Genomic DNA, 55,697 nt, shown 5'->3' with positions numbered 1-55,697 from the left:
GATGACATCAGGATGATTTCCGGTGCATCAGGCGGCGCGGTGACTGCCGCCTATTTCGGCTACAAGGGCGAGGACGGCTACCGCGACTTTCGCGAACGGTTCCTGATCCAGAATGCTGAGGCCGACCTTCGAACAAGGCTGTCGCCGTTCAACCTTGTCCGCGCCTACTATGGCGGCGTCAATGACCGCAGCGGTTTTGCCAAATGGCTGAACGACAATCTCTTCGACGATGCGACATTCGAGGCGTTCGCCAAGCCGGACCGGCCCATCATCTGGATCAACGCGTCCGATATCTATAACCGCACGCCATTTCTGTTCAGCTACGACACTTTCGCGGCGCTTTGTAGCGATCTCGACAAGATGCGGTTGGCTGATGCGGTCGCGGCTTCCGCTGCCGTGCCGGTGGTCTTCGCGCCGATCGTGGTTTCCGCCACCAGCCCGGATTGCGGCTACCCAGGCCGCAATGGTTGAGCCGGGCACTGGCCGATCACAATGCCTCGATCAGGCTCAAGGCCTATGCCAGCGCGCTCGATTCCTATCAAAACGCCGATCCCCTCGACTATGTGAAATTGCTGGACGGTGGTCTGACCGATAATCTCGGCGTCACCGGCTTTACCCTGGAGCGCTCCGCCGCCGGCACCCCCTATGGTCCGCTGTCGCCGGCCGCCGCTGTCCGGTTGAGGACGCTGCTTTTCATCGTTGCCGACGCCGGCGCCGACAACGACGTGAGCTGGGCCAAGTCTATCCACGGACCGCGGCTTAGCGAGTTGCTCGACGCCGTGACGAGCACCACCATGGCGGCCGCGGTGCGCGACGAAGCCGACGCACTGAAGCTGGCCGTCTCGCAATGGCGCGGTGAATTGGTCCGCTACCGCTGTGCTTTGCCGACCTCGACCGTGGCTGCCTATCGCGGCTCGACTGCCGGCTGGGATTGCCGCGATGTTGAACTCGTGGTCCAATATCTGTCCTTTGCCGACCTCGACCAGGCGACACAGGCCAAGCTGAACGCTGTCCCGACGCGGCTGAAATTGCCGGTCGATCAGGTCGACCTCACCATCGCGGCCGGTCGCGAGGCGCTGCTGGTCAATACGGATATCACCAAGGCGGTCGCCGCCATCCGCGCTCGCGCCGGCGTCACGCCGGGGGCACAATTGGCCGCGGCACAAGCAAACTGAGCCGCTGGGCTCGACACGGAGAGACCATCTTGGCTGAATTCACGCTCTTCATCGGCAACAAATGCTTCTCGTCCTGGTCACTGAGGCCATGGCTGGCGATGAAGCATCTGGAGATACCGTTCGAGGAAGGTTTTGTGCGCCTGCGCACGCCCGAGACCGCCGCCAATCTGGCCAGGATATCGCCGACCGGCCAGGTGCCGGTGCTGAACCATCGGCTGCCGAATGGCGAGATCCGGATCGTCTGGGAAACCCTTGCCATCCTTGAATATCTTGCCGACCTGTTTCCCGACAAGAAGCTCTGGCCGGCCGATATCGGCGCTCGCGCGCACGCCCGCTCGGCGGCGACAGAGATGCATTCCGGCTTTCGCGAGGTCCGCTATGGCTGGCCGATGAATTTGCGCCGGCCAAAAGGCCACAAGCCGCTCGACGCCGAAGGTGAGGCGCAACGGGCGCGCATCGAGGATCTGTGGCGGCAATGCCGGGAAAAATACGGCAAAGGCGGGCCGTTCCTGTTTGGCCATTTCACCGCGGCCGACGCCATGTACGCGCCGGTCGTCACCCGCTTCGACACCTATGGCGGCACGCTGGCGCCCGACACCCGCGCCTATGTCGATGCCGTGCTTTCGATGCCGGCGATGCGCCACTGGTATGCGGAGGCGGCGAAGGAACCATGGCCGGAGCCCGGCCCCGACGAATGAGCCGAGCAACCGACGAGCTGGTCTTCCACTTCGCGGCCCGCGGCCTATCTGAAGATCGGGCAGGGGCTTTGGAGACTTCACAATGACAGCTGTTTCTTCCGCACTGGCCGGCAAGGTCGCTCTTGTCACCGGCGCCTCGTCGGGCATCGGCGAGGCAACCGCTGTGGCGCTGGCGGCCGCCGGGGCAAAGGTGGCGATTGCCGCCCGCCGCGCCGATCGCCTCGAAGCGCTGGCCGCGCGTATCGAAAAGGCCGGCGGCACGGCACTCCGTATCGCGGCCGACGTCACCAGCAACGACGATGTCACCGCCATCGTCGACAAGGTTGTCGCCGAATGGGGCCGCCTCGACATCCTCGTCAACAATGCCGGGGTGATGCTTCTGTCGCCGGCCGCCGAGGCGGTGCTCGATGACTGGCGCCGCATGGTCGAGCTCAACCTGCTGGCGCTGATGGGTGTCACCAAAGCGGCGCTGCCGCATCTCAGGGCCGCCAAGGGTCACATCGTCAATGTCTCGTCGGTCGCCGGCCGCGTCGCCAATCCCGGCGCCAGCGGCTATGCCGCAACCAAGTTCGGCGTCGTCGGCTTTTCCGAATCGCTGCGCCGCGAAGTCTACTCCGACAAGGTTCGCGTCACCGTCATCGAACCCGGCCTGGTGCGCACCGAGCTCGGCGACCATATCACCAATCCGGCGGCGAAGACTGGGCTCGACCAGCGGCTCGCCGCCATGGAGGCGCTGGCCGCCGAGGACATCGCCGCGGCCATTCTCTACGCCGTGAGCCAGCCGGCGCACGTCAACGTCAACGAGATCGTCATCCGCCCGACCGACCAGGAACGGTGAATGACGTCGGATCGTTTCGTTAGACTTCGAATCCCGCCCGCAGGAAATCGCCACACTCCTCGACCAGCCGGGACGGGTCCCTCGCAAGGTAGACGCCGAAATCCGCCATCGGCGCCGGCGGCAGGTTGAAGCGTCCGTTGAGGCTTTGGCAGTCGGGCGGCAGTCCTTCCTGCAGCAGAAGGCCGATGCCAAGCCCGGCCCTCAGCGCCGAGATCAGCGTCGCGAAAGTCGACACGCGGCAGCCGATCTTCCAGCCGAGCCCGGCCTCGGCGAGCGAGGCCAGCATTCTGTCCTGCCAGGAGCAGGCGCCTTCGAAGATGACCAGCGGAAGCTCGACCTCGTCATCGATCTCGATCATGCGGCTTGCCGCCCAGACCAGCTGTCGTGACAGATGACCTCGCGGCGCCTTTGTGAAGCGCGCCGGATCGGCCATGACGATGTCGCATTTTCCTTCGCCCAGCGACTTGCTGAGATCGGCGCTGCTGGCCGATGTCAGCTCGATCTCCACGGAAGGATGCCGGCGGCGGAAGTCGGCAATGATCAGCGGCAGCCGTGTCACCGCCAAATCCTCGATGATGCCCAGCCGGACACGGCCGACCAGCCTGCGGCCTTCTATCTCGCGCCTGGCATCGTCGCCGATCGCGATGGCCTTGCGGGCGAAGGCGAGCAGGATCTCGCCGGCCTCGGTCAGCGTCACGCCGCGCGGCGAACGGCGCAGCAGCTCGGCGCCGACTTCACCCTCGAGGCGCTGAAGCTGCATGCTCACCGCCGCCTGGGTGCGGGCAAGTCGATCGGCCGCCCGGCTCACCGTTCCCGTATCGGCCACGGTGACGAAGGCACGCAGCAGCCTGACGTCGATATCTCCAGTCATAAGAATTCCTGATAGCTGTGTCAGCACTATCAGGCTATCCGAAAGCCCGATCTGAATTCAAGGTCCGCTCGCACGAACGAAAACAGGAGCAGCCACCTTGTCCTACAGAAGAAGATTTGAGGAGTTCGGTGTCGCCTGGCCGTCGCTCGAGCGGCCTGCTTTGCCGTTCTCGCCGACGGTTCGGGTCGCCGACATCGTCTATGTCTCCGGTCAGATTCCCGAGATCGCGCAGGAGATCGCCGCGATCGGCCAGGTCGGCAGAGAGATCGATCTGGCTGCTGCGCAGAACGCCGCCCGGCTCTGCGCGGCCAACATCGTCTATTGGCTGGACAAGGAACTGGACGGCAATCTTGACCGTGTCGTGAAATTCGCCAAGCTGACCGTCTATGTGAATGCGACGGCCGGCTTTTCGGCCTATTCGGAGGTCGGCAACGGAGCATCCGAATTTCTGCTCCATGTTTTCGGCGAGCGTGGCGAGCACGCCCGCTGCTCGCTCGGCATGGCCGGCTTGCCGGCCAATGTTCCGGTCGAAGCCGACGCTATCGTGCATGTCCGCTAGGGAAGTCGCTCGAAATAGCCAGTGAAACCAGCAGGAGGCTTGGCTTGATGGATGCAAATCTTGAGGGGCGGAGGGCGCTTGTTCTCGGCGGAGGCAAGGGCCTCGGTTTCGGCGTTGCCGAAGCGCTCGCGGCGAAAGGCGCCGAGATCATCCTGGTCGGACGAGGGGAGGCGACCCTGGATGTGGCGCGGCGCGCGATCGAGGCCGCCGGCCACATCTGCTCGACCTTCAGCGCCGACCTCTCCGACCACGACAGCGTCTCCCGGCTGATCCATGCCGTCGAGGACGAGCATCAGCGGATCGACATCGTCCTGCTCAATGGCGGCGGCCCGCCGCCCTTCGCGGCCAGCGTCTTCGATGCGAGCGTCTGGGAGAAGCAGTTCACCAGCATGGTGCTGAGCCAGATGCGCGTTGCCATTTCTTTCCTGCCAGGCATGCGGGCGCGGCGCTGGGGACGCATCATCGCCGTTTCCTCGACTTCCGTCCGCGAGCCGATCCCCGGCCTTACCGCCTCGAATGCGCTGCGTGCGTCGCTCGCCGGGTGGGCCAAGACGCTGGCCGGCGAAGTGGCGGCGGACGGCGTTACCGTCAACCTGTTGCTGCCTGGCCGTTTTGCGACGGACCGGACCAAACAGTTCGACGCCATGGACGCCGCCGACAGGGGTGTCGACGCTGCCGTGATCGCCGCCGAGAGTCAGGCCGATATCCCGGCAAAGCGCTACGGCACTCCCGCCGAATTCGGTGCGGTTGCAGCATTCCTGGCCAGCGACGCCGCCGCCTATATTACCGGCGTGGCTTTGCCGGTGGATGGCGGGCTCAGTCGCGGCATGGTGTGAGGAGCAGGGGGCGGCGGCGCGAATGGTCGCATCACACAGGAACGCCCCTCGTGCCTTTTATCTGCGCGGGGGGCGTCCTGGTGATCGTCCGCCTTTTCTCAAGATCGCTCTTTCGAGAACGGCGTTCGACACCGAAAAAATGCTCCGGCGCCAAAATGGTTCCCGGCTAAGTGGTTTTTTCGGCGGGCAATAGCCCGGTTTTCGCTGTCGTATTTGCCGCCGCCGCGCATCTCCACGAGTGTTGCAAATCAAAAAAATTGACACAGCGCGCAAAGAAGTCTACAAGAATTTTGTCGATGTTTGTTTGACCGACTTTTGTTATCCGCGTGCCGAGGCGCGCCTTTGACGAACTTCCCCATCAAAATCGAGACAAACGTTGTTGTGCATCCGCATGACGGCGAACGAATATTTGCCATGGAAAGGGTTCGTTATGAGCACAGGCACAGTTAAATGGTTCAACGCCACCAAGGGTTTTGGTTTTATTCAGCCTGACGACGGTTCTGCCGACGTTTTTGTCCACATCTCAGCCGTCGAGCGCGCCGGAATGCGCGACATCGTCGAGGGCCAGAAGCTTGGCTACGAGATGGTCCGCGACAACAAGTCGGGCAAGATGTCCGCCGACCAGTTGAAGGCGGCCTAAAACGGAATTCAGCCTCACCGGTGACCACGGATGTACTGGCACCGGTGAATGGCAATTCCAGCGCATGGTCGCGGGGAGGTTAAGCCCCCGCTCATGCGCATGAGAAGAACGTTTCTTTGCGCGTCTCTCGGGATGCGCGGGCGCTCTCATGGAAGGTCAGGCGGTGCCTGGCCTTTTTCATTTTTGCGCTTCGACCGCCGAAAGAGCGCTGCTCGACGGCCCGGACGTGCTAAGAGGCTGTTTCGAAATTCGCTCTGACGGCCATCAGACGGCCGTCAGAGCAGAATTTCCAAACGGTCTCTGAGGACGTTCCAGCAATTTGAAACCGGCTGCCGTATTGCTTTGTGCGGGATCCTGGCCGAAAGACCAATCTCGCCACTTTTCGGCGGCGCGCTCCGAACCGGGAGAAAGACCTTGACCGCAACTTCAAAAAGACCCCGCGACCAGGCCGAATCCATTTTTAGCAAGACGCGGACCCAGTCGATGTCGCTCGACCGCATCAATTCCGAACGGGATGCCGTCAGCCAGGCGCGCGAAGCCAAGACCGCGCGGCTGCGCGAACTGCGCCTGGAAAAGGAAGCCGATGACATGGCGGCAGCGGTTGCGCTCGCGGCCTCGCCGAAACGCGCGGGCAAACGCTGATGGCCACCAAACGCGTGCCTCAAAAGGCGATCGCCGCCGATTCGACCATCGCCGATGTCGTGGGTGAGCTCGACAAGCCGGTCGAATATGTCCGGCGCGTGCTCGAAAAGCTCGAGCGCTGCCGGCGTGTCCACGGCGATGCCCAGGTGCGGCTCGGCGTGCGCGGCCGTGCCGAATGCCCCAATTATCTGATCGAATACGTCCGGGAAAACGCCAAGACGCACGAGCGCGTGACCTATCAGGACGCCGCCTACAGCGGCAGCACGCATCGCGAGCTGGCGCCCCGGCACATCGAGGAAGCCAGGAACTGGTCGCCCGAAGAAATGAACATCACGGCCGTTTCGGCGCTCATCGGCCGCCTTCGCAATCCGAATGCGCCATCATCGCGTTTCTCTGACGAGGATTGATATGGCAATCAAGTTTTCCGCCAAGGGCCAGCCGGCCGCGCCTACTGCCGCCGTGAAGCCGGCCAAGCCGGCCGCCGCACCAAAAACCGGTGAAGCCGCCGAAGCGGGTACCGATCTGTTCAGGTCGCCGGCCGAAGCACCGCCGCGCAAGCCGAAGAAGAAATAGCACCCTTGCAGCAAAATGCCGGCCGGAAATCTGCGCCAAGGCTGCTTGCCCTGGCGGTCGCAGAGGATTTTTTGTCGCCACAAGAGGGCGCCGATCCGGTTGCCTTCGATTGCCAGACCTGTGGCGCCTGCTGCGCCTACTCGTCAAGATGGCCGCGCTTTTCAACCGAGGATGACGCGCAGCTCGACCTTATCCCGCAAAAATACGTGGCTGCCGATGAAGCCGGCATGCGCTGCGACGGCGCGCGCTGTTCGGCACTGTGCGGCGAGGTCGGCAAGTCGACCGCCTGCGGCATCTACGAGATCCGTCCCGACGTCTGCCGCGCCTGCATGCCGGGCGATGACGACTGCCTGATGGCGCGCCTGGCTCACGGACTGCCGGTGGTATAGTGACGGCCCTCGGGCAGTTTTGAAATTCGTCAGTCAGATGATCGAAAGTCGCTGCGGTAGAGGCCGGGCGATCGTCCGGTCAACCGTTTGAATGCCTGCGAGAACGACGGCACCGATTCATATCCGACGGCGCGCCCGATCTCGCCAATGTTCTGGTTCGTTTCTCGCAGAGCCTTGGCGGCAAGGTTCATCCGCCATCGAGTCACATAGGACAGCGGCGGCTGTCCCACGAGTTGAGCGAAGCGACGCGCGAAGGTGGCCCGGGACTGTGCCGCGCCGCTGGCAAGGGAAGCGATAGTCCAGGGACCATCCGGCCGCTCGTGGATCAGGCGCAAAGCCTGCGCAATGCCTTTATCGCGTAAGGCGCCAAACCATCCGCCTGTTCCGAGAGGCTGATGTTCTATCCAGGCACGCAATAAGAAGATCAACGTGCTGTCGAGAAGATGTGGGGCGACAATGTCGTGACCGCCGAGATTGCTTTTTGCTTCGACCTGCAGAAGTTCCAGGGCAAGCCGCAGCGGCTCGCTGGTGTCGATCTGATTTCGGGTCAAATGGATCAGCGGTGGAAGCAGCGAAACCATCGGATATGGTCCGACGCCGTCGAGTGAATATCTCGCACAAAGAAGAGTTGTCGCGCCGCTCTCGCTTTTCGGTTCCAGTCCGCTCCGATTTGCGGAAAGGACGGCGGATATCGATGCCGTCGGTGCATCCGCCGGATTGCAAAGGGCATGCCCGATACCGCTCGCGACAAGGATGACGTCTCCCTCGCCTAAGCGGATCGGCTCCTTTTCACCGGCTAGCCGCAGCCAGCATTCGCCGTTCTGTATGACGTGGATGGCGGCATTCCTTATCGGATCGACCGAAATACCCCATGGCCGATGCAGGGTCGCGCTGCCGATCATGGCGCTGCCAAATCTCAGCGAAGCAAGAACTTCGGACAAGGCGTCCATGAAAACCATCCTCCGATGATGAATCGGACGACGATATTAGACGATTGGATAAGAATCTAGGCGAATAGCGTATCGACCATCTCACAAGCGTGGCTGATTATGTTGGCAATGTTGGCCTGTGGACGCTCCTGTCCACAACAGGCGGAAGCAGCCACCTCACGGAGCAAAAACATGCGTGACGAACCATCAAATCCAGTTACAGCCAAGGTCCATAATTCGCTCGAGACCAACAAGACGATCGTCCTGGACTTCATCGACAAAGCGGTAAACCAGGGCAACATCGAAGCTGCTTCGATGCATTTTGGCGAACGCTACATCCAACACAATCCGAACATTGCGGATGGTGCGGACGGCTTCAAAGCCTATCTGCAGCAGCTCAAACAGTCATTTCCCCTCGTGAGGGGAGAGGTGAAGCGGATTTTTGCCGAAGGGGATTTCGTCATCGTGCACATGCACGCAAAACGCGAACCCGAAGAGGAGGGCTTGGCCATCGTCGACATTTTCAGGCTGAACGAAAGTAAGCTCGTCGAACACTGGGAAGTTCGGCAGCCCATCGCGGATAGCAAGCTGCACGCCAATAGTATGATCTGAATGCGGACAGGCTCTCAGGCTGGCTTGTGCCCGCACGTTTCGCTGATTACGCTGCCAGCGGCAGGGCCAGCACCGGGAGACCATCTGTGAGCATCGAATTCCTGTTGACGTCGCTGATTGTCGTGGCTTCGCCCGGCACTGGCGTTCTCTATACGCTGAGCGCCGGGCTTTCGCGTGGTGCGCGCGCCAGCGTCATTGCTGCTTTCGGCTGCACGCTCGGCATCATTCCGCACATGGCGGCCGCCATCACCGGCCTCGCGGCTCTGCTGCACACCAGCGCCGTCGCCTTCGAGACGCTGAAATATCTCGGCGTCGCCTACCTGCTCTACATGGCCTGGAACACGCTGAAGGAGAAGGGCGGCCTGAGCGTCGACGAAAATGTCGCGCCGCGCTCGGCCGGCAAAGTGATCACTTCGGGCATCCTCATCAACATCCTCAATCCGAAGCTGTCGATCTTCTTCTTTGCCTTCCTGCCGCAATTCGTCAGCACCACCGAATCGCATGCGCTGTCGAAGATGCTGGAGCTCAGCAGCGTCTTCATGCTGCTCACCTTCGTGGTCTTTGTCGGCTACGGCATCTTCGCGGCGTCGATCCGCAGCCATGTCGTGTCGCGACCAAAGGTGCTGACCTGGATGCGCCGCACCTTCGCCGGAGCCTTTGTCATGCTCGGCGCCAAACTGGCGCTGGCGGACCGGTAGACAGCCTTATGCCTTCACGTAGCCCATGGCCTCGACAATCTGCCCGTCCGCCACACGCATCAGGTTGACGCCGCGCAGCGAATTGCCGTCGGCCATCCAGTAGCGCCAGCGGATCGTCGCCCGGTCGCCGGCGACGAAGGTTTCTTCGATGTCGAAGCGCATGCCGGGTCCGGTCGCGATCGCCGACCACAGTTCGACGCAGGCGCCCTTGCCGATGCGGCGGGCGCCGTCCGGGGCCGGCGTGGTGTTCTCGATCACGCAATCTTCCGCCACCAGATCGTCGAGCGCCGACGCGTCGTGGCGCTGGAAGACGTCGTTGTAGCGCCGCATGATCTCGGCCGTTTCGGCGGAGCGTTTTGCCGCGGCGATGTCGATGATGAGTTCCTGTGTCATTGGATATTCCTTCCCTTCAGTGATCAGCAACGGTTTCGACGAGGCGGGCCTTGAGCGTGATCGCCGCGACGCCGGCCAGCGCCCGCGACACGAGGCAGCTCTCCTTGGCCGTCTGCGCCAGCCGCTCGAAATCCCCGGCAGCCAGCCCGGCCACGCTTGCCTCCGTCTCCAACTCGATACGGGTGATCGTCGGTCCGGCCGCGGTGGCGCCGAGATGCGCTTTCGCGATTGTGTGAATGCGTGCGGGAGTATAACCTTCGCGGCCCAGGATGGCGCTCAGCGCCATCGAGAAGCAGCCGGCATGCGCCACCGCGATCAATTCCTCCGGGTTGGTGCCGGGACCGTTCTCGAAACGCGACGGGAAGGAGTAGGCGCCTTCGAATACGCCGCTGCCTAGCCTCAGCCGGCCCGAACCTTCTTTCAACGATCCCTGCCATTGGGCCTCTGCTTCACGAATGGTCATTGTGTCTCTCCTTTGATTTGAGGGGGTCAATCAGATTTTGGGGGCGAACCAGTCAGGCGCCGTCGACGACCACTTTCCCGAAGACGTCGCCTTGCTGGAAATAACGGTAGGCGTCTTGGGCCTCGTCGAAGGCGAACACCTTGTCGATGACAGGCTTAAGCCGATGCACCGAGATGGCGCGCAGCATGGCTTCGAGGTTGGTGCGATTGCCGACGAAGAGGCGGCTGATGGTGGCGAGGCTGCGCTGGTAGACCGGGCCGGGGATCTGCACCGTCCCGCCTTTCGCATCCTGTATGGTGAGAAGCACGATGCGCCCGTAAAGCGCGCAGGCGATCATCGATTGCGCGAAGGTCGGCGGGCCGCCGGTCTCGACGACGAGGTCGATGCCACCGGTTTGCTCGCGCACAGCTGCACCCCATTCCGGCATGTCGGCCGTCGAGACGACGAGGTCGGCGCCCAGCGCCCGCAGCCGGTCCAGCTTCTCGCCGCGCGAGCTGACGGCCACGACCCGGCAGCCGAGCAGCTTGGCGAATTGCAGCGCAAACAGCGCGACGCCACCTGAACCGATGACCAGAACCCACTGCCCGGGCTTCGGCATCTCGGCCGCCGTCACGGCATTCCAAGCGGCCAGGCCGGCACAGGTCAGTGTCGCCGCTTGATGCCAGTCGAGATGATCGGGAAGCCACACCGCCCATTGCTCGTCGAGCACCGCGTATTCAGTCAGCATCCCGTCCAGCGTGCAGCCAAGCTGGTCGATCAGCCCGGCATTGATGCGGCCATCAATCCAGCGTGCAAAATAGCTGCCGGTGATGCGGTCGCCGGCGGCAAAGCGGGTGACGGCATCTCCGACGGCAACGACTTCCCCAGCACCGTCGCTCAGCGGGATAACGCCTTGGCGCGGCGTCAGCGGATAGGTGCCGTTGAGGATCATCGTATCGCGGCGGTTGAGCGATGTGGCGCGGACACGCACGACGATCTCGTGCGGCTTCGGCGTCGGCTGCGTCCCGTCGCGCATCACCAGGCACTTGGTCACGCCGGTTCCTTCAAGACGGTAACTACGCATTCGCCCCTCGCTGATATATAGACTGATCTACATATTATATAGACCGGTTGTCATATTCGAGGCAAGGCCTATAATGCTCATTCCTGACAGAGGTTGACATGGCGAACGACACCCGCACCCGCATACTCGAGACGACGGCGCTGCTGCTAAGGCAGCGCGGCTACCACGGCACGTCGCTCAACGACATATTGAGCGCCTCAGGCGCACCGAGAGGCTCGCTCTACTTCCACTTTCCGGGCGGCAAGGATCAGCTGGTCGTCGAGGTTACGCGCGATAGCGTCGCCGATGTGACGCAGAGGCTGGACGCCGCGCTCGCTGCCGAAAAAGATCCGGCGGTGGCGGTCCACCACATCTACCAATCGGTCGCGCGCATGCTGGAAGACAACCAGTTCACGCTCGGTTGCCCGATCGCGCCCGTGGTGTTGGATTCGCCGACCGACATGCCGGAGTTGGCTGAGTTGTGCCGGTCGGCCTTCGAGCAATGGATAGGCCTGCTCAGGGCGGCCTTCGTCAGGGCAGGGGTGCCCGAGCGCCGCGCGCACGCGCTGGCGCTGCTGGTCGAATCATCGCTGGAAGGGCTGATGGTGATCGCACGCGCCACCCGCGACCGCGCCCCGGTGCTGGCGGTAGCCGATGAGGTCGCGGCGCTGATTGAGGGGGCATTGCCGGCGAAAGAGATCGCAGTCACGGCGCATTGACGTTTCGCGCTTCCACGGCATCGAGGCCAGCGCGGAGCCCTGCCGAAGGGCCGACGCTCCAGCTCTGCAATTCACGTTCTGCGCCGACGCCGAAGAAACGGTCAGGGGTATGCTTCCGCTTGCTTTGGAATCGGACCGCCTCTCATCCTCCGTCCCATCAACGAAAAAGGGCGACCTCTCGGCCGCCCTTTCCGTACATGAAGGCTGATGGGTTGGATTAGAAATCCATACCGCCCATGCCGCCCATGCCGCCGCCGCCCATGCCGCCAGGCATGCCGCCGCCAGCCGACTCCTTCTTCGGAGCCTCCGCAATCATGGCTTCGGTGGTGACCAGCAGGCCGGCGACCGAGGCCGCGTCCTGCAGAGCCGTGCGCACAACCTTGACCGGATCGACGATACCCATGGCGATCATGTCGCCATATTCGCCGGTCTGGGCGTTGTAGCCGAAGGTCGCGCCCTTGTTCTCAAGGATCTTGCCGGCAACGATCGATGCTTCCGCACCGGCGTTGGCCGCGATCTGACGGGCCGGAGCCTGCAGCGCGCGACGCACGATGCTGATGCCGGCGGTCTGGTCGGAGTTGGCGCCGGTTGCCTTGATGCTCAGCGAAGCGCGCAGCAGTGCGACGCCGCCGCCGGGAACGATGCCTTCTTCGACGGCCGCACGGGTCGCGTTGAGGGCGTCATCGACGCGGTCCTTCTTTTCCTTGACTTCCACTTCGGTCGCACCGCCGACGCGGATGACGGCAACGCCGCCCGCCAGCTTGGCGAGACGTTCCTGCAGCTTCTCCTTGTCGTAGTCCGAGGTGGTCTCCTCGATCTGCTGCTTGATCTGGGCGACGCGGCCCTGGATCTCGGCCTTCTTGCCGGCGCCGTCGACGATGGTGGTGTTCTCCTTGGAGATCGACACCTTCTTGGCGCGGCCGAGCATGTTCAGGCCGACATTCTCGAGCTTGATGCCGAGGTCTTCGGAGATGACCTGGCCACCGGTGAGGATAGCGATGTCTTCCAGCATGGCCTTGCGGCGATCACCGAAGCCAGGCGCCTTGACGGCGGCGATCTTCAGGCCGCCACGCAGCTTGTTGACGACGAGCGTGGCCAAGGCCTCGCCCTCGACGTCTTCCGAAATGATGACCAGCGGCTTCGAGGTCTGCACGACAGCCTCGAGGATCGGCAGCATGGCCTGCAGGTTGGAGAGCTTCTTCTCGTGGAGAAGAATGTAGGCGTCTTCCAGATCCGCAACCATCTTCTCGGCGTTGGTGACGAAGTAGGGCGAGAGATAACCGCGGTCGAACTGCATGCCTTCGACGACTTCGAGCTCGGTCTCGGCGGTCTTGGCTTCCTCGACGGTGATGACGCCCTCATTGCCGACCTTCTGCATCGCTTCCGCGATCATCGAGCCGACCGAAACGTCGCCATTGCCGGCGATGGTGCCGACCTGGGCAACCTCTTCCGAGGTCTTGATCTTCTTGGCGTTCTTGATCAGCGTCGCGACGACGTCGGCGACGGCGAGGTCGATGCCGCGCTTGAGGTCCATCGGGTTCATGCCGGCGGCAACCGCCTTGTGGCCTTCCTGGACGATCGACTGTGCCAGAACGGTCGCGGTCGTGGTGCCGTCGCCGGCGATGTCGTTGGTCTTCGAAGCAACTTCGCGGACCATCTGCGCGCCCATGTTCTCGAACTTGTCTTCAAGCTCGATTTCCTTGGCGACGGTGACGCCGTCCTTGGTAATGCGCGGTGCGCCGAACGACTTGTCGATGACGACGTTGCGGCCCTTGGGGCCGAGCGTGACCTTCACCGCGTCGGCGAGGATGTTGACGCCGCGCAGCATGCGCTCACGAGCGTCGCGGGAGAATTTTACGTCTTTGGCAGCCATTTTTAGCTCCTGGCAGGGGCTTGGATTGAGCCCGAAGATTTAAATGAGGGTGAGGCCGATATTCAGCCGATGATGCCCATAATGTCGGCTTCCTTCATGATCAGAAGGTCTTCGCCATTGAGCTTGACTTCGGTGCCCGACCACTTGCCGAACAGGATGCGGTCGCCGGCCTTGACGTCCAGCGGGACGAGCTTGCCGGCTTCGTCACGGGCGCCGGAACCGACGGCGATGATCTCGCCTTCCTGCGGCTTTTCCTTCGCCGTGTCGGGGATGATGATCCCGCCCGCGGTCTTGGATTCGGATTCGACCCGACGAACGACCACGCGGTCATGAAGCGGGCGGAACTTCGACTTTGCCATTTTTTATTCCTCGATGAGAATGGTGAGAACAGTTCCTCCGTCCGGCGGCGCCGGACATGGTTAGCACTCATCTTGGGGGAGTGCTAACGTGGCGCTGAAATAGTCTGGCAACTCGCGCGAGTCAAGGCGCCCGGTGAGCATCATCAGAACAATTGCTTCAAACGGATGCTTCAAACAGATACTTGACCAAGTCAACTAAATGGCTGATCTTACCGGCAGGAGGATGCCATGACCATTCATCATCACCCAGGCAAGGAGCGGATCGACGCGGTGCGAGCCTTCAACCGCTTCTATACCCGCCAGATCGGGCTGCTCGACGAAGGGCTGCTGAAAAGCACCTTCTCGCTGACCGAGGCGCGGGTGCTCTATGAACTGGCGCATCGCGATGGCCTGACCGCCACGGACCTTGGGCGCGATCTCGGCCTCGATCCCGGTTATCTCAGCCGGCTGCTGAAGAAATTCGAGGAACGTCATCTGGTCGAGCGCGCCACGATCGAGGCGGATGCAAGGCGTTCGTCGATCGCCCTGACCAAGGCCGGGCGGCAGACTTTCGCGCCGCTGAACCAGGGCTCGCACGACCAGGTCGCGGCATTGCTCGACCGGCTTTCGGTTCCCGAACAGGACAGGCTGGTCAAGGCCATGCAGACGGTGCAGCGTCTGCTGGGCGCGACCGCCGAACCCAACATTCCCTACACGCTGCGGCCTCTGCAGGTCGGCCACATCGGCTGGATCATCCATCGCCAGGGCCTGCTCTACGCGCAGGAATATGGCTGGGACGAAACCTATGAGGCGCTGGTCGCTGAAATCCTCGGCACATTCGTCAAATCCTTCGATCCGAAATGGGAACGCAGCTGGATCGCCGAGCGGGAAAGCGAGGTCGTCGGCTCCGTCTTCGTCGTGCGCCAGTCGGACGCGGTGGCGAAATTGCGCCTGCTCTACGTCGAGCCCTCGGCGCGAGGTCTCGGCATCGGCAAGCGGCTGGTCGAGGAATGTATCGGCTTTTGCCGCGCCACGGGTTACAGGACACTGACGCTGTGGACCAACGACGTGCTCGCCGCCGCCCGCCACATCTATGAGTCTGTGGGCTTTAAATTGACCAACGAGGAGTTCCACCATTCCTTCGGCAGGGATCTGGTCGGCCAGAACTGGAACCTGGAACTGTAGCAGCGCTTCCGGCGCTTCGGCGTCGGCCTGCCGTGCCTCACCCTTTGATCGGTATCCAGATTTCCAGCCCGCCATTGCCGCTGCGCGGATCAAATTCGGGGCCGTAACGCTCGAATTCCGGCGCATCGGCGATCTCGTGCCCAGAGGCTGGCAGCCATTTGTTCCAGATCGTGTTGACCGTGCGGCGGATGGTCGAGATATGGTCACGATGGGCGAACACGCCGTATTTCTGCGTCGGCACGCGCACACGCCAAAACTCCCTCGGCAGGTCCGAAAAATCGGACACTTCGACGCCAGCGATGTAGTCGAAATTGCCGGCGTCGTCGCCGTTGACGCAGACGCCATAGGCGACGTCGCCGATCTCGCCAGGAATGTTGCCAATATAGGGGCCGAACCGCTGCCACTGCATCGGGATGCCGGCGCTGGTTTCGCAGCTGTAGCGCTCGCCGAGACCGGCGATGAGAAACGGCCGGCTGGTCTCAAAACGCGGTGGTTCGAGAGTGGCGAGAAAGGACTGGTCCATCAGGATCGGCTCCACAAGATCGAGGTTGTCGAGCGAGCCTTGTGCGCGTACCAGTTCCGGCGTGGTGCCGAACTGGTCGCGGAAGGCGCGGGTGAAGGCCTCATGCGAGGCATAGCCGGCGTCGAGCGCGACCGAGAGGATGTCGGGTGCGCCGGCGCCAAGCTTGCGCGCCGCTTCGGTCAGTCGGCGAGAACGGACGTAGCTCATCACCGAACGGCCGGTAGCCGCGCCGAAAGCCCGCGTCACATGAAAGCGCGACACCCCGCTGCTCTTGGCGACATCGTCCAGCGAGACTGCTTCGGGCAGATGGCTTTCGACGAACCACAGCGCCTTCTCGGTCGGATTCATTTGGCACCTCGCATTGGCCCAGTCTCCGCATTGGCCCAGTCTTTACATGGCCCAGTCTTTACATTGGCCATGTCTTATATTGGCAAGATTATGGTGCCGCTTCCTGGCGGAGGCAGTTTGATCGAAATTGCGCACTGCGCAAATCGAGAGCGACGGTCGTCGGCAAGTCGCAGGCGTCGCGCGAAAAGGCTTGACAGGAAGCGGGCAAACGTCCTTTTAAATGTAACGTTATTACATCACGAGGTCTATATGGCTCCTTCTGACAAGACTTATTGCGCTGTGATTGGCGGAAAACTAGGGTGGCTGACTGATGGTCCCCGAGTCGAAAGGCAAGGGGTGAAAAGGGAACACGGTGAGATCTTCGGATCGAGGCCGTGGCTGCCCCCGCAACTGTAAGCGGTTAGCAAAATCCGAAGTGCCACTGGCCGGCAAGGCTGGGAAGGCAGGATGGCGCAAAGACCCGCGAGCCAGGAGACCTGCCATCAGCATGAGTTGACCGGACGGGGTGTGCCGGGAGGAGACGTGGACATCGGTCTTGTCGGCCGGTCCGTCCAGCTTCCTTCCGTCGCCATTGAGAAAGTGACGGTAAGTTGGACGCCTCCCAGCCTCTTCTTGAAGCGTGTGAACTGAGCGCGACGACGAATGGCCGGTGCCTGGTCAGCGCGGTGAGCCTTTCGATAGCGCCGGGCGACCGCCTCGCCATCATCGGCCCCAACGGCGCCGGCAAGACGACGCTGCTGCGCATGCTATGCGGTACGCTGCGGCCAAGCGCGGGAGATGTGAGATTTTCCGGACGCCGGCTGGAGAGGTTTTCGGCCGCCGAGCGGGCACTGCACATGGCGGTCGTTGGCCAGACCGACCAGCCTGATCCGCGGCTTGCCGTGATCGACTACGTCGAGCTTGGGCGCGTCCCGCATGCCGGCTTGCGACGGAGGAGCGAGCAACGCGACATCGTCATTGAAGCACTTCGCAGAACCGGCCTGCTGCCGCTGCTCGGCCGCACGATCGGCTCGCTATCCGGTGGCGAGCGGCAACGCGCCCAGTTGGCGCGCGCCATCGCCCAGGAGCCCAAAATCCTGTTCCTCGATGAACCGACCAATCATCTCGATCCGCGCGCCCGCAGCGACCTTCTCGAACTCGTATCGCAGTTTGGCATGACCGTCGTGGCGGTGCTTCAATGATCTGTCGCTTGTCACGCCATTTGCCACCAGGGTCGCGGTGATGAACGAGGCCCGCCTGCAGGCACTTGCCAGTCCGCGCGAGGCGCTGACCAAGAAGTTGATCCGCGAGATTTTCGGCGTTGACGTGCTTTGGCTGCGCCATCCCACCGAAGACCGCGAACTCACGGACTTCGACGTTCCGAACCGCGCCTCTTCACATCCCGATTTGACCAAGGAGCAACATCCGTGAAACGCCTCGTACTGTCTTTTGCCTCCCTCCTACTTGCCCAGACCGCCTTCGCTTTCCCGGTAACCGTTGATAGCTGCGGCACGCCGCTGACGTTCGACGCCGCGCCGAAGCGCGCCGTCATCCAAGATCTGAACATGGCGGAGATGGCCTTCGCGCTGGGGCTGCAACCATCGATCGTCGGCCTGACCGGCATCACCGGATGGTATAAGGTCGGTCCGGAATTCAAGGCCGAGCAGGGCGCGATCCCGGAACTCGCGCCGAAATACCCGACCATCGAAAACCTCGTCGCCGTCGAGCCCGATTTCTTCTTCGCCGGCTGGTATTACGGCATGAAGCCTGGCGGCGAGGTGACGCCCGATACGCTGGCCCCGCACGGTATCAAGACGCTGGTGCTGACGGAAAGTTGCGTCCATCTCGACCAGAACCGCCCCGCCGCCTCGATGGACCTGCTCTATGGTGATGTCGAAAAGCTGGGCAAGATTTTTGGCAAGGAGGCGGAGGCGGGAAAGCTTGTTTCGAACTGGAAGGCGCAGCTCGCCGATATCACGGCAAAGATCGGCGACCGCACGGGAACGCGTGTGTTTCTTTACGACTCCGGCGAAGACAAACCCTTCACATCAGGCAAGTTCGCGATCCCCAGCGCCATGATCGCCGCAGCCGGCGGCGACAACATCATGGCCGACATGCCGACGAGCTGGGGCAATACGGATTGGGAGACGGTGGCGGCCCGCAATCCGCAATTTCTTATCCTGCTCGACTACCAGGACGGCGGCTACAGAAAACTGCTCGATTTCCTGAAAGCTCATCCGGCGATGAAGGAGACTGAGGCGGTCAAAAATGAGCACTTCATTGCGCTGCGCTATGCCGAACTGACGCCTGGGCCTGCCAACATCGAGGCGATCGGCAAGATCGCCAGGGCGATGCACCCGGAAGCTTTCTGAGCTTGCGCCAGAGAGCGTTCGAATTGGCGATGACAGCAGGAGCAGCAGCGATTGCCGCTCTTGCTCTGCTGTCGATTGCCTATGGATCGACGGTCATCGCGTTGAGCGACGTGATTGCTGCGCTCGGACATGCCGCCGGGCTGGACGGAGACATCGTGTCCGGTCCGGCCGGCAAGATCCCGATTGCCAAGATCGTCCTCGATCTTAGGCTACCGCGCACGATTATGGCCATCTGTGTCGGCGCCGGGCTGGGCGTCATCGGCGCGCTGCTGCAGACGGTAACGCGCAACGACCTCGCAGATCCGTTCTTGTTCGGCCTGTCGTCCGGAGCCGCGGCCGGCGCGGTTTCCGTCATCACCATTTTTGGCGACCATTTCGGTATCTGGACGTTGCCGGTCGCGGCCTTCACGGGCGGCGTATTAGCCGCCGGCATCGTGCTTTTGCTGGTTTCGCGGGTGAGGGGGCAAGGCCCCGAACGGCTGATCCTCGCCGGGCTTGCCGTCTCGTTCATGTTCACCGCCTTGACTAACTATCTCGTCTTTGCCGGAGACCAGCGCGCCGCTCACTCGGTGTTGTTCTGGACGATGGGCGAGCTCGGGCTGGCCCGTTGGGACAATATCGAGCTGGCTGCTCTGGGCGCAGGCACCATCCTTGTTTATGGACTTTGGAACCACCGCCGGCTCGACGCTTTCCTGGCCGGCGAGAATGCCGCTGAAGCCTCGGCGTCCCGGTTGCGCGGATGCGCAGGATGACATTTCTCGTCGCCGCTTTCTCGACGGCGATCCTTGTCTCGGTCGCAGGCGTCATAGGTTTCGTTGGCTTGATGATCCCACATCTGTCCAGGACCCTGGCCGGCCCGCTTCATCTGCGCCTGATTGCAAGCTGCGCCCTCTTCGGAGCGGTGCTGTTGCTGGCAAGCGACCTTCTCGCGCGCACGCTGCTGCCGCCGCAGGAACTGCCGATCGGCATCATCACCAGTTCGGTCGGCGCTTTCTTCGTGGTCACGATGCTCATTCGCAATCGCTCATGATGTGACTGCCATGTACATTTGCCGCCTTCGGGCACAATCCGGGTTCCTTGAATTATGAGCACGCTTATTATATATGTCGCTCATGGTTTCCGACGGCATCGACAGATTGGGCTTTTTGATCCACGACGTGCAGCGCCTGATGCGCAAGCGCTTCGAGGCGCGCGCCAGTGGTTTCGGCCTTTCTTCGGCGCAATGGCGGCTTCTGGTCCGTGTCGCCAAGGAGGCGGGTGTCGCGCAGGCGCGGCTTGCCGAGCTTCTCGAAATCGAGCCGATCAGCGTCTCGCGCCTTGTCGATCGCATGGAGGAGGGCGGCTGGATCGAGCGCCGTCCCGACGCAACCGACAGACGAGTGCGCATGATTTTCCCGACCGCCAAGGCGAACGCAGCCTACGCCCACGTCAAGAGCCTTGCCGGCGAGGTGTATGAGGAATCGCTCGTTGGCGTTTCGCCGGAAGATCGCCGCGTCCTGGTCAAGGCGCTGGAGACAATGGTGCAGAATCTTGCGGATGGTGAGACGCCGCCCTCGGAAAAAGTGAAGAATACGGAAGGCGCAGCAGCATGAACGCGGTAGCCAAAGTAGATAAGAATGCGGCCAAGCTGGAGATGGAAGCTCCCGCGAAGCCGGCGGCAGCTCCGGTAACGGTCGCTCCGCAGGTAGCTCCGGCGCCAGTGGCGCCGAAGAAGAAGCGTCGTGCCGGCCGCTTCCTTTTGATGTTTGTGCTGCCCGCTGCGTTGATCGCCGGCGGCAGCTATGTCTGGGTGACCGGCGGCCGCTATCAGGAGACCGAGAACGCCAATCTGCAGCAGGCCAAGGTGTCGATAGCCGCCGATACGGCGGGCCGCATCGTTCAGGTCGATATTTTCGACAACCAGTCTGTCAAGCAGGGCGACGTGTTGTTCGCCATCGATCCCGAGCCCTACCGGATCGCATTGGCCCAGGCCGATGCGGCGGTGGCCGGCGCGCGGCTCAATGTCGAGCAGCTGCGTGCGGCCTATAGCCAGGCGCTGGCGCAAGAGAAGTCCGACGAAAGCCAGGTCCAGTACGCGCAGTCGCAGTATGACCGCGCCGCCGACCTTGCCCGCAAGGGCATCAACGCCAAGTCGTCGCTGGACGAGGCCAAGAACGACCTCGACAAGGCCAAGCAGCAGCTGGCCGTGGCCCAGCAAGGGATCGTCAGCGCCAAGGCGGCACTTGGCGGCAATCCCGACATCGAGACCGACAAGCATCCGACAGTGATGGCGGCGCTCGCCGCACGCAACAAGGCGGCCTACGATCTGGTCCAGACAACAGTCAAAGCGCCTGCCGACGGCATCATCAGCCAGGCCGCTTCGTTCAAGGTCGGCCAGTATGTCGGCTCGGGCACGCCGCTGTTTTCGCTGGTCGAGACCGGCGATACCTGGGTCGACGCCAATTTCAAGGAAACGCAGCTCACCAACATGAATCCGGGCCAAAAGGCCGAAATCGTGGTCGACACCTATCCGGGCAAGACGTTCGAAGCCACCGTCAAGGCGATTGGCGCCGGCACCGGGGCCGAGTTCTCGCTGCTGCCCGCGCAGAACGCCACCGGCAACTGGGTCAAGGTCACGCAGCGCATTCCGGTCCGCCTGGAGTTGACCGACGCCGACGCCAAGATGGCGCTGCGCACCGGCATGAGCGCGACCGTCACGGTGGACACCGGCGTTTCCCGCGGGCTGCCGGGCATTTTCCGCCGCGCCACGGCAGGCGAGGCCAAGTAAAGAGGCCTGACAGCGGCCGCATGGCAAACAGCGAGATGGATGCAGGTGACAGGATTGGTCCGAGGGAGGCGCAGGAAGAGTTGAATGCGTAGACGGGCTGCGCTGCGGCCTGGCTAAACCAGACAACGTTGCGCAGGATCTTCGGTCCTCAGGTTTCCGGGCGGCAGGCGCCCGCTTTGTCGAGACGCTCAGTCGATGTAACCCCCACATCGATGCTCGCGTCCCACCGCGATGAGGGTCTCTCTGCAGCGAGGGCCTCGCCGTCCGGAAACCTAATGTACACGTTTTTGTTACCTGCTGGAAGTTTTACGTCATGAGCACCCCAGAACCCTTTCGCGAAGTACCGCACCGCGGCCTGATCACAGTTGCGCTCATGCTGGCGACGATCATGCAGGCGCTCGACACGACGATCGCCAACGTCGCGCTGCCGACCATGACCGGCGATCTCGGCGCCTCCCCCGACAACATCAACTGGGTGCTGACCTCCTACATCGTTGCCGCCGCGATCATGACGCCGGTGACCGGCTGGCTTGCCGACCGCTTCGGTCGCAAGGAGCTGTTCCTGACGGCGGTGGTCGGCTTCACCGTCTTCTCCATGCTGTGCGGCATAGCCTGGAGCCTGGAGACCATCGTTCTCTTCCGGCTGATGCAAGGCGTCTTCGGCGCGGCCATCGTGCCGCTGTCGCAGACCTTCCTGCTCGACATCAACCCTAGGGAACGCCACGGCCAGGCCATGGCCATCTGGGGCGCCGGCATCATGCTGGGACCGATCCTTGGCCCGACGCTGGGTGGCTGGCTGACCGAGAATTTCAACTGGCGCTGGGTGTTCTTCATCAACCTGCCGGTCGGCATCATCGCCTTCCTCGGCATGGCCGCATATCTCCCCAGCGTGGCCCGGCGGGTGCGCAGCTTCGATTTCTTCGGCTTCGCCATGCTCTCGCTCGGTGTCGGCGCGCTGCAACTGATGCTCGATCGTGGCGGTGAGGTCGACTGGTTTTCCTCGATCGAGATATGGATCGAGCTTGGTCTTTCCATCACCGGCTTCTGGGTATTCACCATTCACACGTTGACGGCGGAGCACCCCTTTATCGACCCGAAGATCTTCCTCGATCGCAATTTCGTCACCGGGCTGGCGTTCATCTTTGTCATGGGCGTGCTCATTTTGGCGAGCATGTCGCTGCTGCCGCCAATGCTGTCGACCATCTTCGGCTATCCGACCCTCACCATCGGCATCGTCCTGGGGCCACGCGGTGTCGGCACGATGATCGCGATGCTGTTCGTCGGGCGGATCATGCACAGGATCGATGCCAGGATCCTCGTCGTCATCGGCTTCCTGCTGACCGCGCAATCGCTCTATACGATGTCCAGCTTCTCGCCGCAGATGGACAACTGGCTTATCCTCAGCTCCGGCGTCATCCAGGGCCTTGGAATGGGAATGGTGTTCGTGCCGCTGTCCACCGTGGCCTTCGCCACGCTCGACGCACGCTTCCGCACCGATGCCACGGCGTTGTTCAGCCTGGTGCGCAATCTTGGCTCGTCGATCGGCGTGTCGGTGGTGACGGTTCTGCTGGTACGCAACACGCAGATCAACCACGCTGAGCTCTCGGCCTATATCAATCCGTTCAATCCCAACCTCTGGGCGGCGTCGCCGGCAGCGGCGGGCGGCGATCCGACGGCGCTGTCGCTGATGGATGGCATGGTCAATATCCAGGCGATGATGGTCTCCTACGTCAATGACTTCAAGCTGCTGATGATGATGACACTGCTTGCCGTCCCGTTTGTTTTCCTGCTGCGCAAGCCAAAGGCTGCGCCGCCCGCCGGTGGAGCGCCTGCCGCGCATATGGACTAAGTCTCACGGCTCCGGCAACCGCGACCGACTCACGGCTTCCGTTGCCTGTGCCGGTCGCGTCGGCGTTGAGCCGGTTCACCTGCCATTAGTATATCCCGACCAATATGCACTCGCTTTTGGGTTGAAGGCGAGCCTCCTTTGCTTGCCTCAAGCATCAGCGGGAGGAACTGTATTTGGCCACGAAATCATCCAGGCAAACCGCCGAAGTGCCCGAATCCGCCAATTTGACGACGCTGGCACAACTGGCGACTGCCTCATATGAGGCGCTCGAGCGCGAGCTTCGCGCCACGATTGCAGCGCTTCAAGACCAGGCACTGCGGTTCCAGACCGCGATCGAGAACATCTCGCAAGGCATCTGCTTTTTTGACGCCGATGAACGGCTGATCCTGTGCAACCGGCGCTATGCGGAAATCTATCGCCTTGCGCCGGAGCAATTGCAGCCGGGGGCGGCGCTGCGCGAAATCGTCGAGCGGCGCGTCGCTGTCGGGACCTCGGCAATGAATGCGGACGCCTATCTGGCGTTGGCCCGGGCAGTCAATTCGGGCACTGCTTCGGGGAACTGGACAGCCGAGCTCGCCGATGGCCGGACAATTCAGGTCTGCCATCAACCGATGCCTGACGGCGGCTGGGTGGCCACGCACGAGGACATCAGCGAGCTCAGCGCCAACCGCTTGGTTGTCGACGAGCGTATCTCCTTGCAGACGCTGATCGACCTGGTGCCTGACTACATGTGGGTGAAGGACACCGAAAGCCGCTTCGTCGTCGCCAACCGAGCCATTGCGTCCGACAGCGGTCGAGACAGCACGAGCGACATGATCGGCCTGAGCGACTTCGACCTTCACGCGCCGGATCTTGCGCAGAAATTTCGCTTCGTCGAGCAGCAACTGATGCGCGACGGACAACCGATGATCGACGAGGAGGAGTTCGTCGTCGATGCGTCAGGCACCGGCAAATGGTTCCTGTCTACGAAACTGCCGTTGCGCAACGTTCAAAACAACATTTTCGGCCTCGTCGGCATTGCCCGCGACATCACTGCGCGCAAGCAGGCCGAAATCCTTCGCGATGGGCAGGCGCATATCCTCGAGATGATCGCAAAGAGCGCTCCCCTCGAAGACGTGCTCGAGCGGCTCATGCGTCTGGTCGAGTCCCAACTGGCGGGGATATTCGGTTCGGTCTTGCTGCTCGACAAGGATGGCAGCCACTTGCGCCACGCCGCCGCGCCGAGCCTGGCGAAAGACTACACCGACGCCGTCGACGGCGCCGCGGTCGGCCCTCGGGCGGGGTCTTGCGGAACGGCGGTCTATCGGCACGAGCCGGCGATTGTCGCTGACATCATGCAGGATCCGCTTTGGCAGGATTATCGCGAACTCGCGCGGCCGCACGGTTTGCGTTCGTGCTGGTCGACCCCGATCCTGTCGCATCAGGGCGCGGTGCTTGGCGTCTTTGCGATGTATTCGATGACGGTGCGCGAACCGACCGAGGCCGAGACCCGCCTGATCGATTTCACCACGCGCATCGCCGGGATCGCCATCGAACGCAAACAGGCTGAAGACCGGATCCACTTCATGGCCAATCATGACGTGCTGACCGGGCTTCCCAATCGCGCCTTGCTCGAGGATCGGCTTTCGCAGGCGGTCCTGTACGCCCAGCGATACGATCGCTGGGTGACGGTGGTGTTCATCGATCTGGACAATTTCAAATTTGTCAACGACACGCTCGGCCACAATGCCGGAGACGAGCTTCTGAAGATCGTCGCAAGTCGCATGGTCGACTGCGTGAGGGCAACCGATACCGTCGTGCGGCTTGGCGGCGACGAATTCGTCATCGTGCTTTTCGACCAGCCGGCGAACGTCGATCTCGTTTCCGAGACCTTGCAAAAGCTCAGGTCGGCACTCGCCGAACCGGTTCGGCTCGGAGCGCATCTTGTGCGGGCGACGGCCAGCATAGGCATTGCCAACTATCCGAAGGATGGGACTGATCCCGATACGCTGCTGGCAAATGCCGATGCGGCCATGTATCGCGCCAAGGAGTTCGGCCGCGACAATTTCCAGTTTTACGCTCCGGAGTTCAATACCCGGGCGCATGAAAAATTCGTGCTTCAGGAAGAGTTGCGAAACGCCTTGGCGCGTTCGGAATTCACTCTGCTCTACCAACCGCAAGTGGACCTTCGGTCAGGTCGGATTTTTGCGGTCGAGGCGCTGATACGCTGGAACCATCCAACGCTTGGCACGATAATGCCGACGATGTTCATCCCGACCGCCGAGGAGACAGGTCTGATCGTACCGATCGGCGACTGGGTTCTGCATGAGGCGTGCCGGCAGAACAAAGCCTGGCAAGACGCCGGGCTGCCGCCCTTGACCGTTTGCGTGAATGTGTCGGCGCGGCAATTCAGGGAGCGCAACCTGATCGATCGCATCGTCAGCGCGCTGAAGGACAGCGGCCTGGAGGCCAGGTATCTCGAACTGGAGGTGACCGAGAGCCTTATCATGCAGGATATCGAGCTCGCCGTCGCGACCATGAACGCCCTGCAAAGCCTGGGTGTCCAGATCTCGATCGATGATTTCGGCACAGGCTATTCCAGCCTCAGCGCACTCAAAACCTTTCCCGTGGCGCGGCTGAAGATCGACAAGTCCTTCATCAAGGACCTCGCCGCCGACGAGAACGACCAGGCTGTGGCCAGCGCGGTGATTTCATTGGGGCAAAATCTCAACCTGAGGGTCATCGCCGAGGGCGTTGAGACAGATGATCAGGTGGCCTTCCTGCGCAGGAACAATTGCGACGAAATGCAAGGCTATCATTTCAGCAGACCGGTTTGTGCGCAGGACATCGAGGAGTTGCTCGGCGGCCGCAAAGACTGACGGCTCGATCATCCGGCACGGACTCCGCCGACCAAAGGCGAAACCGTGCTATCTTCCGAGCACAAGGCACCAGTAGCGAAGCGTGTTGTCGCGGCCGTCGCGTACATAGGCGAGGCCGAAGCGGGTGAAGCGCGGGTCTAGCATGTTGCGGCGGTGGCCTGGCGAATGCACCCAGATATCGAACAGCTTCTGCTGGTCGAAGCGGCCTTCGGCGATGTTCTCGGCGGCGGCGCCGGCAATGCCATTGTCTTTGACGCGCGAGGCAAAGTCCTTGCCCCAGCCGGTGGTGTGATTCATGCGGCCGCGGCGCGCCATGTAGCCGGCCTGCTGCAAGGCCGCCTGTTCGAGACGAGGATCGGCGACAAGCGGTCCAAGACCGGCTGAGGCCCGAATGCCGCTCAGGGTGCCGGCCGCGGAAGCAGAGACACCGGCGCCTTCGCCGGTGGGCAGCACGGCGGTTGCGCAGGCGGCGAGCCCGGCAAGGGCGCCAAGGCCGGCAGCTCTGAGCAGCATGCGCCTGTTCAGGCTTGGTTTGCCTTCATAATTTTCAATTCTCGCAACGGTCATGCCCGCCTGACATAGCGGTGATCATGGCTTTTGCCGGGCAGGCGATTAGAATCTCGCTCAAGCCGACCCACAGCGCAACAAAAAGGGCCGAGCTCGCGGGTCGCAAGTCGCCCAGACTGTTCGTTGCGGAACCAGCAAAGTTTGCCGCTGGGTCCCCGCCTTTTATCGTGTTATGCTAATATACCCTAAAGGCCGTCCTTGAAGGGAACGGAAATGTCCGCCATGTCAACGTTGACCCGGACTTTCATTGCCGCTGTTCTTGTCGGCTGCGCACTCGTCGTGTCGTCTGCCATCGGAGCGGGAGTTACCGAGGATGTCGTGACGGGAACGCGACTCGCGGAATTGCTCCGTGCGGGGCGAAGCATCATCTCGAACTATCAGACGCTCATCAATGATCCTGCTCTTGGCGACAAGCACCTCGACGGTGAGCGCATTACGAGAGAAGCCATCGCCGCATACTCAAAACACACCGGCCACGACCCGCTTTCGGGCGGATTGACCGAGCGCGACCGGCGTCTGCTTGAGGCCCAGATTGAGGCGATGCGAGAGGTGGTGGACGAACAGCAAGATAACATCAACCGCGCGGGAACCGCTTTCAAAGGCTTCGTGCCGGCGGTGTTTGCGCGTCTGATGAATGACAAGTTCGCTGCCAAGGCCGGCAACGAAGCTCGGGTGCGCGTGACCGCGCCAGAGCAACTCGTGCGCAACCGCAAATCGCTTCCGGACGCATGGGAAGCACGGATCATCGAAAGCGTCTTGCTGGATCCGCAGAGAGCAAAGGGAGAAGCCTACACGGAAGTCACCGAGGCGGATGGACGCCCTGCATTTCGAATGCTGCTGCCCGAATACTATACTGGCTCGTGTCTTTCCTGCCACGGCGAGCCGAAGGGCGAGATCGACGTGACAGGCTACCCAAAGGAGGGCGGCAAAGCGGGCGATCTGGGAGGCGCGATAAGCATCGTCTTGTTCAAATGAGCGCTTTGGAACAATCACCGCACCGCGTGGAAACGGTATCGGCGCCGGCGAGGCCCTTTGCGCGTCCCTTTGCCCATCTACCGATTTCGGCCCGCATAGCTGCGCTGACAGCGGCCGGCCTTATCAGCCTCATCGTATCGTCAATCTTTCTCACACAGGCACTTTATCGCAGTGCAGATCGAACTGCGGAGACCAAAGCATTTTTCGACGCCGCGTCCACTGCGGCTGCGGCGCACGCAACATTCGGCGAATTGCGATACTGGCTGACTGATCTGTCGGTTAGCTTATTGATGAATTCCCAGCGTAATGCCGAGCAGGCGCGCGAGCGACTACTGGCACATCTGGACCGCCTTTCGAAATCATCACCGGATGCGGTCAGGGAAATCCGCGTTGAGATGGATGCCTATGTCAAAACAGCGCTAGAGGCGGCAGACAGCTATACTCAAGACAACCGCATCATCGGCAACACTCTCCTCGCCGAGGCGCGTACCCACAGCGCAAACGTGGATGCTGCGCTTAACAAACTCGTCGACCGAGCGAGCGCCGAGGCAGAAGCCGCTCGCAACGAGGTCGTAACGGAAACCCAGAAAACGGCGACTACTGCTGCTGTTCTGGTGGCCATCGTGGTGATGATCGGTTCGCTTCTCACCATCCTTGTTCTTCGCTCGATCGTCGGACCGTTGCGGCGGCTGAACCGGGTAATCGGAAATCTGACGGAAGGACGCTACGACGTCGAAATACAGGCAGAGGGAGGGGACGAGCTCGGCGCGATGGCGCGGACGCTTCGGCTTTTCCGGGCGAGCGCAATTGCAAAGCAACGACTGGAGGATGAGGCGGAGCGGCAAAGACGGACGATCGGAGCGGCACTCGAGGCGATTTCTGACGGATTTGTCCTGTTCGATTCGGAGGACAAGGTCCTTCTTGCCAACAGCAAATACTGCGAAATCTTTCCCGACAATGACCGAGCTACTCTGCCGGGGCAAAGCCTTCAGGATATTCTGAAAAGACGCTTGGCGAGCGGGCACGTCGACCTTGAGGGCGCGTCGCCGGAGGAATGGATTGCGAAGAGGCTGCGCATCCAGAAGGATCCGGCAGGCTTCGTCCACGAGGGTCGCTTTGGAGAACGCTGGGTCCGCGTCAGCAAACGAAAGACCCCTGACGGCGGGACCGTCGCCGTTTACACCGACATCACGGAACTGAAGCAGAGAGAGGTCGAACTCGAGCGGGCCAAGAGTCATGCTGAAGCGGCAAATGAGGCCAAGAGCAGCTTCCTCGCGTCCATGAGCCACGAGCTGCGCACTCCACTGAACGCGATCATTGGCTACAGCGAGATGCTGATCGAAGAGGCGAGCGACCAGCAAATGAATGAGTTCGTGCCAGATGTGGAAAAGATCGCCGGGGCCGGTCGCCATCTCCTCGCGCTCATTAACGACATCCTCGATCTGTCGAAGATCGAGGCAAATAAGATGGCAAATTTCCTGGAGACTTTCGACGTCGCCGACTTGTTGCGCGATGTCCAGGCCACAGTCGCGCCACTGATGGCGAAAAACCGAAACAGTTTCGTTATGGACCTCGCGGGCGACCTCGGGAAGATGCATTCGGACCAGACGAAGTTGCGTCAGAACCTCTTCAATCTCCTCAGTAACGCAGCCAAGTTCACCGAGGGGGGCCGTGTAACACTGGCGATTCGACGCGAGAGGAGATCGGACGGCGACTGGCTGATATTCACAGTGTCCGACACCGGGATCGGGATGACGCCAAAGCAGCAAGAACGGCTCTTTGATGCTTTTACGCAGGCAGACGCCTCCACCACTCGCAACTACGGCGGGACGGGATTGGGCCTCAGCATAACCCGGAGTTTCTGCCGCATGATCGGAGGCGTTGTAACCGTTAAAAGCGAGTTCGGAAAAGGCTCGACTTTCACAATGGAGATTCCAGCCGAGTGCGACGAAGAACCTGGCGAGCAGAAACCCGCCGAGCCGCTGTCGTCGAGGCCCTCGGAGCAGGCGGTTCTGATCATAGATGACGAACCAGCCGCCCGAACTCTCATCGCCAGGTCCTTGGCTGAGGCGGGACTGGCATCAATCGAAGCAGCAAGCGGCGAGGAAGGCATAGCCGCGGCGCGAGCGCATCGCCCGGCCGCAATCGTTCTCGACATCATCATGCCGCATCAGGACGGCTGGTCAGTGCTGCGCTCACTGAAGGGCGATAAGGAGCTCTGCGAGATTCCGGTAATCCTTGCGACGATACTTGCAGATCGCGAACTCGGCCTCTCACTCGGTGCGGTCGAATACCTCACGAAGCCGATCGACACCCAGAAGCTTATACGAACAATAGAGGCTTGCGGCGGCGGCAACCGCGATGTGCTTGTTATTGACGACGATCAAGCCTCCCGCGACTTCCTTCGGCGTATCCTGATCAAGAAGGATTGGCGGGTTCACGAGGCAAGCGATGGCCTGCGCGGCCTCAAGCTGATGAAGCGGTTGTTACCGCGTCTGGTCCTGCTTGATCTGCTGATGCCCGAAATGGACGGGTTCCAGACCCTGAACGAGATGCAGCAGGTGCCCGAGCTTCAGAACATTCCGGTCGTCGTCGTGACTTCCAAGGATTTATCGGCGGACGAGCTCAAGTGGCTTCGCGACAGGGCGGTCGCGGTTGTAATCAAGGGCGCAAATAGTCGGTCTCAGTTGGTCGAGGCCCTCGAGCGCCAGATCTTCCCACTTGGGTCGACAGGTGCCAGCATTGCCGATCGCGGAACCACCCCCATGGCTGAAGGAAGCTAAAGATGACGAGGATCCTTCTCGTAGAAGACAACGAATTGAACCGCGACATGCTTTTGCGGCGGTTGTCACGGCGTGGGTTCGAAGTCCTCATTGCGGAAAACGGACAGTCGGGCGTGGAACTCACCGTTTCGGAAAGGCCCGATCTCATCCTCATGGATATGAGCTTGCCGGTCATGGACGGGTGGGAGGCGACCCGGCGGATCAAGGCTGATCCGGCCACCTCCGGGATCCCGATCATTGCGCTTTCTGCGCACGCGATGGCCAACGATCGCGAAATGGCACTCGAGGCAGGCTGCGATGACTACGATAGCAAGCCGGTGGACCTGTCGCGACTTGTCCAGAAAATTGAACAATTGCTTGCCGCGAATCGATGAGGCGCGGACCGACGGTTTGAAAATATGCCTGCTAAGAACAAGTTCCAACGCCATGCGATCGCCGTCCATCTGGCGCAACAGCTCGCCGGACCGGCGCGGGCAATCTCAGGATTTCAGGAGTTGCTAACCGAGCAGGTGCAGGATCTCGGTCTGGGCCACATGAGACCGGATCTAGAGAAGGTTGGCGCCGCTGCTTGCGAATTGAGTAGCCTGATCGACAGCTTGATCCACGGCAAAGCGGACAATCAGAACCGGGCAGGGGTCGAGATCGAGGCGAAACTGCGCCACGACTTGCGAACGCCGCTCAACGCCATCATCGGCTATTCCGAAATGATTCGTGAAGAAGCCGAAGAATTGCACGAATACGCGCTGGAAGAGGATGTCAGGGTGATGCTCGCCGCGGCGGCTGAGTTGCTGGCGCATGTCGATGCGATTGCCGGCCTCTCGCGCGCACCCGACAGCGAGGAACCGCGGACCACGGATCAGGCTGAGATCGATGTGGCAGGGCTCGAACGGGCACTGATCAAGGCAGAGCACGACGCAAGCTCCGGTCACGGTGGCCGCATACTTGTCGTCGACGACATCACCAGCAACCGCGGTCTCCTCTCGCGCCGCTTGCAACGTGACGGTCATCAGGTAGTAACTGCCGAGTCCGGTCCGTCGGCGCTGACTCACCTCGCGGAACACGAGTTCGACCTGGTTCTGCTGGACGTCCTAATGCCGGACATGAACGGCATCGAGGTGCTCTCGCGATTGAAAGCGGAGCGCCGATGGCGGCATATCCCTGTCATCATGATATCGGGGTTGGACGAAGTGGACGCGGTGGTCCGCTGCATCGAGGCAGGGGCCGACGACTACTTGCCTAAACCTTTCAATCCGGTCCTGCTGCGCGCCCGGATCAACTCGAGTTTGGAGAAGAAACGTTGGCTCGACCGCGAGCACCAGTATCTTCAGCGGATCGAGGCGGAGAAGCGGCGGGCTGACTCGCTTCTCCATGCGATCCTGCCCGGTCAGATCGTGGCACGGCTGCAACGGGGCGAAGAGTTCATTGCCGACCGGTTCGATGAAGTGACCATTCTTTTTGCCGATATTGTCGGTTTCTCGAGCATAGCGGCAAGGTTGCCGCCGTCGGACCTGATCAAACGCCTCGACGGGCTATTCAGCACGTTCGACGTCTTGGCGGAGAAGCATGCCGTGGAGAAAATCAAGACCATCGGAGACGCCTATATGGCTGCGGGCGGTGTTCCGGAACCGGCAGCTGACCATGCCGACAGGATCGTGGCACTGGGGAAATCCATGCTGGACGCGTTGAAGCCCTTAGCGTGGGGCAACGATGGTTTTCGGATCCGCATTGGCGTGCACACGGGACCGGTGATCGCGGGCCTGATCGGCCGGCATCGGTTCGTCTACGACGTCTGGGGCGAAACCGTGAATACTGCAAGCCGGCTCGAGTCCCAGGGCGTGGCCGACCGCATGCAGATTTCGGAGGCAACCAAGCAGGCCCTGCACACCTCCTGGAAGCTCGAACCGCGCTGTAATGTAGAACTGGCAGGTGTCGGCAGGATTGAAACCTATCTCGTTCAACACTGATCGGAACAATGGCTAACCCTCAGGGAATTTCGCGAAGCGATGCTTGGAGTCGCGACACCTCGTAAACGAACAGCATGCAGCATTGGCGTTCCACTTTCACCCGGAGCTACACCATGAACAGGCGTCAGAGTCTTCTATTTCTCGCAGGAGCATCGGCCGCGGCAGCCAACACAACCCTGTTGGGCGCCGCGGCCTTTGCGCAGGAGACCCAACCCTTCAAGCTCCCACCGCTCGGCTACGCGAACAACGCATTAGAGCCGCACATCGACGCGACCACGATGATGATCCATCACGACCGCCATCACGCCGCTTATGTGAATGCCTGCAATCAACTCGTGCCGCTTTGGCCCGAGCTCGCCAGCACGCCGATGGAGGCTATTCTGGCAGATCTGGGCAAGGTCCCGGAAGGCGTGCGCAACAATCTTGGGGGACATTGGAATCACACTCACTTCTGGGAGCTGATGACTCCCGGGGGCCCAACCAGCCCGGTGGCGACCTCGACGCCGCCATAAGCAGCACCTTCGGCAGCTATGCGGGCCTGACCGAAAAGCTCACGGCGGTTGGCCTTGGCCGCTTTGGCTCCGGCTGGGTATGGCTTGTCGTGAACAAGGACAAGAAGCTCGACATCGTCAGCACAGCCAACCAGGACACGCCGCTCGAGCTAGGGGCGCGTCCGGTGATTGGCGTCGACGTCTGGGAACACGCCTATTATCTCAAGTATCAGAACCGCCGCGCCGACTACCTCAAGGAATGGTGGCGCGTGGTGAACTGGGACAAGGCCCTCGCCAACTTCAAGAAGTCGACCGGCTGAGGGGGCCGCAGATCGCGACGCCTCGTCCCTTCAGCCGCAGCAGCCGGCCGCGTTCGTGGTCACAGCTGTTTTTTTCAGCGTCTCGCGCGAATACCGAGCGGTTCGCCGGCTGGGGTAGCGCCTTCGGTTCAGACATCCCGGTTGCCAATTTCCGCGACTGGCTTGTCTGTCGTGTTCACACCTTTGATATGCCCCAAGCTGTGACCGAAGGGCAGCAACGGGTCCGAGACGCGACCTTCGCGGCATCATTGGCAAAGGTCCGCAAGTGGCGCAAACCAGCCCACGCTATGCTGGACGCGAAGGTCAGCTTTTTGGCCCAATCATCCCGAAAGCGGATCTCCGCTTCCGGCCCAAACGCGACGTTAGAGTATCTGCTCGGCAATGACAGCTTCTGGCGCTGTCCGTGCATTCCGATATTCGGCCGGATCCTATCCAAAGCGGTTGTCCAGCCTCGGATAGCAAGCGTCAGATTTTCACGATCGGCTAGGCCGCTGTGTCTAGCCTCGTTTCCGGCATCGGTGGAGCCTGGCCGACCCGGTCGTCCCCGGTATGTTCCCACCATCTGCCCAAGGCCTCGATGAGCGGCACAAGCTTGAGACCGGGCGTCGTGAGGTCGTAATCCACGCGTAGCGGATAGCCGGCATGCGCCGTTCGCCGCACAATCCCGGCGTCCTCCAGCTTGCGCAGTTCGAGAGCCAGAATGCGGTGCGACACGGTCGGGTTGTCACGCCTCAGATCGCTGAAGCGCTTGGTGCCGTCCTTGAGATAGTAGAGCAGCAAGGTGGGCCAGCGACCGCTGAGCACACGCATGGTCTCTTCGATCGGGCAGCGTGAGACGACATCTTTCATGGGGGGACCTGGTTACAGAATAGTGCGTAATTTACATGGGGCGACCAGCGTTTAGGGTCAAGTTTCGCTGCGCAGCGTAATCCCTAAATTATGGAAGAGACAAAGAAATGGAACCTATCCTCCTTTATGGCTTCCCGCTGGGAAGTTCGATGGGGCTCGTCGCTGCATTTGAACGCGTCGGACAGCCCTACCGCCTGTGTCGAGTCGACATGCTCACTGAAATGAAGAACGACGCCTATGCCAGCATCAACGGCCGTCAGGAAACGCCGGTGTTGATCACCGACGAAGGCAGGGTGCTCACCGAGACCATGGCGATTGCCGCTTGGCTCGAAGCCCGCGATACGCAACGTCGTATCAGCTTTGAGCCTCGCTCGCCGGAAGCCGACCGGATGCACCAGCTGATGGCTTTCGTGAACACCGGCTTCACCGCCGCTTTCACCCCGCTCTGGGCCGCATATGAAATGGAATCGGCCGAGCCGGTGCTGCTGGCAACCTTGCGTGACTTTGGCCGCAGGTCGTTACCAACCGCCATGACCAGCTCGAGGCGATGATCCTCGACACGGATTTCCTGGTCGGCGACCGGCTGACGCTTGCCGATACCACGCTGATCGGCGTGGCGCGCTGGGCGGAGTTCCACAAGGCGGTCGACGGCGCAGCTTATCCCAAGCTGGCGGCGTTGCGCCGCCGGATCGAAAGCGATCCGGACGTGCGATTTGCGCAGGCCATCGAGGATGGTGAAAAGCCGGCCGGGTCAGGCGCTTGCCTCGGTCACGTGCGGCTGGCCGAGGTGATCGATCGCTTCGCGGCCTAATCTGTTCGTTCAGCCGCCCGGCGCGCCCTGGCGCCGGGTGGTGGCGACAAGCGCGCCGAGATCGGCTATCATATCGCCGTTCTTGAAGTGGCAGCTGCGGGCGGCCATCCTGGCGGTGACCGCCCCGACACACGGGAGAAAGGTTATGGCTGGCTTTCATGTCATGGCGGACGCGCGTGGAATGCATGTACAGCCCACGGTGCGCCGCATCAGCACCGAGGATCTGATCGATGCGCTCCGTCTCGGCGTAGAGGATTTCTGGGCCAAGCCGTCGCATTATGTGTTCCTGTGCCTGATCTATCCGGTGGTCGGCCTGATCCTGACGCAGTGGACGTCGGGCTCGAATGCCATCCAGCTCATCTATCCGCTGATGTCCGGCTTCGCTTTGGTCGGTCCGTTCGCCGCTATCGGGCTTTACGAAATCAGCCGTCGGCGCGAGTTCGGCATGGATACATCCTGGTGGCATGCGCTCGACGTGCGCCACTCGCCGGCGCTGCCCGCGATTGCGGTCATCGGCATCATGCTGCTGGTACTGTTCCTGCTCTGGCTGTTCACCGCGCAATCGATCTACACCAGCCTGTACGGCAATCAGCCTCCGACCTCTATCGTCGGCTTTATTCGCGAGGTGCTGACGACCAGCAAGGGCTGGACACTGATCCTGCTCGGCAACCTGGCCGGGTTCGCCTTCGCCGCGATCGTGCTGGCGACGACTGTCGTCGCCTTTCCGCTGCTGCTCGACCGCGATGTCGGCGCGGTCTCGGCAGTCGAGACGTCGGCGCGCGCAGTTATGACAAACCCGCTGCAGCTGGCGCTGTGGGGCCTAATGGTCGCCGTGCTCCTGGTCATCGGCTCGATCCCGCTATTTGCCGGGCTTGCCGTCGTCATGCCCGTCCTTGGCCACGCGACCTGGCATCTCTACCGCAGGGTGGTCGAACCGGAGCGGGCACAGCAGGTCAGACGGCCGATGTAGGCCCGATCAGCGTTGCGCATCGGTTGCCATCTTGACGGCCAGCGCGGTCAGCACCGTGCCCATCATCCAGCGCTGGATCACCAGCCATAGCGGCCGCCCGGCGAGGAAGATGGCGATCGAGCCGGCCGTCACCGCGATGATGGCGTTGACGGTCAGGCTGATGGCGACCTGCGTGGCACCGAGCACCAGAAGCTGCGACAGCACGTGGCCCTTGCCAGGGCTGATGAACTGCGGCAGCAGCGACAGATAGAGCACTGCCACCTTCGGGTTGAGCAGGTTGGTCATCAGGCCCATGGCGAACAGCTTGCGCGGCCTGTCCTTAGGCAGTTCGCGGATCTGGAAGAGCGAGCGCCCGCCCGGCTTCACCGCTTGCCAGGCAAGCCACAGCAGATAGAACGCGCCGGCAAGGCGCAGCACGTCATAGGCGAAGGGCACGGCGAGCAGCAGCGCGGTGATGCCGAACGCCGCTGACAGCACGTAGAATAAAAAACCGAGCGCCACGCCCCCCAGCGAGATCAGCCCGGCCTTCGGCCCTTGCGACAGCGAGCGCGAAATCAGATAAATCATGTTCGGGCCGGGCGTCAGCACCATGCCGAGGCAGACCAGCGCGAAGGCGAGATGGTTGGCGGGTTCAGGCAAGAGCGTATCTCCGGATGGGGACACTCACCACATGCTTCCCCCACCCGCAAGGGCATGAGGGCAGGAGCCTTTGCGCCAGCGCGCTGCGCCCCTCTGCCTTTACGTCGCTAATCCCATCGCCTTCAGCCGACGATGCGCAGGTTCGACAATTCGTTGGCGATTTCCTTAAAATTGTCGGACAGCGTCGCGCCCGTCGCATTCCAGAACAACTTGGCCGGCTTGCTCGGGTCGGCCGGATCCTTGCGGAAGCGCGAATCCGAGGAACACGCCTTCAGCGCATCGATCGCCTTCTTGTCGCCAGTATCTGTGGGCGACAGGTCGAGCGCCACCGTCATCACCAGAATGTTCGAATTCTTTGCATTGGCGCAGAGCGTTTTCATCTGCTCGTCGAGTGCTGCCGTGTAGTTGGCACCGGTATAGGTGGTCTTGCCGATATCGGTGCTGGTATTCATGAACAGGCGGGTCACGCTTCCAGATCCCGGATAGGTCAGGCCAGTGTAGCCGTAGGCGGCGTAGGTCGACCTGTTGTTGGCATAGCTGCCGTCGCTGACGGCGCTATAGGTATTGGCTCCGTCGGTCAGCACCACGACCACCTTGTCGTTGCCCCTCTCGCTGTTCGGCCGGCCATCGGTGAACGGTGGGTTGCTCGATACCGTTCGCCAGCCCCAGGCAATGCCCTCCGGCACGTTGGTGTTGCCGTTCGGCGCCATGGCGTCGATGGCATCCTTGATCTCCTGCTTCTCTGCGTCCTGGCTGACGTCCTTCAACGGCGTGATCGGGTTGGTGGTGCAGGAGGAATTCGGCCCATCGCCCGCGGCTGCGGATTGCGAACCGTACGGTTTTACCAGGAAATATTTGCGCATGTCAGACTGTCGCTGCGATGCGGTAGGACCGGCGACATAGGGCCAATCGGCCCACCAGTTGTTGCCGTAATTGTAAGACGTGCTGATGACGTCGTTGATGCCGTCACGGTTGAAATCGAGCCACAGAGTGCCAGCCTCATCCGGGGCAAACATCGGCACGAAAAGCGTGGCCGGCGCGGCTGTGTCGGGCGTGGTGTCGTCGACATTGTAGGGATATGGCCGTGCCTCGACGCAACCCTGCCAACTCGCATAGCGGCTCGTCGTATAAATATATTCCGGTGCGCTCCAATGGCCGTACTGGCAGGTGCCGTTCTTCTTGTATGTGTCGCAGACATATTGCTTCGAATTGGGTACCTCTTCGCGGCCCGATTCGACCGTCATGTCGGCGTAGAGGCTGAAACGCGTCAGCGGCTGGTCCTTGGTCTCGCCCCAGCCGGTGCCGCGCTTGTACCAGATGCCATTGAGCTTCTCGGCATATTTGTCCGGATTGTTGGCTGCACTCATCGTCGTCCAGTCGAAATCTTCATGCTGGATCGGGGAGATGCCGTCCTGATCCATCCAGCCGTCCTGGTCGTGGGTAGGGCCGACATTGACCGAGGCCGCGAACGGCACGAGCGAGAACTGCACCGGTTTGGTGATCTGCTTCATCTGCTGCGCCTGAAGCGCCAGCGTATCGACAAGCTGCTTGGCGGCCGACTTCAGCAGGTCTATTCGCTTTTCGCCGGTGCCGGAGCCGAGATCGGTCATTGAGCCGGAATTATCCAGCACAAGCGCGACTTCGAGGGTGTTCTTGAGGCGGAGTTCCGAACATTCGGTGAAGGTCGTGTCGCTTGCCGTGCCGCCAATCAGCAGGCTGGCGGCCGGGAGAAAATAGGGGTAGAAGGTGAGGCTGGCGCAGAGCTTCAAGGTGCCGCCACCGGCATTGTTGTTGGGCAGCGTGACGGTCAGCGCTGTGTTCGCCGGGTCGATGCGTGCGAGATTGGTTTCGAAAAATGTTTTGGCGTAGGCCTTGACGTCGTCCTCGCTGGCGCCGGCGACGATCTGCTGGGCGGCGGCGAGGCCGGCCGCATCAAGTGCGTTCAGCGTTTCGTGCTTTTGGCGCAGCAACTCCCCGTAATCGACACTGAGCGCCAGACCGGCCATCAGCGGCACAATGGTGATTGCAGTCATTAAGGAGTAGTTGCCACGTCTGTCGTGTCGGAATTTTCCGATTATTGCCTTCAGCATTCCCGCCCCGCCCTATTTTTCCCGGACGATGCCACGCATTTTTAAATTTCCGATTGCTAAAATACGTCCAAGGTCGGTACGGTTTTTCAATCCCCGTTAACCACACGTCCGCAATCGGCAATGCCGCTCCGCGCTCCCCTCGGCAAAGTCCCTAAAAGCGGGATAAGGCGCTGGGAAAGAAAAGCTTTCGCCATCACTTCCCCGCCGGCGCCTCGGGCGGCAATCTTGCGGGCACAACGAAAGCTGGTGACAGAGCGAAGCGCTTCGGTTAATCCGGGCCGGCCGCTACGGACCGTCGGTCGCGGCGCTTGCAAGCATCATGGTACAGGGACAACGGCATGGTGGATTCGCCCGACATCATCGGTTCGCTCGCAGACCTGTCGGGAGCCTATTCAGCCATCCTGTGCGATGTCTGGGGCGTGGTGCACAATGGCGAATGGCATTTCCCCGCGGCTGCTGCCGCGCTGATCACTGCTCGCGCGGCGAAAATACCTGTCGTGCTGATCACCAATTCGCCGCGCCGCAGCGCCGACGTGGTGGCGCAGATGAACGCTATCGGTGTTCCTTCCGCCGCCTACGATCGTGTCGTGACGTCCGGCGACGTGACCCGCGACCTGATCGCCGACGGGCCGCGAAAGATCTTCCATATAGGCGCCGATCGAGATTTCACGCTCTATGATGGTCTCGACGTCGAGCTTGTCGAGGAGTTCGAAGCATCCGGCGTGGTCTGCACCGGCTTGTTCAATGACGAGGTGGAAAAGCCGGAAGATTATGCCGATCTTCTGCGGCGGCTGCGTGCCAGGAACCTGCCCTTCATCTGCGCCAATCCCGACATCGTCGTCGAGCGCGGCGAACGCATGATCTGGTGCGCAGGGGCTTTGGCCCGCGAATACGCGCAGCTTGGCGGGCGCACCCTGATCGCCGGGAAACCCTATGCGCCGGTTTATGAGGTCGCCATGAAAGAGATCGCCGTCATTCTCGGCCGCACGGTCGAGCGTTCGCAAGTTCTGGCCATCGGCGACGGCATGATGACCGACATCAAGGGCGCGGCCGATAATGGCTTCGACGTGCTCTACGTATCGGGCGGCATCCATGCCCGCGATTACGGTGAAGCGCTGCAGCCAGACCCGGCCAGGCTCGCGGCCTTTCTCGAAAAATACGGCTACAGGCCGGTCGCGGTGATTCCCAGACTGCAATAAGTTCAGGCCCAGACTGCAATAGGTTCAAGCCCAGACTGCAATAGGTTCAAGCTATGACGGCAATGTTCGAACGCATTTCCGCAACCGCACCGCTGCCGGCCCATCTGCGTGGCGGCGTGGTGGCGATCGGCAATTTCGACGGCGTCCACCGCGGCCACCAGGCGGTGCTCGAACGCGCGCGCGCCGAAGCGGAGCGTCGCGGCGTACCTGCCCTGGTGCTGACCTTCGTGCCGCATCCGCGAAAAGTGTTCAGGCCGGACATGCCGCTGTTCGTGTTGACGCCACCGCCGATGAAGGCGCGGCTGCTGTCGCATCTGGGCTTTGCGGCGCTGGTCGAGCAGCCGTTCACACGCGAGTTCGCCTCCTTGTCGGCGGAGGCTTTCGTCACCGGCGTGCTCGAGCGCAACCTCGGCATAAGCCACGCCGTCACCGGCTTCGATTTCCATTTCGGCAAGGACCGCCAAGGCGGCCCGGCCTATCTGATGGCGGCCGGCGAGCGCCACGGCTTCGGCGTCACGCTAGTCGATGCCTTCCGCGACGAAAGCGCCGAGGTGGTGTCGTCGAGCCGCATTCGCACGCTGCTGTGCGAGGGCAATGTGGCCGAGGCCGCCGGCCTGCTCGGCTACCGTTTCACCGTCGAGGCGGAGGTGATCGGCGGCCAGCAGCTCGGCCGGACACTCGGCTTTCCGACCGCAAACATGAGGCTTTCGCCGGAAGCCACCCTGAAGGACGGAATTTATGCAGTCCGCTTCCGCCGCGCCGACGGCTCGCTTCATGATGGCGTCGCCAGCTTCGGCCGCCGGCCGACGGTCGACGACAATGGCGCACCATTGCTGGAGACTTTTGTGTTCGACTTTTCCGGCGACCTCTACGGCGAGATTTGTGCCGTGTCCTTTTTCGGCTACCTGCGTTCGGAGGTGAAGTTCGACGGGCTTGATGCGCTGGTCGCACAGATGAAGCGCGATGAGGCTGAGGCGAAGGCACTGCTCGCCGGCGTCAGGCCGCTTTCCGGGCTCGACGCGGCCATAGCTTTCTGAATCTACTTTTTCAGCGCCAAGCCGACGGCAATGAAGGTCCAGCCTTGGAAAATCAGGTCGACGGCCAGGAACAGGCCGAGCACCCACACGCTGTTGACCGGCCAGCCCATGGCGATGACCAGTCCCGCCAGCGCGCTGATGATGCCGGCCGCGACCACCCAGCCCCAGCCCGGCTGCGGCCGGTGGCTGTAGCCGACCCAGGCCCTGAGCACGCCTGAAGCAAGGAGTGCGACTGCCAGGAGGAAGGTTAGTACCGTCGAGGCGAGGACCGGATTGTCGAAGGCGAAGAAGCCGGCGACGGCGTAGAGGAGGCCGCTGAGCAGCCAATAGAAGAAGCGGCCCCATGTCTTCACGCCGAAGGCATGGATGATCTCGACAACGCCGGCCATCAGCATCAGCCAGCCCACGACAAAGACGGAGGCGACGGTTGCGATGAACAGATTGCCGAAAGCGATGCCGCCGAAGACAAGCAGCAGCACCCCAAGCGCGACGAACCATCCCCACTTCGCCCGCGTCTGGCCAATGGCGTCTTTCAAGGCGTCGCCGTGCAGTGTCATCACCCTTCTCCCTCAAGGTTGCCTAGCTTCTTTGTTCCGGAAGGTAGCGCCGATCGCCTTGCCCGTCCAGCGAGCAGGCTGCGAGCGCCACGCCCCGAGCGATCCGCTTGCCACACTTCCGCTTTGTCCCGAAGAGGCCAAATATCAGATGGAATATTCGACCATATGCGAGGGGAGTGCTAAAGATGACGAGTGGGTTTAGGGGCGACCCGCCGTCTCGTGTATTCGCCATGACGCAAGTGTAACGAAAAATCCCCAGCGCTGGCATTGGCCCTTTATCGATGACGTGCTGCTGTACGCCGTTTTCTACGCTTGATGAGGCTAGGGAAGCAAAATGGGCGACGTGGACGAACACCTCGATCTGACGGAGATCAACGCCGTCCGCAGGTTGTTGACCTCAAAGCCACGAACGGTCCGCTGGGACGAACGCCGGGCACGGCTCGACGAGGTTGGTTCGGTGTGGCCGATTGCCGAGGACATCCGATGCGAGGATGTGGTTTTCGATGGCCTCGAGGGAGAGTGGTCCCTGGCGCCTGGGAGTGACAGGGATAAGGTTCTGCTGTTTTTCCACGGTGGTGGCTACTGCTCCGGCTCTCCTAAAAGTCATCGTCGAATGGTGACAGAGGCAGGTCGGGCAATGGGAATGCGCACTCTCGCGATCGACTATCGACGCGCACCGGAACATCCTTTCCCTGCGCAACATGAAGACGCACTCACCGCATGGCGCTTTCTGAGGCGGCAAGGGATCGCGCCGGATCGCATCGTGGTTGGCGGAGACAGTGCGGGCGGCAACCTCACCCTGTGCCTGGTCAGTATATTGCGCGCGGCAGGCGAGCCGTTGCCGCGATGTCTTTGGCTGGTTTCGCCCTGGACGGACCTTTCGATGTCCGGCGCGACACTATCAACCAAGGACGCAATCGACCCCATCATCCACCGGGCGTATTTGGAGGAACTGGCAACCGCCTATGTTCCCAATGGCGTTGGTCGGCGCGATCCCCTGATCTCGCCGTTGTTCGCCGATCTGAGCGGATTTCCCCCAATGCTTATACAAGTCGGTTCGGCCGAGACGCTGTTGTCGGACGCAACTCGGCTCGCGGAAGCCGCTGGCGCGACTGACGTCAAAGTACGTCTCGAAATTTGGCCGCATATGATTCACGCTTGGCCGGTTTGGAATGCGCGGTTGAGTGCCGGTCGCCGCGCTCTTCACAGCGCGGGCATGTTTGTCCACGAGTATTTATAACCCTTGCCGAGGCAACTGCTGGCGCATTCCAGACGTCTTGATCTGGGATCTTGGTGCGCCAATACGATTCGTTGCTATGCGGAAAACAGGGCCAACGCCGCCAATGTTACGGATATTAAGTCAAATTTTACCGAAATGGCGCCATGGCTTGGATGAAGGCTGGTTGTATCGGCCAATGCGTTCGACGTATGGAGTAACGATGCGGTCAGTCCCGACGATCCCGACGGGTCTTGGCCGCATTCATGCTCGGCACCTGCGGCGTTGCCAAGGCCGGCGAGGGCACCTTCGGCTGGCTGTCCGGAGACTGGTACCTGACGGTCGGCGCCACCGGCATGGTCGCGCCGAATTTCGAGGGCGGCAAGAAGTACCTGCTCAGCGCCTCGCCGATCATCTCGCTCGGCAAGGCTGGTCCCGCGGCGCGCTTCAACTCGCGCAACGACAATATCTCATTGGCATTGATCGACGATGGCGGCGTCCGCGCCGGCCTGACAGGCAAGTTCCTGTTTTCCCGCGATGGTGGTGACGCCGACGAATTGAAGGGTCTCGACCCGGTGCGCTGGGGCGGCGAGGCTGGCGGCTTCTTCGAATTCTATCCTTTGGATTGGCTGCGTGCCCGCGCCGAATTGCGGCACGGCATTCGCGCCCATAACGGCTTTGTCGCCGACATCGCCGCCGACGCCTTTTACGATGTGACGCCCGACGTCAGGATTTCCGGCGGGCCGCGCGTTTCATTCGCCTCATCGGACTATTTCGACGCCTATTATGGCGTTGATGCCAAGGAGTCACTGGCCTCGGGGCTCAGCGAATATCATCCAGGCGGCGGGGTGAAATCTGCGGGCCTGGGCGGCGCGGTGACCTGGAAGGTGACCGAGCCGATGACGGCCAGTCTGTTCGGCGAATATTCCCGCCTGATGGGCCCGGCCGCCGATTCCAGCCTGGTCAAGGAGCGGGGCTCCAGGGATCAGTTCATGATCGGCGTGTCGACGACCTATCGCTTCGATTTCTCGATGTGAGCGGGCGGGTTGTGCACGACGGAGAGCCGCAAGGCTCAGACGACTATGCCGTAGCCGATCCGGTTGAGTTCCTCTTCCACAAGCGTGGCACCTGTTGCAGACTGAGGGAGATCGATGGGCGCGTCGTTGAGAACCCGACTTCGCTTACGCAGCCAGCGTTGCGCCTTTTCATGGTTGCCAAAAACGCGATTCGCCATCGTTGAAATGCGTTCAAGTCGCAAGGCGGACTCGGTAGTCGTCAGGGTCACATTCCGTCCTTCCAGCGCGCTAAACTGTGAAATGCAAACCGAAGATGCTGGTCTCTCGACGCCATCTACCGACAAACATAGGCGCAATTGGTGTACGCTCCTAGCGGAAGCATCAGAGTTCGGGCTTTTCAACATCGCCTGTCTCAGTTAAAAGCCCACCATGACGAGCTTTTCGCGCCTTCTCGCGACTGCGATACGAATTACAGGCCCGGTGTTCCGGGCGGCTTGACCGCCGCCGGAGCCGCCGGGAATCTTGCGCGCGGCCTCTCGCGCTTTTTCCAGATCATGATAGTTCAACGCCCGGGCTCTTTTGCCGACGGGCAACGCATATGGCAGACGAATGACTGATACCGAGACCGCCGAGACGATCGACTATTCCAAAACGCTCTACCTGCCGCAGACGGATTTTCCGATGCGCGCCGGTTTGCCGGAAAAGGAACCGCTGCTGGTCAAGCGCTGGCAGGATATGGACCTTTACCGCAAGCTGCGCGAAGACGCAGCCGGCCGCGAAAAATACGTGCTGCACGACGGCCCGCCCTATGCCAATGGCAACATTCATATCGGCCATGCGCTGAACAAGATCCTCAAGGACGTCATCACCCGCTCATTCCAGATGCGCGGCTATGACTCGAACTATGTACCCGGTTGGGATTGCCACGGCCTGCCGATCGAATGGAAGATCGAAGAGCAGTACCGCGCCAAGGGCAAGAACAAGGACGAGGTGCCGGTCAACGAGTTCCGGCAGGAATGCCGCGAGTTTGCGGCGCACTGGATCAAGGTGCAGGGTTCCGAATTCCAGCGCCTCGGCGTCGTCGGCGACTTCGACAATCCCTATACGACGATGGCTTTCCACGCCGAGGCGCGCATCGCCGGCGAGCTGCTGAAATTCGCCATGTCCGGCCAGCTCTATCGCGGCTCCAAGCCGGTGATGTGGAGTGTGGTCGAGCGCACCGCGCTGGCCGAGGCGGAGGTCGAATACCAGGACTATGAGTCGGACACGATCTGGGCGAAGTTTCCGGTCGTCAGCCTCGCTCGCCAGGTCATCAACATCGATGATGGGCAGCCAGCCCTGGATCCCAAGCTGACGCAGACGTCGCTCGATCTGCTTGATGCCAACGTCGTCATCTGGACCACGACGCCGTGGACCATCCCCGGCAACCGCGCCGTCAATTACTCGCCGCGCATCAACTATGGTCTCTACGAGGTCACGGCGGCCGAGAACGCCTTTGGCCCCCAGCCCGGCGAAAAGCTGATCTTTGCCGAGAAACTTGCAGACGACGCTGCCGCGAAGGCCAACGTCACCCTGAATCGTCTTCGCAGCGTTGGCGCCGAAGAGCTTGAAAATCTTACGCTTTCGCATCCCCTCAAAAGTCTGGGTGGTGGCTACGAATTCCCTGTGCCGATGCTGGCCGGCGATCATGTCACCGACGATGCGGGCACCGGATTCGTCCACACCGCGCCGGGACACGGCCGAGAAGACTTCGACGCCTGGATGGATGCCGCCTCTGATCTTCGCCAGCGTGGCATCGACACCGCGATCCCCTTCACCGTCGACGATGCCGGCTTCTTCACCAAGGACGCGCCGGGCTTCGGCCCGGACCGCGAGGGTGGAGCGGCGCGCGTTATCGACGACGATGGCAAGAAGGGCAACGCCAACCAGGCCGTCATCGACGAGCTGATCAAGCGAAACGCGCTGTTCGCGCGCGGCCGGCTGAAGCACTCCTATCCGCATTCCTGGCGCTCGAAGAAGCCGATCATCTTCCGCAACACGCCGCAATGGTTCGTCTATATGGACAAGGAGCTTGGCGACGGCACGACGCTGCGCAGCCGCGCCCTGAAAGCCATCGACGATACCCGTTTCGTACCCGCCGCCGGCCAGAACCGCATCCGCGCCATGATCGAGGAGCGCCCTGACTGGGTGCTGTCGCGCCAGCGCGCCTGGGGCGTGCCGATCGCCGTCTTTGCCGATGCCGACGGCAATGTCCTGCGCGACGAGGCAGTCAACCAGCGCATCATGGACGCCTTCGAGAAGGAAGGTGCCGACGCCTGGTTCGCCGCCGGCGCCAAGGAGCGTTTCCTCGGCAATCACGATGCCTCGAAATGGCAGCAGGTGATGGACATCCTCGATGTCTGGTTCGATTCAGGCTCGACGCATGCCTTCACGCTTGAGGACCGGCCCGACCTGAAATGGCCGGCCGACGTCTATCTCGAAGGCTCCGATCAGCATCGCGGCTGGTTCCACTCCTCGCTGCTCGAAAGCTGCGGCACCAGGGGCAGGGCGCCCTACGAAACCGTCGTCACCCATGGCTTCACCATGGATGAGGAGGGGCGGAAAATGTCGAAGTCGCTCGGCAACACCGTCGTGCCGCAGGACGTCATCAAACAGTCCGGCGCCGACATCTTGCGGCTGTGGGTGGTGACGACCGATTATTGGGAAGACCAGCGGCTCGGCAAAAACGTGCTGCAGACCAACATCGACGCCTACCGCAAGCTGCGCAACACCATCCGCTGGATGCTGGGCACGCTCGCCCATGACGATGGCGAGGAGGTGCCGCTGGACAAGATGCCGGAGCTGGAGCGGCTGATGCTGCACCGGCTCGCCGAGCTCGATGAAGTCGTACGCTCGGGCTACGACGCCTTCGAATTCAAGCGCATCACCCGCGCGCTGCTCGACTTCATGGTGATCGAGCTGTCGGCCTTCTATTTCGATATCCGCAAGGATGCGCTCTACTGCGAAGCGCCTTCCAGCGTGAAGCGCAAGGCTTCCGTGCAGGTGGTGCGCCATCTCTTCGACTGTCTGGTGAAATGGCTGGCGCCGATGCTGCCTTTCACCATGGAAGAGGCTTGGCTCGACCGTCATCCGGATGTCGTCTCGGTGCATCTCGACCAGTTCCCGGAGATCCCGGCGGACTGGAAGGACGAGGCGCTGGCGGAGAAGTGGCGCAAGGTGCGGCAGGTCCGCCGTGTCGTCACCGGCGCGCTGGAGATCGCCCGCGCGCAGAAGGTCATCGGCTCTTCGCTGGAAGCGGTGCCGGTCGTCACTCTCGACGATGCCCTACTCGAAGCGGCGATCGCCGATGTCGACATGGCCGAGATGGCGATCACCAGCGATCTGGTTATCGCGCACGGCAAGGCGCCGGCGGGCGGCTTTACCCTCGACGATGTCAAAGGCGTCGCCGTGGTCGTCGAGAAGGCGGAGGACCGCGGCCTGGTGAAATGCGCACGCTCCTGGCGCTACACCGCCGATGTCGGCTCAGATCCGGAATTCCCGGATGTTTCGGCCCGTGACGCAGCTGTCCTGCATGAGCTGAAGGCTTTGAGCCGCCTTTAAGGCGGTGCACAATTGCCACGGCGGGCGGCCGATCGGCCCCCGTGCGTTGCCCTTAACGAGTGGTTGAGGTAAACACGCGAAACTCCGGACGACAAATTGTCGCCGGAATTCCGTCGGAAGAGCATAGGCGATGGGGGCCGGACCTTTCTTTGGCCGGCGGCAATCGAGAGGCTGTCTACAGTGGGACTTTTTGGCATGACCGAGAGAACTTACGCGCGCGTCGCGCTGCTGGCGCCGCTTGTCGTATCGAGCCTCGCCTTGTCCGGCTGCATGGGCTCGCCCACCTACGGGACCGACAAGACCGCGGGCGCGCAGCTTGCCGGCGACCTCACCGGGGCTTTTTCCTTCGCACCCAAACGCAAGGATAGTATCGACTACAAGCCGCGCCCCACGCTGGTGAAGCCAGGGCCGGGGCAGAAGGAAGTCTTGCCGCCGCCGCAGGAAAGCATCGAGACGGCGAGTGCCGAATGGCCCGAATCGCCGGAGCAGCGCCGTGCCCGCCTGCGCGCCGATGCCACCCTGCATCAGGACGACCCGGCCTACCAGGCGCAGGTCATCGATGACGTGCAGACGGATCCGGCGTCGGTCAAGGCCGCGCTGAAGCAGTCGGGCTCGAGCCACCCGCCAGCCTGGACTCCGGCCGATTCGGACAAGGACCGCGCCGCGGAAATCATGCGCCGCCGGGCTGAAGGCAAACAGGGCGACCCGACCACCCGCAGATATCTGAGCGAGCCGCCGGTGCAATACCGCGCTGCCGCCGACACTGCGCCGCAGGGTGACCTCGGCGAGGACGAGTACAAGAAGGAACGCCGCCTCAAAAGGGAGGCGGCCGCCAAGAGCAAGAGCAGCGGCATGTTCGACTGGCTGCCCTGGTAGACTGACGGCGCCAGAGACGTTCTGGCCTGGATTGGCTGAACTGGATTGGCTGACTTGGATTCGGTCCGTCTGCCGAACCAGGAAAATCAGGGTCCGCGTCGCTCGCGAAAAAAGTCCTTCAGCAATGCTGCTGCAGCGTTCTCGGCCATGCCAGGATAGATGTCGGGCACATGATGGCAGGTCGGTGACGTGAAGAAGCGAACGCCATTGACGACTGCGCCGCCCTTCTCGTCGGCGACGCCGAAATAGAGCCGGCGCAGCCTGGCGAAAGAGATGGCGCCGGCGCACATGGTGCACGGCTCCAGCGTCACATAGAGATCGTGGCCGCTGAGCCGCTCGCTGGAAAGCTTGCGGCAGGCCTCGCGGATCGCCAGCATCTCGGCATGGGCGGTCGGATCGGCGAACTCGCGGGTGCGGTTGCCGGCACTCGCAACGACCGTATCGCCGCCGACGACGACCGCGCCAACCGGCACCTCGCCACGCAGGGCGGCGGCTTCGGCTTCTTTCAGCGCCAGCGCCATGAAATCCTGCCGCCTCACGCGGTTTCCATTCCGATTATCTCCTCGCCACTAGAGCGCGATCCTGTTACTACCCGCGCAAACGAGCAAAGGCCACATGGACGACAAAAACAAGAAATTCCCGCGCAAGGCCGGCCCGAAACCGGCGGGGCCGCGTGGTCGCGATGGCGCTCCCGGCAAGGGTGGCAAGCCGTCCTTCGGCGTCAAAAAACCCTACACTCCGCGCGGCGATCGGCCGGCGGCGGCCGAAGGCGAACGGCCGAAACGCGACTTCAAGCCGAAGCGCGAAGGCGACCGGCCGTTCGGCAAAGGGCCGCGTCCGGAAGGCAAGCCTTATGAGAAGCGCGAAGGTCCACGCAAGCCTTATGCACCGCGCGGCGATCGGCCGGCGGCGGCCGAAGGCGAACGGCCGAAGCGTGACTTCAAGCCGAAGCGCGAAGGCGACAGGCCGTTCAGCAAAGGGCCGCGTCCGGAAGGCAAGCCTTATGAGAACCGCGAAGGTCCACGCAAGCCTTATGCACCGCGCGGCGACCGGCCAGCAGCTGCCGAAGGCGAGCGGCCGAAGCGCGACTTCAAAGGCAGCGAGAGGCCATTCAGCAAAGGGCCGCGTCCGGAGGGCAAGCCTTATGAGAAGCGCGAAGGTCCGCGCAAGCCCTACGCGCCGCGCGGCGACCGGCCGGCCGCTGCCGAAGGCGAGCACGGCGAAAAGCGCTTCGACCGTCCCAAGCGTGACTTCGGGGATCGTCCTAAGCGTGATTTTGGCGGCGATCGGCCGCAAGGGGCACAAAGGGCACAGGCGGCATCGGAGGGCGGCTTCAAGCCGCGTCCGCGTCGCGTCGAGGCAACGGAAGAAGCCGGCGAACGCATTGCCAAGCGGCTGGCGCGTGCCGGCCTGGCCTCGCGCCGCGATGCCGAGGAACTGATCGCGGCCGGCCGCGTCAAGGTCAACGGCAGGGCGCTGACCTCGCCGGCCTTCAACGTGATGCCCGGCGACATCATCCATCTCGACGGCATGGAGATCCCGCCGATCGAGCGCACGCGGCTGTTCCTGTTCAACAAGCCGGCCGGCGTGGTCACCACCAACCGCGATCCCGAAGGCCGCAAGACCGTCTTCGACGTGCTGCCCCCCGGGCTGCCGCGGCTGATGACCATCGGCCGGCTCGACATCAACACCGAAGGGCTGCTGCTGCTCACCAATGATGGCGGCCTGTCGCGCGTGCTCGAACTGCCGGCGACCGGCTGGCTGCGGCGCTACCGCGTGCGCGTCCACGGCAAGGTCGAGGAAAGCGCGCTCGCGGGCCTGCGCGAAGGCATTGCCGTTGACGGTGTCTTTTATGGCGCCATCGAGGCGACGCTGGACCGCGAGCAGGGTTCGAATGCCTGGCTGACGCTCGGCCTGCGGGAAGGCAAGAACCGTGAGGTCAGGAACATCCTGGGCTCGCTCGGTCTCGACGTGACGCGGCTTATCCGCATTTCCTACGGGCCGTTCCAGCTCGACGATTTGCCGGAAGGCCATGTGTTGGAGATCAAGGGCCGCGTGCTGCGCGACCAGCTCGGCGAGCGCCTGGTCGAAGAGTCCGGTGCCAATTTCGACGCCGATATCGCCAAGCCGTTTTCCAACAAGCCGGTCAGGCGTGAGCGGGAGGAGGAGCCCGAGCGGCCGAAATTCACCCGTGACGGCGAACGCCGTCCGATCGGCGAGGGCGGCCTGATCAAGAACCGCAAGCGCCGCGAAGGCAGCCGCGACGAAGCGCTCGGCAAGCTGTCGACAAAACCGGAGAGGAGCTTTGGCGAGCGTGGCGCCAAACCTGAACGCGGCGACTTCGGGGACAAACCCCGTGGCGACAAGCCTCGTGGCGGCTTCGGCGGCAAGAAATCCGAACGCGAGCAGCGGCCGATCGAACCGCCGGGCCAGCGCAAGGCCAATGTCTGGATGGCGCCGGGGGCGCGGCCGATCGGCAAGGGCAGGGCGGAGGCAGACGCCGCCAAGGCGGCGGAAAACAAGGCGCGCAAGGCCGCTTTCAAGCCGTCTTATGGCAAGCCCGGCGGTGCAAAGCCGTTCGGCAAGCCTCGTGGCGAACGTTCGGATAGCGGTGGCGACCGGCCGCGTGGCGGCCCGAAAGGAAGCAATGCGGATCGTCGGCGGTGAGCTTCGCGGGCGTCCGCTGGCGACGCCCCGCACCTTTGCCATCCGCCCGACGACCGACCGCACGCGTGAGGCGGTCTTCAACGTGCTGGCGCATCGCTTTCCCGAAAAACTGAACGGCGCGCGCGTGCTCGACCTGTTCGCCGGCACCGGCGCGCTCGGCCTCGAAGCGCTGTCGCGCGGCGCTGCCTATGCTGTCTTCATGGAGGAATCCGCCGAAGGGCGCGGCCTGATCCGCACCAATGTCGAGGCTTTCGGCCTCACTGGGCGCACCAAGATATTCCGTCGCGACGCGACGGCCTTGGGCGAGGCGGGCACCATCGCTGCATTCGGCCTGGTCTTTGCCGATCCGCCCTATGGCAAGAGCCTTGGCGAACGCGCGTTGCGCTCGGCCAAGGCCGGCGGCTGGCTCGCCCCCGGCGCGCTCTGCGTAGTCGAGGAAGCGGCGGCGGCGCCGTTCGAGGCAGGGCCGGGCTTTTCGGTTGTCGACGAGCGCAACTATGGCGAGACGGTCATCCGCTTCATCGAGGTTGGGTGAGGCCCCGCAATTGGCGAGGAAGCCGCGCCTTCAAAATGACGAACAATTCGCTTTGCCTCGACCAGCAACCCCGCCTATCGTTCCACCCCAAACCGGAGCCATCTATGACATTTCAGGCTGAATGGCTGCGCGGAACGCTCTTGGGACTGGCCCTGGTGATGGCCGAGCCGGCTCTGGCGGACAACAATCCCGACGACGGCGCAGTGACGGATTTCTTGCTCGACAACGGCATGGAGGTCGTCGTCATCCCCGACCACCGCGCCCCGATCGTCACCCATATGGTCTGGTACAAGATCGGCAGCGCCGACGAGCCGCCGGGCAAATCCGGCATTGCCCATTTCTTCGAGCATTTGATGTTCAAGGCGACCAGCAACCATGCGGCCGGCGAGCTCGATCGCGCCGTCGCCGCCATCGGCGGCTCGGACAACGCCTTCACCTCCTACGACTACACCGCTTTTCATGAGACAGTGGTGCCGCAGGCGCTCGGTGAGATGATGGGCTTCGAGGCCGACCGCATGCGCAATCTCATCCTCAACGACGATGTCATCAAGACCGAGCGCGACGTCATCCTCGAGGAGCGCCGCTCGCGCATCGACTCCAATCCGCAGGCGGTGCTCGACGAGGAGATCGACGCCACGCTGTGGCAGAACCAGCCCTACCGCATCCCGGTCATCGGCTGGATGCAGGAGATGGAGAAGCTGAACCGCACCGACGCGATGGCCTTCTACAACAAATATTATACGCCCAATAACGCCGTGCTGGTGGTGGCCGGCGATGTTGAGCCGGAAACGGTCAAGACGCTGGCCGAAAAGACCTATGGCAAGATCGCGCGCGGCCCGGATCTGCCGCCGCGCATCCGCCCGATCGAGCCCGAGCAGAACACCAGGCGCACGGTGACGCTGACCGACGGGCGCGTCAGCGTGCCGAGCTTTACGACGCAGTGGGTGGTTCCGTCCTATCACACGGCAAAGCCCGGCGAAGCCGAAGCGCTCGACGTGCTGTCCGAAATCCTCGGCGGCGGCAACCGCAGCCGGCTCTACCAGGAGCTTGTCGTCAGGCAAGGGATAGCCGCCGCGGCCGGCGCCTTCTTCCAAGGCACCATGCTCGACGACAGCAATTTCACCGTCTATGGCGCGCCGCGCGGCGATGCCAAGCTTGCAGACGTCGAGGCCGCGGTCGACGTCGAGATCGCCCGCATCGCGAAAGACGGCGTCACCAGCGATGAGCTGGAAAAATCCAAGGACCGTTTCGTCCGCTCGATGATCTTTGCCCGCGACAAGCAGGAGGACATGGCCAACATCTACGGCTCGACGCTCGCCACCGGCGGCAACGTCCAGGACGTCCAGCAATGGCCCGACCGCATCCGCAAGGTCACCGCCGACCAGGTCAAGGCGGTCGCTGCCCGCTATCTCAATCTCGACCACGCAACGACCGGCTATCTTCTGCCGCAAACCCAGGCTGGGAATTGATTTGATGATGAACCAGCACGGTCCCGCTCTGCCTTCTCCCCCGGGCTCCTCCCCTTCTCCCCTTGTGGGAGAAGGTGGCCGAGCAAAGCTCGGTCGGATGAGGGGTGTTCCAGCTTGGCACCAACGGCACTCCGTCCAACACCCCTCAACCGTCTCGGCGCTTCGCGCCGATCCACCTTCTCCCACAAGGGGAGAAGGGAAGCACGCGCGCTCCGGCCCTCTTCTAGCGACCCTCATCCTCTCCCTCGTCTTCCTCATCCTGCCGGCGCTTTCGGCTCGTGCTGCCATGAACATCCAGGAGGTGACCTCGTCGAAGGGCATCACCGCCTGGCTGGTGGAGGATTATTCGGTGCCGATCGTCGCCATCCGCTTCGTCTTCGATGGCGGCGCGACGCAGGATCCGCCCGGTAAGGAAGGGCTTGCCAACCTGATGAGCGGTCTGTTCGACGAAGGCGCCGGCGACCTCGACAGCGAGGCCTTCCAGGTCAAGCTTGACGATGTCGGCGCCGAGATGAGCTTCGATGCGCAGCGCGACGGAATCTACGGCTCGATGCGCATGCTGGCCGAGCAGCGCGACGGCGCCTTCGACCTGCTGCGCGTGGCGGTCAACCAGCCGCGCTTCGACCAGGTGCCGATCGACCGCATCCGCGCGCAAATCCTGTCCGGCATCATCGCCAACGAGCGCGATCCCGATACGCTCGCCCAGCGCAAATGGCTGGACGCGATCTACGGCAGGCATCCCTATGCGCGGCCGGACCAGGGCACCAGGCAAAGCATCGCGACGATCACGCCGTCCGATCTCAGCGCTTTCCACAAGGCGAATTTCGCCCGCGACGGTCTGCATGTCGCGGTGGTCGGCGCCATCGACGCCGAGACGCTGAAGCAGAAGCTCGACCTGGTATTCGGCAGCCTGCCGGAAAAGCAGGCGCTTACGCCCGTTCCCGACATCGACCTGAAACTTGGCCAGCAGCTCGAGGTCGTTTACGACCAGCCGCAGGCCTCGCTGCAACTCGCCTATCCCGGCGTGAAGCGGAACGCGCCGGATTTCTTCGCCGCGGTGCTGATGAACGAGATCCTCGGTGGCGGCACTTTCACCTCGCGGCTGTTCGACGAGGTGCGCGAGAAGCGCGGCCTGGCCTATAGCGTCAGCTCCGACCTCGTCGACCACCAGCATTCCGAGGCGCTTTCCATCACCACCTCGACCCGCGCCGACAGGGCGGCCGAGACGCTGGCCGTGGTGCGCGACGTGGTCAAGCGCATGGCCGAGGAGGGGCCGACCGAAGCCGAGCTGGCGGCGACCAAGAAATACATGATCGGCGCCTATGCCATCAACAATCTGAATTCCTCCGGCGCGATCGCCGCAACGCTGGTCGAGATCCAGCTCGGCAAGCTCGGCATCGACTACATGCAGCGCCGCGCCGCGCTGATAAACGCGGTGACGCTGGACCAGGTCAAGGCAGCGGCGAAAAAGCTGCTCTCCGCCGAGCCGGCCGTCATGGTGGTCGGGCCGAAGCTGGGTGAGGCCAACAAGGGATGAGCCCTAGCTTCGGCATCGCCTTTGGCGGCGGCGGCGCGCGTGGGCTGGCGCATATCCACGTCATCGAGGTGCTGGACGAACTGGGCATAAGGCCGGCGGCAATCGCTGGCTCGTCGATCGGCGCCATCATGGGCGCCGGCATGGCCTCGGGCATGACCGGCAAGGACATTCACGACTATACGCGCTCGATCCTCGGCCGCCGCGCCGAAGTGGCGACGCGCATGTGGCGGGCGCGGCCCGGCACCTTTGCCGAAGCGTTGCAGGGCGGCTTGCGGGTCAGCCAGTTCAATGTCGAGCGCATCCTCAAGGCGTTCCTGCCCGATGCCATCCCCGAGACCTTCGCCGAACTCAAAATACCGCTGAAGGTGACGGCAACGGACTTTTATGGCCACAAGCTCGCGGTGCTCGACGAAGGCGAGCTCCATTCGGCGCTGGCCGCTTCGGCGGCGATCCCGGCGGTGTTCCGCCCGGTGATGCGCGACGGCAGGCTGCTGATCGACGGCGGCATCTACAATCCCGTGCCGTTCGATCTGATCGAGCTCGACGCCGACATCGTCATCGCCGTCGACGTGGTCGGCGCGCCGACCGAGGCCGGGCGCAAATTCCCGACCTCCGTCGACCTGATGTTCGGCGCCACGCAGCTGATGATGCAGTCGATCATCGCCAGTAAGCTGAACCAGAGCCGGCCCGACATCCTGATCCGGCCGGCGGTGTCGAAATACCGCGTGCTCGATTTCATGAAGGTCGAGGCGCTGATGGCCGAGACGGTGGCGATCAAGGACGAGCTGAAGCGCGAGATCGAAAGGGCGGTCGAGGCGCGGGCCAAGGCCGAAGCCAGCAAGCGCACCAACCGTCTCGGCGGATGACAGCCGTCAGGCGCCCGGCGTCAACGCCCGCTGGACCATGAGCGTATCCTTCGTAAGTGGTGCGGATCAGCTCGAGATTGGCGCCAATCTCAGCCCCACTTCATCTCGCCGGTGGCGACCTTGGAGCCGATGTCGAGCGCAACCCCCATGCCGAGGCCGGGGAAGCGGGCTTCCATGGCGCTCTTCAGCGCGGCAGCGTCCTTGGCCTTGGCCAGTTCTTCCTCGAAGGCGATGAGATAGGTTTTTGTGTGCTCGACGCCCGAAAGGTCGGTCGCCGCCCCAGGCGTCATGTGCCCAGGCACGACGATCGCCGGCTTGCGCGCCGCGATCTTTTCGAGGTTGGCCAGCCAGGCGGCGCGCAGTTCCCTGGTCGGGGTGTCGGCGGTCCAGACATGCACGCCGGCAAAGATCATCACCCCGCCGAACACCGCGTTCAGCGACGGCACGAACAGATAGCGCCGGTTGCCGAGGCCTTCCGCGGCGACGATCTCGAT

Annotated in this window: 56 protein-coding genes, 2 pseudogenes and 1 riboswitch (2 of these 59 running past the window's edge); of the genes and pseudogenes, 42 read left to right on the top strand and 16 right to left on the bottom strand. The window is 62.4% G+C overall.

Features of this window, described 5'->3' with window-relative positions:
* The 3 genes and pseudogenes from NKJ09_RS11495 to NKJ09_RS11485 all read left to right on the top strand — a co-directional run.
* A pseudogene (locus NKJ09_RS11495) lies at positions 1 to 1,175 on the top strand (patatin-like phospholipase family protein) (it extends 267 nt beyond the left edge of the window).
* Positions 1,176 to 1,204: 29 nt separating this feature from the next.
* A complete protein-coding gene (locus NKJ09_RS11490) occupies positions 1,205 to 1,873 on the top strand; it encodes a glutathione S-transferase family protein (protein WP_023722744.1) in 669 nt (222 codons plus the stop codon).
* A gap of 82 nt (positions 1,874 to 1,955) precedes the next feature.
* Positions 1,956 to 2,711, top strand: coding sequence for an SDR family NAD(P)-dependent oxidoreductase (locus NKJ09_RS11485; protein WP_352495562.1), 756 nt, complete (start codon positions 1,956 to 1,958; stop codon positions 2,709 to 2,711).
* 19 nt (positions 2,712 to 2,730) lie between these two features.
* Here the strand turns inward: NKJ09_RS11485 and NKJ09_RS11480 are convergent, their stop codons facing one another.
* Positions 2,731 to 3,582 (bottom strand): LysR family transcriptional regulator, encoded by an 852-nt coding sequence (locus NKJ09_RS11480; RefSeq protein ID WP_352481751.1) that lies wholly within the window; start codon positions 3,580 to 3,582, stop codon positions 2,731 to 2,733.
* A gap of 97 nt (positions 3,583 to 3,679) precedes the next feature.
* Between NKJ09_RS11480 and NKJ09_RS11475 the strand changes: the two genes are divergently transcribed.
* From NKJ09_RS11475 to NKJ09_RS11445, 7 genes are all read left to right on the top strand, one after another.
* Positions 3,680 to 4,141, top strand: coding sequence for a RidA family protein (locus NKJ09_RS11475; RefSeq protein WP_031195259.1), 462 nt, complete (start codon positions 3,680 to 3,682; stop codon positions 4,139 to 4,141).
* A 47-nt stretch (positions 4,142 to 4,188) separates the two neighbouring features.
* Entirely contained in the window at positions 4,189 to 4,977 is a 789-nt protein-coding gene (locus NKJ09_RS11470) for an SDR family oxidoreductase (RefSeq protein ID WP_023722748.1), read from the top strand.
* A 430-nt stretch (positions 4,978 to 5,407) separates the two neighbouring features.
* Positions 5,408 to 5,617 (top strand): cold-shock protein, encoded by a 210-nt coding sequence (locus tag NKJ09_RS11465; protein WP_010915421.1) that lies wholly within the window; start codon positions 5,408 to 5,410, stop codon positions 5,615 to 5,617.
* A gap of 414 nt (positions 5,618 to 6,031) precedes the next feature.
* On the top strand, positions 6,032 to 6,259 hold the full coding sequence (locus NKJ09_RS11460; protein ID WP_352481748.1) for a hypothetical protein: 228 nt from the start codon (positions 6,032 to 6,034) through the stop codon (positions 6,257 to 6,259).
* The gene (locus NKJ09_RS11455) at positions 6,259 to 6,666 is read left to right on the top strand and encodes a hypothetical protein (RefSeq protein WP_023722751.1); all 408 of its coding nucleotides are present in this window, start codon (positions 6,259 to 6,261) and stop codon (positions 6,664 to 6,666) included. Before NKJ09_RS11460 ends, NKJ09_RS11455 begins: the two co-directional genes overlap by 1 nt.
* A 1-nt stretch (position 6,667) precedes the next feature.
* A complete protein-coding gene (locus NKJ09_RS11450; RefSeq protein WP_352481746.1) occupies positions 6,668 to 6,832 on the top strand; it encodes a hypothetical protein in 165 nt (54 codons plus the stop codon).
* 71 nt (positions 6,833 to 6,903) lie between these two features.
* Positions 6,904 to 7,221 (top strand): YkgJ family cysteine cluster protein, encoded by a 318-nt coding sequence (locus NKJ09_RS11445; RefSeq protein WP_502895891.1) that lies wholly within the window; start codon positions 6,904 to 6,906, stop codon positions 7,219 to 7,221.
* Between the two features lie 29 nt (positions 7,222 to 7,250).
* Here the strand turns inward: NKJ09_RS11445 and NKJ09_RS11440 are convergent, their stop codons facing one another.
* Positions 7,251 to 8,180, bottom strand: coding sequence for an AraC family transcriptional regulator (locus tag NKJ09_RS11440; protein ID WP_352495559.1), 930 nt, complete (start codon positions 8,178 to 8,180; stop codon positions 7,251 to 7,253).
* Between the two features lie 162 nt (positions 8,181 to 8,342).
* Between NKJ09_RS11440 and NKJ09_RS11435 the strand changes: the two genes are divergently transcribed.
* Together NKJ09_RS11435 and NKJ09_RS11430 are read left to right on the top strand one after the other, a co-directional pair.
* Entirely contained in the window at positions 8,343 to 8,762 is a 420-nt protein-coding gene (locus tag NKJ09_RS11435; protein WP_352495558.1) for a nuclear transport factor 2 family protein, read from the top strand.
* 86 nt (positions 8,763 to 8,848) lie between these two features.
* A complete protein-coding gene (locus tag NKJ09_RS11430; RefSeq protein ID WP_352495557.1) occupies positions 8,849 to 9,460 on the top strand; it encodes a LysE family translocator in 612 nt (203 codons plus the stop codon).
* Between the two features lie 6 nt (positions 9,461 to 9,466).
* Here NKJ09_RS11430 and NKJ09_RS11425 read toward each other — a convergent pair whose 3' ends face one another.
* From NKJ09_RS11425 to NKJ09_RS11415, 3 genes are read right to left on the bottom strand one after another with little or no spacing between them, the layout of a single operon-like run.
* On the bottom strand, positions 9,467 to 9,853 hold the full coding sequence (locus NKJ09_RS11425) for a nuclear transport factor 2 family protein (RefSeq protein ID WP_352495556.1): 387 nt from the start codon (positions 9,851 to 9,853) through the stop codon (positions 9,467 to 9,469).
* A gap of 16 nt (positions 9,854 to 9,869) precedes the next feature.
* Positions 9,870 to 10,316 (bottom strand): OsmC family protein, encoded by a 447-nt coding sequence (locus tag NKJ09_RS11420; protein ID WP_352495555.1) that lies wholly within the window; start codon positions 10,314 to 10,316, stop codon positions 9,870 to 9,872.
* Positions 10,317 to 10,368: 52 nt separating this feature from the next.
* Positions 10,369 to 11,349, bottom strand: a complete 981-nt coding sequence (locus tag NKJ09_RS11415; RefSeq protein ID WP_352495554.1) for a zinc-dependent alcohol dehydrogenase family protein — start codon at positions 11,347 to 11,349, stop codon at positions 10,369 to 10,371.
* Between the two features lie 128 nt (positions 11,350 to 11,477).
* Here NKJ09_RS11415 and NKJ09_RS11410 point away from each other — a divergent pair, with 128 nt between their 5' ends.
* Positions 11,478 to 12,077 (top strand): TetR/AcrR family transcriptional regulator, encoded by a 600-nt coding sequence (locus NKJ09_RS11410; RefSeq protein WP_352495553.1) that lies wholly within the window; start codon positions 11,478 to 11,480, stop codon positions 12,075 to 12,077.
* Between the two features lie 217 nt (positions 12,078 to 12,294).
* On the opposite strand, the gene groL is transcribed toward NKJ09_RS11410, so the two are convergent.
* Both groL and groES read right to left on the bottom strand, forming a co-directional pair.
* Positions 12,295 to 13,950: a chaperonin GroEL gene (gene groL / locus NKJ09_RS11405; protein ID WP_352481739.1), complete on the bottom strand. Its 1,656-nt coding sequence runs from the start codon at positions 13,948 to 13,950 to the stop codon at positions 12,295 to 12,297.
* Between the two features lie 62 nt (positions 13,951 to 14,012).
* A complete protein-coding gene (gene groES, locus NKJ09_RS11400) occupies positions 14,013 to 14,309 on the bottom strand; it encodes a co-chaperone GroES (protein ID WP_006333965.1) in 297 nt (98 codons plus the stop codon).
* Between the two features lie 228 nt (positions 14,310 to 14,537).
* Here groES and NKJ09_RS11395 point away from each other — a divergent pair, with 228 nt between their 5' ends.
* Complete coding sequence (locus NKJ09_RS11395; protein WP_352495552.1) at positions 14,538 to 15,473, top strand: bifunctional helix-turn-helix transcriptional regulator/GNAT family N-acetyltransferase; 936 nt, start codon at positions 14,538 to 14,540, stop codon at positions 15,471 to 15,473.
* A gap of 37 nt (positions 15,474 to 15,510) precedes the next feature.
* Here NKJ09_RS11395 and NKJ09_RS11390 read toward each other — a convergent pair whose 3' ends face one another.
* Positions 15,511 to 16,344 (bottom strand): GyrI-like domain-containing protein, encoded by an 834-nt coding sequence (locus NKJ09_RS11390; protein WP_352495551.1) that lies wholly within the window; start codon positions 16,342 to 16,344, stop codon positions 15,511 to 15,513.
* Between the two features lie 294 nt (positions 16,345 to 16,638).
* Positions 16,639 to 16,842: riboswitch (cobalamin riboswitch) on the top strand.
* Between the two features lie 167 nt (positions 16,843 to 17,009).
* Here NKJ09_RS11390 and NKJ09_RS11385 point away from each other — a divergent pair.
* The 8 genes and pseudogenes from NKJ09_RS11385 (at position 17,010) to NKJ09_RS11350 (ending at position 26,169) form a co-directional block, all read left to right on the top strand.
* A complete protein-coding gene (locus NKJ09_RS11385; RefSeq protein WP_352495550.1) occupies positions 17,010 to 17,525 on the top strand; it encodes an ABC transporter ATP-binding protein in 516 nt (171 codons plus the stop codon).
* Positions 17,526 to 17,565: 40 nt separating this feature from the next.
* On the top strand, positions 17,566 to 17,754 hold the full coding sequence (locus tag NKJ09_RS11380) for a hypothetical protein (RefSeq protein ID WP_352495549.1): 189 nt from the start codon (positions 17,566 to 17,568) through the stop codon (positions 17,752 to 17,754).
* On the top strand, positions 17,751 to 18,695 hold the full coding sequence (locus NKJ09_RS11375) for an ABC transporter substrate-binding protein (RefSeq protein WP_352495548.1): 945 nt from the start codon (positions 17,751 to 17,753) through the stop codon (positions 18,693 to 18,695). Before NKJ09_RS11380 ends, NKJ09_RS11375 begins: the two co-directional genes overlap by 4 nt.
* 29 nt (positions 18,696 to 18,724) lie before the next feature.
* Positions 18,725 to 19,725 (top strand): annotated as a pseudogene (locus tag NKJ09_RS11370) (FecCD family ABC transporter permease).
* Between the two features lie 82 nt (positions 19,726 to 19,807).
* Positions 19,808 to 20,287 (top strand): MarR family winged helix-turn-helix transcriptional regulator, encoded by a 480-nt coding sequence (locus tag NKJ09_RS11365; protein ID WP_023717107.1) that lies wholly within the window; start codon positions 19,808 to 19,810, stop codon positions 20,285 to 20,287.
* Positions 20,284 to 21,462 carry an HlyD family secretion protein gene (locus NKJ09_RS11360; RefSeq protein ID WP_023717108.1) on the top strand — a complete coding sequence of 393 codons (1,179 nt, stop codon included), beginning with the start codon at positions 20,284 to 20,286 and terminating at the stop codon, positions 21,460 to 21,462. The genes NKJ09_RS11365 and NKJ09_RS11360 overlap by 4 nt, the downstream gene beginning before the upstream one ends.
* A gap of 313 nt (positions 21,463 to 21,775) precedes the next feature.
* The gene (locus NKJ09_RS11355) at positions 21,776 to 23,311 is read left to right on the top strand and encodes a DHA2 family efflux MFS transporter permease subunit (protein ID WP_352495547.1); all 1,536 of its coding nucleotides are present in this window, start codon (positions 21,776 to 21,778) and stop codon (positions 23,309 to 23,311) included.
* Between the two features lie 173 nt (positions 23,312 to 23,484).
* A complete protein-coding gene (locus NKJ09_RS11350) occupies positions 23,485 to 26,169 on the top strand; it encodes an EAL domain-containing protein (RefSeq protein WP_352495546.1) in 2,685 nt (894 codons plus the stop codon).
* Positions 26,170 to 26,217: 48 nt separating this feature from the next.
* Here NKJ09_RS11350 and NKJ09_RS11345 read toward each other — a convergent pair whose 3' ends face one another.
* Complete coding sequence (locus NKJ09_RS11345; RefSeq protein ID WP_023717111.1) at positions 26,218 to 26,736, bottom strand: CAP domain-containing protein; 519 nt, start codon at positions 26,734 to 26,736, stop codon at positions 26,218 to 26,220.
* A gap of 213 nt (positions 26,737 to 26,949) precedes the next feature.
* Here NKJ09_RS11345 and NKJ09_RS11340 point away from each other — a divergent pair, with 213 nt between their 5' ends.
* The 6 genes from NKJ09_RS11340 to NKJ09_RS32485 all read left to right on the top strand — a co-directional run bounded on the left by NKJ09_RS11340 (position 26,950) and on the right by NKJ09_RS32485 (position 33,269).
* The gene (locus NKJ09_RS11340; RefSeq protein WP_023717112.1) at positions 26,950 to 27,711 is read left to right on the top strand and encodes a Tll0287-like domain-containing protein; all 762 of its coding nucleotides are present in this window, start codon (positions 26,950 to 26,952) and stop codon (positions 27,709 to 27,711) included.
* Positions 27,708 to 30,494: an ATP-binding response regulator gene (locus NKJ09_RS11335; protein ID WP_023717113.1), complete on the top strand. Its 2,787-nt coding sequence runs from the start codon at positions 27,708 to 27,710 to the stop codon at positions 30,492 to 30,494. Before NKJ09_RS11340 ends, NKJ09_RS11335 begins: the two co-directional genes overlap by 4 nt.
* A gap of 2 nt (positions 30,495 to 30,496) precedes the next feature.
* A complete protein-coding gene (locus NKJ09_RS11330; protein ID WP_023717114.1) occupies positions 30,497 to 30,868 on the top strand; it encodes a response regulator in 372 nt (123 codons plus the stop codon).
* A gap of 24 nt (positions 30,869 to 30,892) precedes the next feature.
* Positions 30,893 to 32,458 (top strand): adenylate/guanylate cyclase domain-containing protein, encoded by a 1,566-nt coding sequence (locus tag NKJ09_RS11325; protein WP_352762759.1) that lies wholly within the window; start codon positions 30,893 to 30,895, stop codon positions 32,456 to 32,458.
* Positions 32,459 to 32,571: 113 nt separating this feature from the next.
* Entirely contained in the window at positions 32,572 to 32,970 is a 399-nt protein-coding gene (locus NKJ09_RS32490; RefSeq protein WP_502901324.1) for a superoxide dismutase, read from the top strand.
* On the top strand, positions 32,892 to 33,269 hold the full coding sequence (locus tag NKJ09_RS32485; RefSeq protein ID WP_502901323.1) for a superoxide dismutase: 378 nt from the start codon (positions 32,892 to 32,894) through the stop codon (positions 33,267 to 33,269). Before NKJ09_RS32490 ends, NKJ09_RS32485 begins: the two co-directional genes overlap by 79 nt.
* Before the next feature lie 483 nt (positions 33,270 to 33,752).
* Here NKJ09_RS32485 and NKJ09_RS11315 read toward each other — a convergent pair whose 3' ends face one another.
* Positions 33,753 to 34,118, bottom strand: coding sequence for a winged helix-turn-helix transcriptional regulator (locus NKJ09_RS11315; protein WP_352481730.1), 366 nt, complete (start codon positions 34,116 to 34,118; stop codon positions 33,753 to 33,755).
* Positions 34,119 to 34,225: 107 nt separating this feature from the next.
* Between NKJ09_RS11315 and NKJ09_RS11310 the strand changes: the two genes are divergently transcribed.
* The 3 genes from NKJ09_RS11310 to NKJ09_RS11300 all read left to right on the top strand — a co-directional run bounded on the left by NKJ09_RS11310 (position 34,226) and on the right by NKJ09_RS11300 (position 35,899).
* Positions 34,226 to 34,669: a glutathione S-transferase gene (locus NKJ09_RS11310; protein WP_352495545.1), complete on the top strand. Its 444-nt coding sequence runs from the start codon at positions 34,226 to 34,228 to the stop codon at positions 34,667 to 34,669.
* On the top strand, positions 34,666 to 34,929 hold the full coding sequence (locus tag NKJ09_RS11305; protein ID WP_352495544.1) for a glutathione binding-like protein: 264 nt from the start codon (positions 34,666 to 34,668) through the stop codon (positions 34,927 to 34,929). Before NKJ09_RS11310 ends, NKJ09_RS11305 begins: the two co-directional genes overlap by 4 nt.
* A 145-nt stretch (positions 34,930 to 35,074) precedes the next feature.
* A complete protein-coding gene (locus NKJ09_RS11300; protein WP_352495543.1) occupies positions 35,075 to 35,899 on the top strand; it encodes a DUF2189 domain-containing protein in 825 nt (274 codons plus the stop codon).
* 6 nt (positions 35,900 to 35,905) lie between these two features.
* Here NKJ09_RS11300 and NKJ09_RS11295 read toward each other — a convergent pair whose 3' ends face one another.
* Together NKJ09_RS11295 and NKJ09_RS11290 are read right to left on the bottom strand one after the other, a co-directional pair.
* On the bottom strand, positions 35,906 to 36,538 hold the full coding sequence (locus NKJ09_RS11295) for a LysE family translocator (protein WP_352495542.1): 633 nt from the start codon (positions 36,536 to 36,538) through the stop codon (positions 35,906 to 35,908).
* Between the two features lie 122 nt (positions 36,539 to 36,660).
* Positions 36,661 to 38,628: a pilus assembly protein TadG-related protein gene (locus tag NKJ09_RS11290; protein WP_352495541.1), complete on the bottom strand. Its 1,968-nt coding sequence runs from the start codon at positions 38,626 to 38,628 to the stop codon at positions 36,661 to 36,663.
* A gap of 338 nt (positions 38,629 to 38,966) precedes the next feature.
* On the opposite strand from NKJ09_RS11290, the gene NKJ09_RS11285 reads away from it, so the two are divergent.
* Both NKJ09_RS11285 and NKJ09_RS11280 read left to right on the top strand, forming a co-directional pair.
* Positions 38,967 to 39,827 (top strand): TIGR01459 family HAD-type hydrolase, encoded by an 861-nt coding sequence (locus NKJ09_RS11285; protein ID WP_352495540.1) that lies wholly within the window; start codon positions 38,967 to 38,969, stop codon positions 39,825 to 39,827.
* Positions 39,828 to 39,880: 53 nt separating this feature from the next.
* Positions 39,881 to 40,864, top strand: coding sequence for a bifunctional riboflavin kinase/FAD synthetase (locus tag NKJ09_RS11280; RefSeq protein WP_023717122.1), 984 nt, complete (start codon positions 39,881 to 39,883; stop codon positions 40,862 to 40,864).
* 2 nt (positions 40,865 to 40,866) lie between these two features.
* Here the strand turns inward: NKJ09_RS11280 and NKJ09_RS11275 are convergent, their stop codons facing one another.
* The gene (locus tag NKJ09_RS11275; RefSeq protein WP_023717123.1) at positions 40,867 to 41,421 is read right to left on the bottom strand and encodes an HdeD family acid-resistance protein; all 555 of its coding nucleotides are present in this window, start codon (positions 41,419 to 41,421) and stop codon (positions 40,867 to 40,869) included.
* Between the two features lie 334 nt (positions 41,422 to 41,755).
* Here NKJ09_RS11275 and NKJ09_RS11270 point away from each other — a divergent pair, with 334 nt between their 5' ends.
* Positions 41,756 to 42,661: an alpha/beta hydrolase gene (locus NKJ09_RS11270; RefSeq protein ID WP_352481725.1), complete on the top strand. Its 906-nt coding sequence runs from the start codon at positions 41,756 to 41,758 to the stop codon at positions 42,659 to 42,661.
* 242 nt (positions 42,662 to 42,903) lie between these two features.
* Positions 42,904 to 43,674 carry a MipA/OmpV family protein gene (locus NKJ09_RS11265; protein WP_352495596.1) on the top strand — a complete coding sequence of 257 codons (771 nt, stop codon included), beginning with the start codon at positions 42,904 to 42,906 and terminating at the stop codon, positions 43,672 to 43,674.
* A gap of 35 nt (positions 43,675 to 43,709) precedes the next feature.
* Here the strand turns inward: NKJ09_RS11265 and NKJ09_RS11260 are convergent, their stop codons facing one another.
* The gene (locus NKJ09_RS11260) at positions 43,710 to 43,922 is read right to left on the bottom strand and encodes an antitoxin Xre/MbcA/ParS toxin-binding domain-containing protein (RefSeq protein ID WP_352495538.1); all 213 of its coding nucleotides are present in this window, start codon (positions 43,920 to 43,922) and stop codon (positions 43,710 to 43,712) included.
* 340 nt (positions 43,923 to 44,262) lie between these two features.
* On the opposite strand from NKJ09_RS11260, the gene ileS reads away from it, so the two are divergent.
* Together ileS and NKJ09_RS11250 are read left to right on the top strand one after the other, a co-directional pair.
* Entirely contained in the window at positions 44,263 to 47,253 is a 2,991-nt protein-coding gene (gene ileS, locus NKJ09_RS11255) for an isoleucine--tRNA ligase (RefSeq protein ID WP_352495537.1), read from the top strand.
* Positions 47,254 to 47,448: 195 nt separating this feature from the next.
* Positions 47,449 to 48,129 (top strand): hypothetical protein, encoded by a 681-nt coding sequence (locus NKJ09_RS11250; RefSeq protein WP_023717129.1) that lies wholly within the window; start codon positions 47,449 to 47,451, stop codon positions 48,127 to 48,129.
* A gap of 86 nt (positions 48,130 to 48,215) precedes the next feature.
* On the opposite strand, the gene NKJ09_RS11245 is transcribed toward NKJ09_RS11250, so the two are convergent.
* Positions 48,216 to 48,668: a nucleoside deaminase gene (locus tag NKJ09_RS11245; RefSeq protein ID WP_023717130.1), complete on the bottom strand. Its 453-nt coding sequence runs from the start codon at positions 48,666 to 48,668 to the stop codon at positions 48,216 to 48,218.
* A gap of 76 nt (positions 48,669 to 48,744) precedes the next feature.
* Here NKJ09_RS11245 and NKJ09_RS11240 point away from each other — a divergent pair, with 76 nt between their 5' ends.
* From NKJ09_RS11240 to NKJ09_RS11220, 5 genes are all read left to right on the top strand, one after another.
* The gene (locus tag NKJ09_RS11240) at positions 48,745 to 50,796 is read left to right on the top strand and encodes a pseudouridine synthase (RefSeq protein WP_352495534.1); all 2,052 of its coding nucleotides are present in this window, start codon (positions 48,745 to 48,747) and stop codon (positions 50,794 to 50,796) included.
* Entirely contained in the window at positions 50,777 to 51,331 is a 555-nt protein-coding gene (rsmD, locus tag NKJ09_RS11235; protein ID WP_352495533.1) for a 16S rRNA (guanine(966)-N(2))-methyltransferase RsmD, read from the top strand. Before NKJ09_RS11240 ends, rsmD begins: the two co-directional genes overlap by 20 nt.
* Positions 51,332 to 51,435: 104 nt before the next feature.
* A complete protein-coding gene (locus tag NKJ09_RS11230) occupies positions 51,436 to 52,800 on the top strand; it encodes a M16 family metallopeptidase (protein ID WP_023717133.1) in 1,365 nt (454 codons plus the stop codon).
* A gap of 286 nt (positions 52,801 to 53,086) precedes the next feature.
* A complete protein-coding gene (locus NKJ09_RS11225) occupies positions 53,087 to 54,337 on the top strand; it encodes a M16 family metallopeptidase (protein WP_352495532.1) in 1,251 nt (416 codons plus the stop codon).
* On the top strand, positions 54,334 to 55,203 hold the full coding sequence (locus NKJ09_RS11220; protein ID WP_352481720.1) for a patatin-like phospholipase family protein: 870 nt from the start codon (positions 54,334 to 54,336) through the stop codon (positions 55,201 to 55,203). The genes NKJ09_RS11225 and NKJ09_RS11220 overlap by 4 nt, the downstream gene beginning before the upstream one ends.
* A gap of 89 nt (positions 55,204 to 55,292) precedes the next feature.
* Here the strand turns inward: NKJ09_RS11220 and NKJ09_RS11215 are convergent, their stop codons facing one another.
* A protein-coding gene (locus NKJ09_RS11215; protein WP_031193462.1) for an MBL fold metallo-hydrolase crosses the window boundary here: on the bottom strand, positions 55,293 to 55,697 show its 3' portion. Its footprint extends 492 nt past the window's final position; 405 of the gene's 897 nt are visible here — the last part of the coding sequence; its start codon lies beyond the right edge, outside the window; it ends in the stop codon at positions 55,293 to 55,295.

It is taken from the genome of Mesorhizobium sp. M0189 (assembly GCF_040322135.1).
GTDB lineage: Bacteria > Pseudomonadota > Alphaproteobacteria > Rhizobiales > Rhizobiaceae > Mesorhizobium.
This window is presented reverse-complemented; position numbering and strand designations above follow the sequence as displayed.

Bases quoted from the DNA above. Each gene is read 5' to 3' on its own strand.
- NKJ09_RS11485 (WP_352495562.1), top strand. From the start codon at position 1,956: ATGACAGCTGTTTCTTCCGCACTGGCCGGCAAGGTCGCTCTTGTCACC.
- NKJ09_RS11480 (WP_352481751.1), bottom strand. From the start codon at position 3,582: ATGACTGGAGATATCGACGTCAGGCTGCTGCGTGCCTTCGTCACCGTG.
- NKJ09_RS11470 (WP_023722748.1), top strand. From the start codon at position 4,189: ATGGATGCAAATCTTGAGGGGCGGAGGGCGCTTGTTCTCGGCGGAGGC.
- NKJ09_RS11465 (WP_010915421.1), top strand. From the start codon at position 5,408: ATGAGCACAGGCACAGTTAAATGGTTCAACGCCACCAAGGGTTTTGGT.
- NKJ09_RS11455 (WP_023722751.1), top strand. From the start codon at position 6,259: ATGGCCACCAAACGCGTGCCTCAAAAGGCGATCGCCGCCGATTCGACC.
- NKJ09_RS11450 (WP_352481746.1), top strand. From the start codon at position 6,668: ATGGCAATCAAGTTTTCCGCCAAGGGCCAGCCGGCCGCGCCTACTGCC.
- NKJ09_RS11440 (WP_352495559.1), bottom strand. From the start codon at position 8,180: ATGGTTTTCATGGACGCCTTGTCCGAAGTTCTTGCTTCGCTGAGATTT.
- NKJ09_RS11435 (WP_352495558.1), top strand. From the start codon at position 8,343: ATGCGTGACGAACCATCAAATCCAGTTACAGCCAAGGTCCATAATTCG.
- NKJ09_RS11425 (WP_352495556.1), bottom strand. From the start codon at position 9,853: ATGACACAGGAACTCATCATCGACATCGCCGCGGCAAAACGCTCCGCC.
- NKJ09_RS11420 (WP_352495555.1), bottom strand. From the start codon at position 10,316: ATGACCATTCGTGAAGCAGAGGCCCAATGGCAGGGATCGTTGAAAGAA.
- NKJ09_RS11410 (WP_352495553.1), top strand. From the start codon at position 11,478: ATGGCGAACGACACCCGCACCCGCATACTCGAGACGACGGCGCTGCTG.
- groL (WP_352481739.1), bottom strand. From the start codon at position 13,950: ATGGCTGCCAAAGACGTAAAATTCTCCCGCGACGCTCGTGAGCGCATG.
- groES (WP_006333965.1), bottom strand. From the start codon at position 14,309: ATGGCAAAGTCGAAGTTCCGCCCGCTTCATGACCGCGTGGTCGTTCGT.
- NKJ09_RS11395 (WP_352495552.1), top strand. From the start codon at position 14,538: ATGACCATTCATCATCACCCAGGCAAGGAGCGGATCGACGCGGTGCGA.
- NKJ09_RS11390 (WP_352495551.1), bottom strand. From the start codon at position 16,344: ATGAATCCGACCGAGAAGGCGCTGTGGTTCGTCGAAAGCCATCTGCCC.
- NKJ09_RS11380 (WP_352495549.1), top strand. From the start codon at position 17,566: ATGAACGAGGCCCGCCTGCAGGCACTTGCCAGTCCGCGCGAGGCGCTG.
- NKJ09_RS11365 (WP_023717107.1), top strand. From the start codon at position 19,808: ATGGTTTCCGACGGCATCGACAGATTGGGCTTTTTGATCCACGACGTG.
- NKJ09_RS11360 (WP_023717108.1), top strand. From the start codon at position 20,284: ATGAACGCGGTAGCCAAAGTAGATAAGAATGCGGCCAAGCTGGAGATG.
- NKJ09_RS11355 (WP_352495547.1), top strand. From the start codon at position 21,776: ATGAGCACCCCAGAACCCTTTCGCGAAGTACCGCACCGCGGCCTGATC.
- NKJ09_RS11345 (WP_023717111.1), bottom strand. From the start codon at position 26,736: ATGACCGTTGCGAGAATTGAAAATTATGAAGGCAAACCAAGCCTGAAC.
- NKJ09_RS11340 (WP_023717112.1), top strand. From the start codon at position 26,950: ATGTCCGCCATGTCAACGTTGACCCGGACTTTCATTGCCGCTGTTCTT.
- NKJ09_RS11335 (WP_023717113.1), top strand. From the start codon at position 27,708: ATGAGCGCTTTGGAACAATCACCGCACCGCGTGGAAACGGTATCGGCG.
- NKJ09_RS11330 (WP_023717114.1), top strand. From the start codon at position 30,497: ATGACGAGGATCCTTCTCGTAGAAGACAACGAATTGAACCGCGACATG.
- NKJ09_RS11325 (WP_352762759.1), top strand. From the start codon at position 30,893: ATGCCTGCTAAGAACAAGTTCCAACGCCATGCGATCGCCGTCCATCTG.
- NKJ09_RS32490 (WP_502901324.1), top strand. From the start codon at position 32,572: ATGAACAGGCGTCAGAGTCTTCTATTTCTCGCAGGAGCATCGGCCGCG.
- NKJ09_RS11315 (WP_352481730.1), bottom strand. From the start codon at position 34,118: ATGAAAGATGTCGTCTCACGCTGCCCGATCGAAGAGACCATGCGTGTG.
- NKJ09_RS11310 (WP_352495545.1), top strand. From the start codon at position 34,226: ATGGAACCTATCCTCCTTTATGGCTTCCCGCTGGGAAGTTCGATGGGG.
- NKJ09_RS11305 (WP_352495544.1), top strand. From the start codon at position 34,666: ATGATCCTCGACACGGATTTCCTGGTCGGCGACCGGCTGACGCTTGCC.
- NKJ09_RS11300 (WP_352495543.1), top strand. From the start codon at position 35,075: ATGGCTGGCTTTCATGTCATGGCGGACGCGCGTGGAATGCATGTACAG.
- NKJ09_RS11290 (WP_352495541.1), bottom strand. From the start codon at position 38,628: ATGCTGAAGGCAATAATCGGAAAATTCCGACACGACAGACGTGGCAAC.
- NKJ09_RS11285 (WP_352495540.1), top strand. From the start codon at position 38,967: ATGGTGGATTCGCCCGACATCATCGGTTCGCTCGCAGACCTGTCGGGA.
- NKJ09_RS11280 (WP_023717122.1), top strand. From the start codon at position 39,881: ATGACGGCAATGTTCGAACGCATTTCCGCAACCGCACCGCTGCCGGCC.
- NKJ09_RS11275 (WP_023717123.1), bottom strand. From the start codon at position 41,421: ATGACACTGCACGGCGACGCCTTGAAAGACGCCATTGGCCAGACGCGG.
- NKJ09_RS11270 (WP_352481725.1), top strand. From the start codon at position 41,756: ATGGGCGACGTGGACGAACACCTCGATCTGACGGAGATCAACGCCGTC.
- NKJ09_RS11265 (WP_352495596.1), top strand. From the start codon at position 42,904: ATGCTCGGCACCTGCGGCGTTGCCAAGGCCGGCGAGGGCACCTTCGGC.
- ileS (WP_352495537.1), top strand. From the start codon at position 44,263: ATGACTGATACCGAGACCGCCGAGACGATCGACTATTCCAAAACGCTC.
- NKJ09_RS11250 (WP_023717129.1), top strand. From the start codon at position 47,449: ATGACCGAGAGAACTTACGCGCGCGTCGCGCTGCTGGCGCCGCTTGTC.
- NKJ09_RS11240 (WP_352495534.1), top strand. From the start codon at position 48,745: ATGGACGACAAAAACAAGAAATTCCCGCGCAAGGCCGGCCCGAAACCG.
- rsmD (WP_352495533.1), top strand. From the start codon at position 50,777: ATGCGGATCGTCGGCGGTGAGCTTCGCGGGCGTCCGCTGGCGACGCCC.
- NKJ09_RS11230 (WP_023717133.1), top strand. From the start codon at position 51,436: ATGACATTTCAGGCTGAATGGCTGCGCGGAACGCTCTTGGGACTGGCC.
- NKJ09_RS11225 (WP_352495532.1), top strand. From the start codon at position 53,087: ATGAACATCCAGGAGGTGACCTCGTCGAAGGGCATCACCGCCTGGCTG.
- NKJ09_RS11220 (WP_352481720.1), top strand. From the start codon at position 54,334: ATGAGCCCTAGCTTCGGCATCGCCTTTGGCGGCGGCGGCGCGCGTGGG.